At 69.4% G+C, this 56,613-nt stretch carries 55 protein-coding genes and 2 pseudogenes (1 of these 57 only partly in view); 34 read left to right on the top strand and 23 right to left on the bottom strand.

Annotated features, from left to right (window positions below):
- The 3 genes in view from B118_RS0127175 to B118_RS0127165 are tightly spaced (at most 32 nt apart) and all read left to right on the top strand, a layout consistent with a single transcriptional unit that may run on beyond the window.
- Positions 1 to 594, top strand: the 3' portion of a protein-coding gene (locus B118_RS0127175) for a S8 family peptidase (protein WP_018811177.1). The gene continues 585 nt to the left of window position 1, outside the view; 594 of the gene's 1,179 nt are visible here — the last part of the coding sequence; its start codon lies beyond the left edge, outside the window; it ends in the stop codon at positions 592 to 594.
- 32 nt (positions 595 to 626) lie between these two features.
- Entirely contained in the window at positions 627 to 1,190 is a 564-nt protein-coding gene (locus tag B118_RS0127170; RefSeq protein WP_018223423.1) for an RNA polymerase sigma factor, read from the top strand.
- 16 nt (positions 1,191 to 1,206) lie between these two features.
- On the top strand, positions 1,207 to 1,668 hold the full coding sequence (locus tag B118_RS0127165) for a hypothetical protein (RefSeq protein ID WP_018223424.1): 462 nt from the start codon (positions 1,207 to 1,209) through the stop codon (positions 1,666 to 1,668).
- 97 nt (positions 1,669 to 1,765) lie between these two features.
- On the opposite strand, the gene B118_RS0127160 is transcribed toward B118_RS0127165, so the two are convergent.
- Positions 1,766 to 2,803, bottom strand: a complete 1,038-nt coding sequence (locus B118_RS0127160; protein WP_196230333.1) for a lytic polysaccharide monooxygenase — start codon at positions 2,801 to 2,803, stop codon at positions 1,766 to 1,768.
- 365 nt (positions 2,804 to 3,168) lie between these two features.
- On the bottom strand, positions 3,169 to 4,413 hold the full coding sequence (locus B118_RS0127155; RefSeq protein WP_018223426.1) for a multidrug effflux MFS transporter: 1,245 nt from the start codon (positions 4,411 to 4,413) through the stop codon (positions 3,169 to 3,171).
- Positions 4,414 to 4,482: 69 nt separating this feature from the next.
- On the opposite strand from B118_RS0127155, the gene B118_RS0127150 reads away from it, so the two are divergent.
- Positions 4,483 to 4,971, top strand: a complete 489-nt coding sequence (locus B118_RS0127150; protein WP_018811175.1) for a MarR family winged helix-turn-helix transcriptional regulator — start codon at positions 4,483 to 4,485, stop codon at positions 4,969 to 4,971.
- A 93-nt stretch (positions 4,972 to 5,064) separates the two neighbouring features.
- On the opposite strand, the gene B118_RS0127145 is transcribed toward B118_RS0127150, so the two are convergent.
- Together B118_RS0127145 and B118_RS0127140 are read right to left on the bottom strand one after the other, a co-directional pair.
- The gene (locus B118_RS0127145) at positions 5,065 to 5,892 is read right to left on the bottom strand and encodes an MBL fold metallo-hydrolase (RefSeq protein ID WP_018223428.1); all 828 of its coding nucleotides are present in this window, start codon (positions 5,890 to 5,892) and stop codon (positions 5,065 to 5,067) included.
- Positions 5,889 to 6,281, bottom strand: coding sequence for a thioesterase family protein (locus B118_RS0127140; protein ID WP_018223429.1), 393 nt, complete (start codon positions 6,279 to 6,281; stop codon positions 5,889 to 5,891). Before B118_RS0127140 ends, B118_RS0127145 begins: the two co-directional genes overlap by 4 nt.
- A gap of 117 nt (positions 6,282 to 6,398) precedes the next feature.
- Here B118_RS0127140 and B118_RS0127135 point away from each other — a divergent pair, with 117 nt between their 5' ends.
- Positions 6,399 to 7,472, top strand: a complete 1,074-nt coding sequence (locus B118_RS0127135; RefSeq protein WP_033669736.1) for a phosphatase PAP2 family protein — start codon at positions 6,399 to 6,401, stop codon at positions 7,470 to 7,472.
- A 36-nt stretch (positions 7,473 to 7,508) separates the two neighbouring features.
- On the opposite strand, the gene B118_RS0127130 is transcribed toward B118_RS0127135, so the two are convergent.
- Genes B118_RS0127130 through B118_RS31460 form a run of 3 tightly spaced genes read right to left on the bottom strand, consistent with a single transcriptional unit; the run spans position 7,509 to position 9,794 of the window.
- Positions 7,509 to 9,002 (bottom strand): PH domain-containing protein, encoded by a 1,494-nt coding sequence (locus tag B118_RS0127130; RefSeq protein WP_028188378.1) that lies wholly within the window; start codon positions 9,000 to 9,002, stop codon positions 7,509 to 7,511.
- Positions 8,999 to 9,547, bottom strand: a complete 549-nt coding sequence (locus tag B118_RS0127125; RefSeq protein ID WP_018223432.1) for a PH domain-containing protein — start codon at positions 9,545 to 9,547, stop codon at positions 8,999 to 9,001. The genes B118_RS0127130 and B118_RS0127125 overlap by 4 nt, the downstream gene beginning before the upstream one ends.
- A gap of 22 nt (positions 9,548 to 9,569) precedes the next feature.
- Positions 9,570 to 9,794, bottom strand: a complete 225-nt coding sequence (locus tag B118_RS31460) for a hypothetical protein (RefSeq protein ID WP_080635216.1) — start codon at positions 9,792 to 9,794, stop codon at positions 9,570 to 9,572.
- 240 nt (positions 9,795 to 10,034) lie between these two features.
- Between B118_RS31460 and B118_RS0127120 the strand changes: the two genes are divergently transcribed.
- The 7 genes from B118_RS0127120 to B118_RS0127085 all read left to right on the top strand — a co-directional run bounded on the left by B118_RS0127120 (position 10,035) and on the right by B118_RS0127085 (position 17,143).
- The gene (locus tag B118_RS0127120) at positions 10,035 to 11,150 is read left to right on the top strand and encodes an AAA family ATPase (RefSeq protein WP_028193797.1); all 1,116 of its coding nucleotides are present in this window, start codon (positions 10,035 to 10,037) and stop codon (positions 11,148 to 11,150) included.
- A complete protein-coding gene (locus B118_RS0127115; RefSeq protein WP_028188380.1) occupies positions 11,129 to 12,148 on the top strand; it encodes a DUF58 domain-containing protein in 1,020 nt (339 codons plus the stop codon). The genes B118_RS0127120 and B118_RS0127115 overlap by 22 nt, the downstream gene beginning before the upstream one ends.
- Positions 12,145 to 13,095, top strand: coding sequence for a VWA domain-containing protein (locus B118_RS0127110; protein ID WP_028193796.1), 951 nt, complete (start codon positions 12,145 to 12,147; stop codon positions 13,093 to 13,095). Before B118_RS0127115 ends, B118_RS0127110 begins: the two co-directional genes overlap by 4 nt.
- A gap of 608 nt (positions 13,096 to 13,703) precedes the next feature.
- Positions 13,704 to 14,441, top strand: a complete 738-nt coding sequence (locus B118_RS0127100) for a beta-ketoacyl-ACP reductase (RefSeq protein WP_018223436.1) — start codon at positions 13,704 to 13,706, stop codon at positions 14,439 to 14,441.
- 14 nt (positions 14,442 to 14,455) lie between these two features.
- On the top strand, positions 14,456 to 15,223 hold the full coding sequence (fabI, locus tag B118_RS0127095; RefSeq protein ID WP_028193795.1) for an enoyl-ACP reductase FabI: 768 nt from the start codon (positions 14,456 to 14,458) through the stop codon (positions 15,221 to 15,223).
- Positions 15,224 to 15,299: 76 nt separating this feature from the next.
- The gene (locus tag B118_RS0127090) at positions 15,300 to 16,331 is read left to right on the top strand and encodes a ferrochelatase (protein ID WP_018223438.1); all 1,032 of its coding nucleotides are present in this window, start codon (positions 15,300 to 15,302) and stop codon (positions 16,329 to 16,331) included.
- Positions 16,280 to 17,143 carry an HAD-IIA family hydrolase gene (locus B118_RS0127085; RefSeq protein WP_018223439.1) on the top strand — a complete coding sequence of 288 codons (864 nt, stop codon included), beginning with the start codon at positions 16,280 to 16,282 and terminating at the stop codon, positions 17,141 to 17,143. The genes B118_RS0127090 and B118_RS0127085 overlap by 52 nt, the downstream gene beginning before the upstream one ends.
- A gap of 64 nt (positions 17,144 to 17,207) precedes the next feature.
- Here B118_RS0127085 and B118_RS0127080 read toward each other — a convergent pair whose 3' ends face one another.
- A complete protein-coding gene (locus tag B118_RS0127080; RefSeq protein ID WP_018223440.1) occupies positions 17,208 to 18,002 on the bottom strand; it encodes a hypothetical protein in 795 nt (264 codons plus the stop codon).
- A gap of 116 nt (positions 18,003 to 18,118) precedes the next feature.
- Here B118_RS0127080 and B118_RS0127075 point away from each other — a divergent pair, with 116 nt between their 5' ends.
- The 9 genes from B118_RS0127075 (at position 18,119) to B118_RS0127035 (ending at position 27,136) form a co-directional block, all read left to right on the top strand.
- Positions 18,119 to 18,934: a DUF3097 domain-containing protein gene (locus B118_RS0127075; RefSeq protein ID WP_028193794.1), complete on the top strand. Its 816-nt coding sequence runs from the start codon at positions 18,119 to 18,121 to the stop codon at positions 18,932 to 18,934.
- Between the two features lie 129 nt (positions 18,935 to 19,063).
- On the top strand, positions 19,064 to 19,534 hold the full coding sequence (locus tag B118_RS0127070; RefSeq protein WP_018223442.1) for an NfeD family protein: 471 nt from the start codon (positions 19,064 to 19,066) through the stop codon (positions 19,532 to 19,534).
- A 2-nt stretch (positions 19,535 to 19,536) separates the two neighbouring features.
- A complete protein-coding gene (locus tag B118_RS0127065) occupies positions 19,537 to 20,646 on the top strand; it encodes an SPFH domain-containing protein (protein ID WP_026185825.1) in 1,110 nt (369 codons plus the stop codon).
- Between the two features lie 160 nt (positions 20,647 to 20,806).
- Positions 20,807 to 21,628: a hypothetical protein gene (locus B118_RS0127060; RefSeq protein ID WP_028193793.1), complete on the top strand. Its 822-nt coding sequence runs from the start codon at positions 20,807 to 20,809 to the stop codon at positions 21,626 to 21,628.
- 172 nt (positions 21,629 to 21,800) lie between these two features.
- Positions 21,801 to 22,238 (top strand): carboxymuconolactone decarboxylase family protein, encoded by a 438-nt coding sequence (locus tag B118_RS0127055; RefSeq protein WP_202902375.1) that lies wholly within the window; start codon positions 21,801 to 21,803, stop codon positions 22,236 to 22,238.
- An 86-nt stretch (positions 22,239 to 22,324) separates the two neighbouring features.
- Complete coding sequence (locus B118_RS0127050) at positions 22,325 to 24,598, top strand: transglycosylase domain-containing protein (protein WP_028193791.1); 2,274 nt, start codon at positions 22,325 to 22,327, stop codon at positions 24,596 to 24,598.
- Positions 24,599 to 24,957: 359 nt separating this feature from the next.
- Complete coding sequence (rpmF, locus tag B118_RS0127045) at positions 24,958 to 25,137, top strand: 50S ribosomal protein L32 (RefSeq protein WP_028193790.1); 180 nt, start codon at positions 24,958 to 24,960, stop codon at positions 25,135 to 25,137.
- Positions 25,134 to 26,366, top strand: a complete 1,233-nt coding sequence (locus tag B118_RS0127040) for a GTP-binding protein (RefSeq protein WP_018223450.1) — start codon at positions 25,134 to 25,136, stop codon at positions 26,364 to 26,366. Before rpmF ends, B118_RS0127040 begins: the two co-directional genes overlap by 4 nt.
- A gap of 74 nt (positions 26,367 to 26,440) precedes the next feature.
- A complete protein-coding gene (locus B118_RS0127035) occupies positions 26,441 to 27,136 on the top strand; it encodes a VOC family protein (protein WP_027645994.1) in 696 nt (231 codons plus the stop codon).
- A 76-nt stretch (positions 27,137 to 27,212) separates the two neighbouring features.
- Here the strand turns inward: B118_RS0127035 and B118_RS0127030 are convergent, their stop codons facing one another.
- Positions 27,213 to 27,908, bottom strand: a complete 696-nt coding sequence (locus B118_RS0127030) for an SDR family oxidoreductase (RefSeq protein ID WP_033775056.1) — start codon at positions 27,906 to 27,908, stop codon at positions 27,213 to 27,215.
- Between the two features lie 535 nt (positions 27,909 to 28,443).
- Here B118_RS0127030 and B118_RS32630 point away from each other — a divergent pair.
- The 3 genes from B118_RS32630 to B118_RS0127015 all read left to right on the top strand — a co-directional run bounded on the left by B118_RS32630 (position 28,444) and on the right by B118_RS0127015 (position 29,873).
- Complete coding sequence (locus B118_RS32630) at positions 28,444 to 28,698, top strand: hypothetical protein (RefSeq protein ID WP_028193789.1); 255 nt, start codon at positions 28,444 to 28,446, stop codon at positions 28,696 to 28,698.
- 225 nt (positions 28,699 to 28,923) lie between these two features.
- Positions 28,924 to 29,691, top strand: a complete 768-nt coding sequence (locus B118_RS0127020) for a DUF5753 domain-containing protein (RefSeq protein WP_028185903.1) — start codon at positions 28,924 to 28,926, stop codon at positions 29,689 to 29,691.
- Positions 29,682 to 29,873 (top strand): DUF397 domain-containing protein, encoded by a 192-nt coding sequence (locus B118_RS0127015; protein ID WP_018223455.1) that lies wholly within the window; start codon positions 29,682 to 29,684, stop codon positions 29,871 to 29,873. Before B118_RS0127020 ends, B118_RS0127015 begins: the two co-directional genes overlap by 10 nt.
- Positions 29,874 to 29,949: 76 nt before the next feature.
- Here B118_RS0127015 and B118_RS0127010 read toward each other — a convergent pair whose 3' ends face one another.
- Positions 29,950 to 30,825 (bottom strand): hypothetical protein, encoded by an 876-nt coding sequence (locus tag B118_RS0127010; protein ID WP_028193788.1) that lies wholly within the window; start codon positions 30,823 to 30,825, stop codon positions 29,950 to 29,952.
- A 136-nt stretch (positions 30,826 to 30,961) separates the two neighbouring features.
- Positions 30,962 to 33,328, bottom strand: a complete 2,367-nt coding sequence (locus B118_RS0127005; protein WP_028193787.1) for a helix-turn-helix domain-containing protein — start codon at positions 33,326 to 33,328, stop codon at positions 30,962 to 30,964.
- A 270-nt stretch (positions 33,329 to 33,598) separates the two neighbouring features.
- Between B118_RS0127005 and B118_RS0127000 the strand changes: the two genes are divergently transcribed.
- Both B118_RS0127000 and B118_RS0126995 read left to right on the top strand, forming a co-directional pair.
- Positions 33,599 to 34,408, top strand: a complete 810-nt coding sequence (locus B118_RS0127000) for a TrmH family RNA methyltransferase (RefSeq protein ID WP_018223458.1) — start codon at positions 33,599 to 33,601, stop codon at positions 34,406 to 34,408.
- 107 nt (positions 34,409 to 34,515) lie between these two features.
- Positions 34,516 to 36,306, top strand: a complete 1,791-nt coding sequence (locus tag B118_RS0126995) for a PucR family transcriptional regulator (RefSeq protein ID WP_018811160.1) — start codon at positions 34,516 to 34,518, stop codon at positions 36,304 to 36,306.
- Here B118_RS0126995 and B118_RS0126990 read toward each other — a convergent pair.
- The gene (locus B118_RS0126990) at positions 36,275 to 37,648 is read right to left on the bottom strand and encodes a MurL-like N-terminal domain-containing (RefSeq protein WP_018811159.1); all 1,374 of its coding nucleotides are present in this window, start codon (positions 37,646 to 37,648) and stop codon (positions 36,275 to 36,277) included. The two genes, B118_RS0126995 and B118_RS0126990, sit on opposite strands and share 32 nt — an antisense overlap.
- Before the next feature lie 86 nt (positions 37,649 to 37,734).
- Between B118_RS0126990 and murD the strand changes: the two genes are divergently transcribed.
- Positions 37,735 to 39,081, top strand: coding sequence for a UDP-N-acetylmuramoyl-L-alanine--D-glutamate ligase (gene murD, locus B118_RS0126985; RefSeq protein WP_018223461.1), 1,347 nt, complete (start codon positions 37,735 to 37,737; stop codon positions 39,079 to 39,081).
- 81 nt (positions 39,082 to 39,162) lie between these two features.
- Here murD and B118_RS0126980 read toward each other — a convergent pair whose 3' ends face one another.
- The 8 genes and pseudogenes from B118_RS0126980 to B118_RS0126950 form a co-directional block, all read right to left on the bottom strand.
- Complete coding sequence (locus tag B118_RS0126980; RefSeq protein WP_028193786.1) at positions 39,163 to 40,779, bottom strand: hypothetical protein; 1,617 nt, start codon at positions 40,777 to 40,779, stop codon at positions 39,163 to 39,165.
- Complete coding sequence (locus tag B118_RS0126975; RefSeq protein WP_028193785.1) at positions 40,776 to 42,437, bottom strand: hypothetical protein; 1,662 nt, start codon at positions 42,435 to 42,437, stop codon at positions 40,776 to 40,778. The genes B118_RS0126980 and B118_RS0126975 overlap by 4 nt, the downstream gene beginning before the upstream one ends.
- A gap of 799 nt (positions 42,438 to 43,236) precedes the next feature.
- Positions 43,237 to 44,541: a WXG100 family type VII secretion target gene (locus tag B118_RS0126970; RefSeq protein WP_028193784.1), complete on the bottom strand. Its 1,305-nt coding sequence runs from the start codon at positions 44,539 to 44,541 to the stop codon at positions 43,237 to 43,239.
- Positions 44,538 to 44,843, bottom strand: coding sequence for a hypothetical protein (locus tag B118_RS0126965; RefSeq protein ID WP_028193783.1), 306 nt, complete (start codon positions 44,841 to 44,843; stop codon positions 44,538 to 44,540). The genes B118_RS0126970 and B118_RS0126965 overlap by 4 nt, the downstream gene beginning before the upstream one ends.
- Positions 44,840 to 45,400, bottom strand: coding sequence for a hypothetical protein (locus B118_RS0126960; protein WP_238324178.1), 561 nt, complete (start codon positions 45,398 to 45,400; stop codon positions 44,840 to 44,842). Before B118_RS0126960 ends, B118_RS0126965 begins: the two co-directional genes overlap by 4 nt.
- A gap of 7 nt (positions 45,401 to 45,407) precedes the next feature.
- Positions 45,408 to 45,653: a hypothetical protein gene (locus B118_RS0126955; RefSeq protein ID WP_018811153.1), complete on the bottom strand. Its 246-nt coding sequence runs from the start codon at positions 45,651 to 45,653 to the stop codon at positions 45,408 to 45,410.
- Between the two features lie 139 nt (positions 45,654 to 45,792).
- Positions 45,793 to 45,984 (bottom strand): annotated as a pseudogene (locus tag B118_RS32110) (cyclase family protein); the annotation flags it as partial.
- Positions 45,977 to 47,032 carry an asparaginase gene (locus B118_RS0126950; protein ID WP_018223468.1) on the bottom strand — a complete coding sequence of 352 codons (1,056 nt, stop codon included), beginning with the start codon at positions 47,030 to 47,032 and terminating at the stop codon, positions 45,977 to 45,979. The pseudogene B118_RS32110 and the gene B118_RS0126950, both read right to left, overlap by 8 nt.
- A gap of 131 nt (positions 47,033 to 47,163) precedes the next feature.
- Between B118_RS0126950 and B118_RS0126945 the strand changes: the two genes are divergently transcribed.
- From B118_RS0126945 to B118_RS0126935, 3 genes are all read left to right on the top strand, one after another.
- Entirely contained in the window at positions 47,164 to 47,841 is a 678-nt protein-coding gene (locus B118_RS0126945) for a HEAT repeat domain-containing protein (protein ID WP_028193781.1), read from the top strand.
- Complete coding sequence (locus B118_RS0126940) at positions 47,835 to 48,845, top strand: MerR family transcriptional regulator (protein WP_028193780.1); 1,011 nt, start codon at positions 47,835 to 47,837, stop codon at positions 48,843 to 48,845. Before B118_RS0126945 ends, B118_RS0126940 begins: the two co-directional genes overlap by 7 nt.
- Before the next feature lie 116 nt (positions 48,846 to 48,961).
- A complete protein-coding gene (locus tag B118_RS0126935) occupies positions 48,962 to 49,705 on the top strand; it encodes a 3-oxoacyl-ACP reductase family protein (protein ID WP_028193779.1) in 744 nt (247 codons plus the stop codon).
- Positions 49,706 to 49,799: 94 nt separating this feature from the next.
- On the opposite strand, the pseudogene B118_RS29450 reads toward B118_RS0126935, so the two are convergent.
- A pseudogene (locus tag B118_RS29450) lies at positions 49,800 to 50,638 on the bottom strand (NAD(P)H-binding protein).
- Positions 50,639 to 50,709: 71 nt separating this feature from the next.
- Here B118_RS29450 and B118_RS0126925 point away from each other — a divergent pair.
- Positions 50,710 to 51,648 (top strand): AraC family transcriptional regulator, encoded by a 939-nt coding sequence (locus B118_RS0126925; protein ID WP_027646008.1) that lies wholly within the window; start codon positions 50,710 to 50,712, stop codon positions 51,646 to 51,648.
- Positions 51,649 to 51,690: 42 nt separating this feature from the next.
- Here the strand turns inward: B118_RS0126925 and B118_RS0126920 are convergent, their stop codons facing one another.
- Together B118_RS0126920 and B118_RS0126915 are read right to left on the bottom strand one after the other, a co-directional pair.
- Positions 51,691 to 52,053 carry a hypothetical protein gene (locus B118_RS0126920; RefSeq protein ID WP_028193778.1) on the bottom strand — a complete coding sequence of 121 codons (363 nt, stop codon included), beginning with the start codon at positions 52,051 to 52,053 and terminating at the stop codon, positions 51,691 to 51,693.
- Positions 52,054 to 52,674: 621 nt separating this feature from the next.
- Positions 52,675 to 53,289 carry a TetR family transcriptional regulator gene (locus tag B118_RS0126915; protein WP_028185670.1) on the bottom strand — a complete coding sequence of 205 codons (615 nt, stop codon included), beginning with the start codon at positions 53,287 to 53,289 and terminating at the stop codon, positions 52,675 to 52,677.
- A 127-nt stretch (positions 53,290 to 53,416) separates the two neighbouring features.
- Between B118_RS0126915 and B118_RS0126910 the strand changes: the two genes are divergently transcribed.
- From B118_RS0126910 to B118_RS32105, 3 genes are all read left to right on the top strand, one after another.
- Complete coding sequence (locus tag B118_RS0126910) at positions 53,417 to 55,501, top strand: HelD family protein (protein ID WP_028193777.1); 2,085 nt, start codon at positions 53,417 to 53,419, stop codon at positions 55,499 to 55,501.
- A 172-nt stretch (positions 55,502 to 55,673) separates the two neighbouring features.
- Entirely contained in the window at positions 55,674 to 55,916 is a 243-nt protein-coding gene (locus B118_RS33385; RefSeq protein WP_238323903.1) for a helix-turn-helix domain-containing protein, read from the top strand.
- A 21-nt stretch (positions 55,917 to 55,937) separates the two neighbouring features.
- On the top strand, positions 55,938 to 56,613 hold a 676-nt coding region (locus B118_RS32105; RefSeq protein ID WP_337588136.1), incomplete at its 3' end, for an IS630 family transposase.

Below are 56,613 nucleotides of genomic sequence, written 5' to 3'. Positions count from 1 at the left end.
AATCACACGGACCGGGCAGTGTTACGGGTGATTCGTACCTTGGACACCTTTGGTGTCTGCACGGAGGACGAGCTGATCGCCTCCCTTGGCCGACTGCACCCGGAGACCAAGGTGATCAACCTCTCCCTCGGCGGCTTCACCGCCGACGGATCCGCACCGCTCGGCGTACGCGCGGCGTTGGAGCAGGCCCTGTCCGGAATCGACCGGGTGGTGGTCGCCGCCGCCGGCAACGATGGCAACCGCAGCGACCCGTTCTGGCCCGCAGCGTTCGCCGCGGCCGACGAGTCGTGGAGTGGGCAGGTCCTGGCGGTTGCCGCGCACGACGGCAGCAGCCTCTGTTCCTGGAGTAACGCCGGACCGTGGGTCAGCGTCGTCGCGCCCGGTGCGGACGTACGAAGCACGTACATCGACCACGCGCTGTTCCCGGAGGGGTGGGCACAATGGAGCGGAACCTCCTTCGCCGCGCCGCGGGTGGCTGCCGAACTCTCCGCCCGGATCGACTCGGAGGTCGGCGCGGTGACCGCTGCCAACCAGCTAATGGCCGACCTGAGGACGGCCAACCAGCGGTTTGGAGGCCACCTCGGGCTGATCTGATGCGCTCAGGTAGCGCTGTACGATTCCTGTCTATGAGCGACGACGACGCAGGTCAGCTGGTGCGTGCTGCTGCCAACGGGGATCAGGCGGCGTGGGAGGCACTGGTCGACCGGTACGCGCGGCTGGTCTATACGGTGGCGCGAGGATTCCGGCTCGACGAGGCTGACGTCGCGGACGTCAGCCAGGCGACCTGGTTGCGGCTCGTGGAAAATCTGGACAAGCTACGTGATCCTGGATCGGTGGGGGCGTGGCTTGCCACCACCGCGCGCCGTGAGGCCCTTGCCCTGCTGCGCAACCGGTGGGAGGTGCCGTCACCGGAGTTCACGCGGTCAGAGCCGATTGACGAGTCGCAGCCGGAGCCCTGGCAGCGGCTGGTCGCTGAGGAAACTGATGCGGAGCTGTGGCACGCCTACCGCAAGTTGCCGATACGCTGTCAGGAGCTACTACGGTTGCTGGTGTTCGAGCCGGTGGGCAGCTATGCGATCGCTGCTGCGGCGCTCTCGGTGCCCATCGGCAGTCTTGGCCCTTCTCGCGCCCGGTGCCTGGCGACGCTTCGGGCACTGCTGAGTCAGCCGGCACCGCAGCGACGTACCTAGGGGAGCGTGCGTACGCATGAGTGACGACCGATTAACCACATCAGATGAGGAACTGCTTGTCCGGCTGGGGAGCCTACTGGCTGAGGTCGATTCGGTTCCGGAGTCGGTACGCGCCGCCGCGGTCGCCAGCTACAGCTGGCGTTCGCCCGATGCCGAGCTTGCCCGGTTGGTGGAGAGCATGTCCGGGGCAGCCGAGGTCCGCGGCGACGAGGCGCGGCTGCTGACCTTTCGCGCAGATTCGATCACCATCGAGGTGGAGGTTATCCCCGTTCGTGATCGGCTTCGGATCGTTGGTCAGCTGGTGCCGCCACAGCCAGCTCGGGTGCAGGTAGAGCAGCCGGGTTCCGACTCGACCGTCGGCACCGACGCGGACGGTCTGGGACGTTTCATGCTGGACGACACCGCACCGGGGCCAGCTCGGTTGGTCTGCACCCTGGCTGACTCCGGTCCGATCTGTACCGAGTGGACCATCTTGTGATCCGGGTGGTCCGGGTGTAGCGACGGTCGGCACCGCCCTGCGCCGCGGCTCAGGGCAGTGCCGACCGTCGCCGTTGACAGCCGGGTGCGGCTGCGATTCAGCTGCTGCTGCAGGTCACAGTCGGTGATGTGTTCGGGCCGGCGAGGCTGGCGAGGAAGCCGAACGTGGTCCTGCCTCCCGGGGCCACCGTGCCGTTGTACGACGCGCTGTTCACCGCTACCGCCGATCCCGAGGTGGTGTGGGTGCCATTCCAGAGCTGGGTTATTGCCTGACCGCTGGGCCAGGTCCAACTCGCCGCCCATCCGGTCCAGGTGTCGGCGGTGTGGTTCATGATCTCAACCTCCCCCTGGAAGCCGTCCGGCCACGCGTTGATCACCTTGTAGACCGCCATGCAGTCGCCGCTCGGTGGTGGTGTGGTCGGGTCCGGTGGTGCGGTGGTGGGGCTCGGTGGCGGGAGGGTGCCACCGGGGCCGATGCCGGTTACCTCACCATTGCCTCCGTCGAAGGTGACGTCCGAGCAGCCGAAGAAGTTCTCCGGGCTGTCCGAACGGACCCAGCGGGAGTAGATGAGGTGTCGGCCGCTCTTGTCGGCCGGCAGCGTTCCGGTGAAGTAGTAGTGCCCGTCGTTGGTGCCCGGACCGCCACGTTGGGGTGGGTTGGTGACGGTCAGGAACGGTTGCTCCTCCAGGTCGCTCCAGGCCAGCGGGCGGGTTGGGCTCCAACTGTCCTCGGTGATGTAGAAGTAGAACGTCCCGGGGTGGTGTGCCCAGTTGCTGTAGCGGAACTCGATGCTCTGGCCAGCGGTCAGGTGCGTCAGTGGCCAGTCGGTGCGGGCCAGGTCATAGCCGAGGAAGCCGGGGTTTCCTCCGCTGCACAGCTGGCCGTCGGGAATGAAGCCGACGGTCCGACCGGCGGCGTCGGAGCGCAGCACACTGAACCAGTTGTAGAGCGAGTTGGCCCCACTCTGGTCCACCGCCGCCGAGCAGGCGGGGTTGTACGGCTGGATTTCGCCGGTGGGGCTCAGCCCATCCCGCCAGCAGAGGAAGGTACGGCTGCCGGGGACCATGGCGGCGCCGTGCGCCGCCGCCGGCTCCGACCTGGTGATGAGCACCACGACGGCCGCGAGGAGAGTCATTGCCGCGGTGAGGAGCACGGCCGTTCGGGTTCGATAGGAGGACACGGGATCTCCTGACTCGCGGGGCGCCTACCACCCCGCGTGGGGGACGGGCGCGGGGCGGCACCTGGCCGGCCCGCAGCGACGAGCGGTCACGGTGGCAGGCGGCGTGCGCAGGAGTGGCGGGCACGCGAGCCGGCGGTCCGTCGTCGGACCGATGCCCTCGCGTGGATGCCCGAGCGGACGACGAGTGTCCCGCGTCGTCCGGTGCTGCTATCGCAACATGGTGAAGTATTCGACCGCAATAGCCAGCAGTCAATGTCCTTTTCAGTTGGCGCAGTTCACGGGATCGGTGGGTGCGAAACCACCCGGGTACGCGTGATCGATCAGGGGCGCTGAGGACGGGCCAGGGTGAGTGCGGCGGTGAGCGACAGTGCGGCGGAGGCCGCGAGTACCGCTGCCATCGGTACGGCACTGCCTTCCCCGCCCAGCCCGACCAGGGGCGCGGCGAGCGACCCGATCACCGACTGGAGGGCGCCCATCAGCGCTGCCGCGGTCCCGGCGTGGCGTGCGTGTCGGTCGAGGGCGAGGCTCGTGCCGTTCGGCATCACCATGCCCAGCGACGCGATGAAGGCCAGCAGCGCGGCCGTGAGGAGTAGCTGGCTGGCGGCGATCGCGCCGGCCAGCACCCCGGTTGCCGCCACCGCACTCACCCCGAGGGTGCTGACCAGCAGGGTGCGGGGCGGGAACCGATCCAGCAGGCGGACGTTGGCCTGCCCGACCGCCACGAAGGCCAACGCGTTGAGGCCGAACAGCAGACCGAATGTGCTCGCCGAGAGGTGGAACACGTCCTGGTAGACGAACGACGAACCGGAGATGTACGCGAACAGCCCGGCGAAGGCGAGTCCCTGGGTCAGCGTGTACCCCAGGTAGACCCGGTCGGTGAGCAGCTCGCGAAGCGACCGGACGATGCCGCTGAGGCCGTCGCGGTTGCGCCGATGCGCGGGCAGGGTCTCCGGCAGCCAGGCCGCCACCACGGCGGTGAGCAGTGCGCCGACGACCGCGAGGAGGACGAACAGGGTCCGCCACGACCCGAACCGCAGCACCAGGCTGCCGACGGTCGGCGCGGCGATCGGGGCGAGCCCGAAGACCAGGGTGAGGCGGGAGAAGTACTTCGCTGCCGCCCGACCTGAGTACAGGTCGCGAACGATGGCACGGGTCACCACGGCGGCCATCCCGCCGGCGAAGCCCTGGGCGAACCGCAGGGCGGTGAACATCGGTGCGCTGGGCGCCGCGGCGCAGGCCAGGGCGAGCACGGTGTACGCCACGAGGCCGATCAGCGCCGGCCGCCGCCGGCCCCAGCGGTCGCTGAGCGGGCCGGTGACGAACTGCCCGAGGGCGAGCCCGACCAGACAGGTGGTGAGGGAGAGCTGAATCTGGGCCTGGCTCGCGTTCAGGTCCTGGGCCATGGCGGGGAGCGCCGGCAGGTACATGTCCAGGGAGAGCGGGCCGATCGCGGTGATCGCCCCGAGTAGGAGTAGCAGACCAAGCCCACCGCCGACCCCTGCTGGCCGCGGCTGGCCGGCGGGAGTGGCTGCGGCGGGTGCGGTCGGTTGTGCGGTCTGCGTCACTGAGTTCCCCCGGGGGTTGCCTGCCAACCGGGTAACCTTAGCTCTGTATCCAGAGTCTTTTGAGGTGAGGTGGGCGACACGGTGACGACCGATGACGTGCCGGCGCAGCCGGCGCCGTGCCTCGACCCCGCTTCGACGGCGGCGCTGGGCGCCGTCGTCGGCGAGCTGCACCGCCGACTGCGGCGCGCGGTGGCCCAGCACGCCAACTGCCTCCCATTGCCGGAGGCCCAGGTCGAGCTGCTCCTGCTGGTCCGGGCCAACCCCGATGTCAGCGTGAAGGATGCCGCCTGCCGCCTGCACGCGGCACCCAACACGGTGAGCACCCTCGTCCGGGACCTGGTGGCCGCCGGGCTGCTACACCGCGAGTGCGCTCCGGCCGACCGCCGTACCGCCCGGCTGCGCCTCACCGACGCCGCCCACGCTCGGATCGCCGATCACGAGCAGCAGCGCGCCGTCCTGCTCAGCGCCGCGGTGTCCCGCCTGTCCCCCGAGGCGCGCGCCACGGTCATGGCGGCCACCCCGCACCTGGCCCGCCTGGCAGACCTGCTGAACCCCTGACCCCGCGGGGAGCTCACCGGCCCGGCGGACCTGGCGGTGCGCCGGTCTTCCGGGTGCGGTGTGCCCGCCGGCAGCGCGGCCGGCCGGCGTGGATCAGAGCTCGCCGTTGAGTTCGGCGTAGCCGCGACGGGCGGCGATCAGCGCGGGGCGGGCACCGAAGGGTGCCTCGGCGGCCACCCGCTCTACCGGCGTCCGACCGGCGTGGCCAGCACGGATCTGCCAGGCCAGGTCGCTGAGCAGGCCGTGCTGGGCGTGCACGAACCCGTGGTCAACCAGGTCGCCGTGCCCCGGTACCACCACCGTGGTCGGGTTCGTCATCCGCAGAAGCTCGGCCACCGCCTCCGGCCACCGCAACGGGTACGAGTCCTCGAATGCCGGCGGGCCGCTCTGCTCCACGAGATCGCCGACGACGAGCACCTCCGCATCGGGTACGTGCACCACCAGATCCGCCGCGGTGTGTGCCCGACCCAGGTGCCGCAGGATGACCTGTCGGCCACCCACATCGAGCACCTCTCGCTCGCCCACCGGATGGGTCGGCGCCAGTACGGCAGTGCCGAGTAACTCCTCGGCGAGGCGGGGCTGCTCGCCGTGCATCTCCTCGTACGCTGCCCGGCGTAGCCGGTCCGGGTCGCGCAGTGCGGCGGCGGCCAGCTGGTGCGCGTACACCGGGCAGGGCGGATCGCCGGCCAGGGTGGCGTTGCCGAAACAGTGGTCGAAGTGGTGGTGTGTGTTCACCAGCACCCACGGGTGCGGGGTGACGGCCCGCGCCGCCCGCGCCAACTCCGCCGCCTGGCCGGCCGTGGAGAGGGTGTCCACCAGCAGGGCCGCACCGTCGCCGACGAGCAGCGTCACGTTGACCCGTAGCAGCGGCTCGCGTAACACATACACCCGGTCGGCGACTTCGCCGAAGCGGAGGGTCATGACGACCGCCCGGCTCGCCCGATGAAGCGCTGCCGGTCAACCACGAGCCGCTCCACCCGCCCCTCGGCGACGGTGGAGTCGCCCTCGGTGACGGAGATCGCAAAAATCAGCCGTCGACCGTCGACCTTCGTCAGCCGGGCCCGCGCCACCACGGTCCGGCCGACCGGGGTGGCGGCGCGGTGGTCCAACTCGATTCGGACTCCCACGGTCGTGGCGTCATCGGGCAGTTGGCGAGCGACCGCCACGACCGTCGCCGCCTCGGCCAGGGCGAGGATTCGCGGCGTGCCCAGGACCGGCACGTCGCCGGAGCCAATAGCCTGGGCGGTGTCGACCTCGGTGACAATCAGCTCCACCGAGGCGGTTGCGCCCGGGGAGAAGGGCTCCTGCATGGTCACCAGCCTATGGGTTGGATGGCGGGCCGGTCACGCTTGAGGCGAACCGCCCGGAAACGTCCGAAGGACCTCCTGCGTCCGCTGCTGCGCCGACCGTCGTTAACCTGGACCGTGATGTCTGCTCCAATCGACCCCCAACAGCCTGTCCGAACTGATCCGCCGGTGGTGCCCGACGGCGGGCGCCGTCGCGTGGTCATGATGTCGGTTTGGGCGGCTGCCTTCGTTCTCGGCTGGCTCGTCATCGGCCTGCCCACCGATCCGGCATACGCCTTCGTCTGGATCTGGGCGGCGACCATCGCCTGGAACTCCACCCGGCCGTGGCGCAGCCACCTGCGCTTCGCCCGGGACTGGCTGCCGGTGGTGTTGCTGCTCGTGCTCTACAACCTCTCTCGTGGCTTCGCCGACAACGGGGCGACCCCGCACGCCTACGAGCTGATCGTCGCCGACCGGGTGATGTTCGGCTGGGCCACCGGCGGCCAGGTGCCCACGGTCTGGTTGCAGCAGCACCTCTACCAGCCGGAAGTGCGCTGGTGGGACGCGTTGGTGAGTTGGGTCTACTTCTCCCACTTCGTGGTGGCGATGGCCGCTGCCGCGGTGCTCTGGATGCGGGACCGCCAGCGGTGGGCGGCGTTCATGCGTCGCTGGGCCTTCCTCTGCGCCAGCGGCCTGGTGACGTACTTCCTCTACCCCGCCGCACCACCATGGTGGGCGGCGCAGAACGGGTTGCTGGAGGAGGTGGCCCGGATCTCCACCCGGGGGTGGCAGGTCTTCGGGCTGCACGGCGCCGGGAATCTGCTCAACGCCGGTCAGCTCGCGTCGAACCCGGTCGCCGCGATGCCGTCGCTGCACACCGCGTTCGCCCTGTTCGTGGTGCTGTTCTTCCTGCGCGGGACGCGGAAGCGGTGGTGGCCGCTGCTGCTCGCGTACCCGCTGGCCATGACCTTCACCCTGGTCTACTCCGGGGAGCACTACGTGATCGACGTCCTGGTCGGTTGGGTGTACGTGGGGATGGCCTTCCTGGCGGTGGGGCTGGCCGAGCGATGGTGGGCGGCCCGGCGTGCCCGACGTGCCCCGGACCAACCGGTTGCGGCGGCGTCGGACCTCCGGGCGTCGGACTCTGCGGCGTCGGCCACCGCGGCGTCGGCTGATTCGCCGCCGGCGGATGAGGCGGTGGCCGCCGGCCGCTGATCGGCACCCAGCTTCGTCACCTGGAGCGGCGGCTCGCTACCGCGGCCGGCTGGCGCGGCGGGCCTGGTGCGCGCGGGCCGTCAGCTCGGCGGCCAGGGCCCACGCCTCGGTGACCGCTCGGTCGCGGGCGGCGGCCCCGGCGCCGCCGGCGGTGTCCGCGTGCACCGTCGCCAGCCCCAACCGCCGCTGCACCGGCCCCTGCACCACCCGTACGCTCTGGATCCTCGCGTACGGAACGACCACGACCTGGCGGGTGAGCAGGCCGGAGCGGACCGCGAACACCCGCTCGTGCAGCCCGGCGCCGAGCACCGGCTGACCCAACGGGTTGAGCCAGCGAGCCCGGGGTGGCGGTGCGGTCAGCGGCAGGTCGTCGAGGCGTACCCCGGGCAACACCTCCGCGAGGATCGCCTCGGCGACCGGTTGCCGGCCGACCGGGAGGAGCTGGTCTGGTCGGTTGCGCCCGTCGGCTTCCCCCGTCGAGTAGCCGGCCACCTCCAGCCGCAGCCGCAGCCAGCCCTTCGCCCGCCACAACAGCGGCCAGGTCGCACCGACCGTCTGTACCCGGTGTAGCGGCACGGTCTGCGCCCGGGTCTCCAGCAGACCGTTGCGGATCCGCAGGGTGTCGGCAGCACGAGCCAGCTGGAAGTTCCAGTCGTCGAGCACCCGGCGGATGGGCTGGAGCAGCACCCCGGCCATCGCGGTCAACGTGCTCGCCACCGCGACGAACGACCAGGAGTCGCCGGAGAGGAACTGCGTCGCCACGAAGGCCACCCCGAACGGGATCATGAAGGCCTGTGGGGTGAGTAGCTGGCTCAGTAACAGGTCCGTGTTCCGGACCGTGTGCAGTGGCTGGCCGGGCGGAGCCGCCTCCGGGCGGACCAGCGATGTGTCCGGTGCCGGGACGGCGGCCTCCGGTTGCGGCCCGGCCAGGGCGAGCAGCCGCTGTCGCAGGGCGGCGGCGTCCGCGACGCTCAGATACGCCAGTGGCGCCTCGGTCTTGCCACCCCCGACCACCTCAAGGCGCAGCTCCGCCAACCCGGTGAGCTGGGCGAGTAACGGTCGGACCACCTCCACGGCCTGGAGGCGCTCCAGCGGGATCGCCCGGGTGCGTCGCCAGAGCAGCCCCTCGTGCACCCGGAGCTCGCGGTCCACGACGTGATAGCCGGTGTTGTACCAGCTGACCACCGCGAGCACGGTGGCGCCGAGCGCCAGCACCACCGCCAGCACCACGAACCAGCCGACGCCGACCCGGGACAGCGTGGACCAGGAGAGCCCAGCGATCACCACGACCAGCGACTTGGCGCCATGTAGCGCGGGGGAGAGCGGATGTAGCCGCTGCCGGCGTTCGGCGCCGTGCGGCGGCACCGGTGGGGTGGGCGCGCCGGCCGGCGGGTACCAGTCGGGGTGTGGCGGCGCGGTGGGGGGATATCCGCCGGGGTGTGGCGGCGCGGCGGGGGGATACCAGCCGGGGTGCGGCTGTGGGACGGGTGGCCGGGTCTCCTCTGGATCTCGTGCGGCCGGCTCGCTCACAGGCCCTCCGCCCGGTCGCGGCCGAGCGCGGTGAGGCGGTCGCGGAGACGGGACGCCTCCGCCGGGCGTAGCCCCGGCACCCGGGCGTCGGTGGCCGCCGCCGCCGTGTGCAGTTGGACGGTAGCCAGGCTGAAGGCCCGCTCCAGCGGGCCGGCGCTGACATCAACGAACTGCATCCGCGAGTACGGGACGATGGTCAGCCGGCGCACCAGCAGACCGTGTCGGACCAGAAGGTCATCTTCGCGTTCGGCGTACCCCCACGCGCGTACGGCCCGGATGACGGTGACCGTCCGTAGCGCGGTCAGGAGGAGCACCCCGGCGAGGGCCACCCCGAACGCCCCCTGGCCGCTGACTGCCCACCCCACCGCCAGCCCGGCCAGCAGGATGACGATCAGCACGGCCAGTCGCAGCAGCTCAACCCAGATCAGGTCGGTGGAGACAGCCTGCCAGCGGACGGTTTCTGGCCAGGGTTCCAGCGGACCGGGGGGTGGGCCGGTCGGGGGTGGGGCAGCGGGCGGGAGCCCGGCCGGGCCGTCGCCGGTCACCGTGCGGTTCCGTTGTACGTGCTCACGAGTCGAGAGTAGGCGATTCGGCCGTCGGAACAACCTCGCGGAGGAAGCCCCGGGCGTCGAGGAAGTCGCCGAGCGTCACCCGGTGCTCAGGACAGGCGAGCCAGGTCTTACGTCGCGCCGCGTCGTGTAGCCGGGGGTTGTTCCACCGCAGCGCCCACTGGGCGGGGGCTGCACAGCCACGCGCTGAGCAGACCAGGGCGGGGGTTGCGGGGTTATCCATTCCCGCCAGTCTAGGCGGGCTCGCGGAGGAGTTTGAGCGCCGGGCGGCCACGGGGGGAGCCGCCCGGCGACGGGTGAATCGTACACGTCCCGTACCGATCGCTGTCCACCCCGCTGCTGGCGAGTTCGATGGATCGGACCGCGGGGCGGGAAACGGGGTTCGCGCTGCGGCGTACCACCACCGATCATGTCAGTCTTGTACCGCACCACGCCCGAGTACCGATCATGCTGTGGAGGACCGGTGGCCCAGCCGAGCACGCCCGACGCCAGGACCCCCGACGGGTCGAACCCGCCGGCCGCGCAGAGCACTCCGGCCGCGCAGAGCACTCCGGCCGCGGACGCCACCCTGCTGGAACAGGCGCTGTTCGAGGTCAAGCGGGTGATCGTCGGGCAGGACCGGATGATTGAGCGGATGGTCGTCGCGCTGCTGGCGCGGGGGCACTGCCTGCTGGAGGGGGTGCCGGGGGTGGCGAAGACGCTCGCCGTGGACACTCTCGCCACGGTGGTCGGTGGATCGTTCGGTCGGGTGCAGTTCACGCCGGACCTGGTGCCGGCGGACATCATGGGTACCCGGATCTACCGACAGTCGAGCGAGAAGTTCGATGTCGAACTGGGACCGGTGTTCGTCAACTTCCTGCTCGCCGACGAGATCAACCGGGCGCCCGCGAAGGTGCAGTCGGCGCTCCTGGAGGTGATGAGTGAGCGGCAGGTCTCGATCGGTGGCGAGACGCACCGGGTGCCGGATCCGTTCCTCGTGATGGCCACCCAGAACCCGATCGAGCAGGAGGGTGTCTACCCGCTGCCGGAGGCGCAGCGGGACCGGTTTCTCATGAAGATCGTCGTCGGCTACCCGACAGCCGCCGAGGAGCGGGAGATCGTGTACCGGATGGGCGTGACACCGCCGGAACCCGCCCCGGTGTTCACCACCGCCGACCTGGTCGCGCTGCAGCGTAAGGCGGACCAGGTCTTCGTGCACAATGCCCTGGTCGACTACGCGGTCCGGCTGGTGCTGGCCACCCGGACCCCCGCCGAGCACGGCATGCCCGACGTCGCCCAGCACATCCAGTACGGGGCGAGCCCGCGGGCCTCGCTCGGCCTGGTCCGCGCGACCCGGGCCCTGGCGCTGCTACGCGGTCGGGACTACGCGCTACCCCAGGACGTGCAGGACATCGCGCCCGACATCCTGCGGCACCGGCTGGTGCTGAGCTACGACGCGCTGGCCGACGAGGTGCCGGCCGACCACGTCGTCGGCCGGGTGATGGCGACGATCCCACTGCCCACGGTGGCGCCGCGCCAGCAGGCCAACCCAGCCCCGGCCGTGCCACCCGGCGCCGGGTGGCCTGGGCAGCAGTCGTGATCCCACCCGCCGGTCGGCCAACCGACGCGACCGGCCGCGACTCCGTCGATCCCACCGCCGGTAGGCGCACCGAGGCCACGTTGTCCCGGCTGCACCTGCTCGTCACCCGCAAGCTCGACGGTCTGCTCCAAGGTGACTACGTTGGCCTGCTACCCGGCCCGGGGAGCGAGGCGGGGGACTCGCGTGAATACCGCCCGGGCGACGACGTGCGGCGGATGGACTGGCCCGTCACGGCGCGTACCACGATGCCGCACGTGCGGCGCACGGTGGCGGACCGGGAACTGGAGACGTGGCTTGCGGTGGACCTCTCGGCCAGCCTCGACTTCGGCACCGGCCGCTGGCTCAAGCGGGACGTGGTGGTGGCCGCCGCCGCGGCGTTGGCACACCTGACCAGCCGGGGCGGCAACCGGATCGGCGCGGTGATCGGCACCGGGAGCGAGCCGGCCGCCGCCGGTCGGGATGCGCCGACGGCCGGGCCCGGCCGGTTTACCCAACTGCCCGCCCGCTCCGGGCGCCGGGAGGTGCAGGCCCTGGTCCGGGCCGTCGCCGGCACCGAGATCCGGCCTGGCCGTGGCGACCTCGGTGCCCTGGTTGACCGGTTGAACCGGCCGCCGCGGCGGCGTGGTGTGGCGGTCATCATCTCCGACTTCCTGGCGCCACCGGCCCAGTGGGCCCGGCCGCTGCGCAAGCTGCGGGTGCGCCACGACGTGCTGGCCATCGAGGTACTCGATCCGCGGGAGCTGGAACTGCCCGACGTGGGCGTTCTGCCGGTGGTTGACCCGGAGACCGGCGAACTGCATGAGGTACGGACGGGCGACCCGCGGCTGCGCCACCGCTACGCCGAGGCCGCTGCCGCCCAGCGCGCGGAGATCGCCGCGGCGCTCCGCGCCGGGGGCGCTGCCCACCTGAGACTGCGTACTGACCGAGACTGGCTGCTGGACATGGTGCGCTTCGTCGCCGCGCAGCGGCACACCCGCACCCGGGGGACGACACGATGATTCGTTTTCTACAGCCGTGGTGGCTCCTGGCCGTGCTCCCGGTGTTCGTCCTCGCCGGGCTGTACGTGTGGCGGCAGCTGCACCGCCGGGCGTACGCGCTGCGGTTCACGAATGTGGAGCTGCTGCGTACGATCGCGCCGAAGGGCCTCGGGTGGCGTCGGCACGTACCGGCGACCGCGTTCCTCCTCTGTCTGCTGGTGCTCGCCACGGCGCTGGCCCGGCCGTCGATCGACACCCGGCAGCCCCTGGAACGGGCCACCATCATGCTCGCTGTCGACGTCTCCCTGTCCATGCAGGCCGACGATGTGGCTCCGAACCGGCTGGCGGCGGCCCAGGAGGCGGCACAGCAGTTCATCGCCGAACTGCCGGCCAGCTACAACCTGGGGCTGGTCTCGTTCGCGAAGGCGGCCAACCTGCTGGTGCCGCCGACGAAGGACCGACAGGCCGTGGTCACCGCCGTCAACGGCTTGGCGCTGGCCGAGTCGACGGCGACGGGGGAGGCGGTCTTCACCTGTCTGGAGGCGATCCGTTCGGTGCCGGCTGACGGCGCGGCGGGGATTCCGCCGGCCCGGATCGTGTTGCTCTCCGACGGTTATCGCACGTCGGGTCGGTCGGTGGAGGAGGCCGCCGCGGCGGCACAGGCCGCGAATGTCGCCGTCTCCACTATCGCCTTCGGGACCGACGGCGGCCAGGTCGACATCGGGGGCCAACGCCAACGGGTGCCGGTGGATCGGCTCGCCCTGGCGGATCTGGCGGCGACGACCGACGGGTACTTCTACGAGGCGGCCTCGGTGCGCGAGCTGAAGCAGGTCTACCAGGGCATGGGCTCGTCAATCGGATTCCGGACCGAACCGCGCGAGGTCACCCAGTGGTACGCCGGGGTGGCGCTGCTGCTGGCGCTCTGCGCCGGGGCGACCAGTCTGTTGTGGTCGTCCCGGATTGTCTGAGGCCGTCGCTGGCGGGGTCCGGAACAAACGGGGATTCGGTGGCGGTCAGTGACCACCGCCGGCCAGGACGAAGAGGACGGCCACCCAGACCGCGGCCAGGGTGAAGCCCAGGGGGGCGACGTAACGGCTCATGGGAGTTGGCTCCGGTGGCGACTGGGCGCGGGCGTCGAGGCCCGCGGGAGGGTGGTCAGAACGCGCACACAAAGTCGTGGCCGGCAGCTCCGATCGTCCACCGGTGCTCGGTCCGGCGGTGGGCCGGCGTCCGGTGGCGTGCGGGAGCGGGTCTGTCAGCCGTGCTTATGGGACTCAGCGGGGCTGACGGTCGGCCCGGCCACGACTCGGAGGATCGCTATCTCGCACAGCGATCACCTCCAGCGGTTGGCGGGGCCCAGGGGCTGCGAGTCGTCGGGCGAGCTCGCAAAACGGCGCCATCGTACACCCTGGTCGGTGGGGCATCGAAGTGGGCCGGGGCGGGGTGACGGTCGCCGGGTGGTTGCGGTGGTTTCGCCTTGTCGGTGGCGGCCGGCGCCGTGGCGCGTTAGCGCTTACCTGCCGGTAACCCCTAGGCTCCGACGCGACGTGGAGATCTTCCGAGCTGAGGGGGAATCGTGGCCCGTACCGTGTTGGTGACCGGGGGTAACCGCGGTATTGGTCTGGCGATCGCTCAGGCCTTCGTCAAGCAGGGTGACCAGGTGGCGGTGACCTACCGGAGCGGGACGGCGCCCGGCGCCGACGCGGCCGACCCGGGGACCGACGCCGGCCGCCTCTTCGGCGTCCGCTGCGACGTGACGGATTCCGACTCGGTGGACGCGGCGTTCACCGCCGTCGAGGCGGAGCTCGGCCCGGTCGAGGTGCTGGTGGCCAACGCCGGCATCACCGATGACACGCTGCTGCTGCGCATGTCCGAAGAACAGTTCACCGGGGTGCTGGACACCAACCTGACCGGCGCGTTCCGCTGCGCCAAGCGCGCCTCGACCAAGATGCTCCGGGCGCGCTGGGGACGGATGATCTTCATTTCGTCGGTGGTCGGGCTCTACGGCAGCCCGGGCCAGGTCAACTACGCCGCCAGTAAGGCCGGCCTGGTCGGCGTCGCCCGCTCCATCACGCGAGAGCTGGGGAGTCGCAACATCACCGCGAACGTGGTGGCACCCGGCTACGTCGAAACCGACATGACCGCCGCGCTACCCGAGGACCGCAAGACCGAGTACCGCAAGGCCATCCCGGCGGGCCGCTTCGCCGCCACGGACGAGGTGGCCGGCGCCGTCACCTGGCTGGCGGGGGACTCCGCCGGCTACATCAGCGGCGCGGTCATCCCGGTCGACGGTGGCCTCGGCATGGGGCACTGAGAGGAGACATCGACATGTCAGGACTGCTCGCCGGTAAACGGCTGCTGGTCACCGGCGTCATCACCGACGCCTCGATCGCCTTCTCGGTGGCGCGGCTCGCGCAGGAGAACGGCGCACAGGTGGTACTCACCGGCTACGGTCGGCTCTCCCTGGTCGAGCGGATCGCCAAGCGGCTACCCGAGCCAGCCCCGGTAATCGAACTGGACGTGACCAACCGTGACCACCTCGCCGGGCTCGGTGACCAGGTCCGGGAGCACGTCGACGGCCTCGACGGGATCGTCCACTCCATCGGCTTCGCCCCGCAGAGCTGCCTCGGCGGCGGCTTCCTCGACGCGCCGTGGGAGGACGTCGCGACGGCCGTGCACGTCTCGACCTACTCGTACCAGGCCCTCGCCACCGCGGCGCTGCCGCTGATGGCCCCGGGAAGCTCGGTGGTCGGGCTCACCTTCGACGCCACCAAGGCGTGGCCGGTCTACGACTGGATGGGCGTGGCCAAGGCCGGCCTCGAATCCGCCAGCCGCTACCTGGCGCTGCACCTGGGCCCGAAGGGCATCCGCAGCAACCTGGTCGCGGCCGGGCCACTGCGTACCGTCGCCGCGAAGTCGATCCCCGGCTTCGAGCAGTTTGAGGACGCCTGGTCGGTGCGCGCGCCGTTGGGCTGGAACCTCACCGACTCCGAGCCGGCCGCCCGGGCCTGCCTGGCGCTGCTCTCCGACTGGTTTCCGGCGACCACCGGCGAGATCGTCCACGTCGATGGCGGCTACCACGCGATCGGCGCCTGACCTGGCCGACGGCCCCCGCGGGCTACGCCGCGGGGGCCGTCGTCTGGTTACCGAGCCACCGGGGAAGAATGGGGCCATGGCGTACGACGCGGTGGTGCTGGTTTCTTTCGGCGGGCCCGAGCGGCCCGAGGACGTAATGCCGTTCCTGCAGAACGTGACCCGGGGCCGGGGTGTGCCGCCGGAGCGGCTGGCCGAGGTCGCCGAGCACTACCAGCACTTCGGCGGGGTGTCGCCGATCAATCAGCAGTGTCGGGAACTACTCGCCGCGATTCGGGACGACTTCGCCGCCAACGGTGTTGACCTGCCGGTCTACTGGGGCAACCGGAACTGGGACCCGATGCTCGCCGACACCGTGGCGCAGATGCGCGACGACGGGGTCGAGCGGGCCCTGGCCTTCGTGACCAGCGCCCTCGGCGGCTACTCCTCCTGCCGGCAGTACCAGGAGGACATCGCCGCCGCGAGGGCGGCGGTCGGCGCGGACGCTCCGGTGATCGAGAAGCTCCGTCAGTTCTGGGACCACCCCGGGTTCGTCGAGCCGCACGTCGATGCGGTGCGCACGGCGTTGGCCCAGCTGGACCCGGCACGGCGGGACAGCACCCGGATCGTCTTCACCGCCCACTCGGTCCCCACCGCCGCGGCGGCAGCGGCCGGCCCGCACGGCGGCCGGTACGAGGCCCAGTTGGCGGAGACCGCTCGGTTGGTGCACGCCGCCGCTGCCCCCGACCTGGCCTACGACCTGGTATGGCAGAGTCGTTCCGGGCCCCCGCAGGTACCCTGGCTGGAGCCGGACGTCAACGACCACCTCGCCGAGCTGCCCGGGCAGGGCGTCACCGGGGTGGTGGTCAGCCCGATCGGGTTCGTCTCCGACCACCTTGAGGTGGTGTGGGACCTGGACACCGAAGCCCGGGAGACCGCCAAGCAGCTCGGCCTGGACTTCGTCCGGGCCGCCACGCCGGGCACCGATTCCCGGTTCGTGGCGATGGTGCGCGAACTGGTCCGGGAGCGCACCGATCCGGCTGGCGCGACGCTGCGCCGGCGCCTCGGCGACCTGCCGATGTGGGATACCTGCCCGACAGTCTGCTGCGTTCCGGCCCGCCGCCCCTCCTGACCGCTTCGGCGGCCCGACACCAGGGATCCGAGATGAATGATCGCAAGCCTGTCCAGAGCTGGCTCACCGACATGGACGGGGTGCTGGTGCACGAGGGGCAGCCGGTGCCCGGCGCGCCGGAGTTCATCGCCCGACTGCGCTCCTCCGGCCGGCCGTTCCTGGTGTTGACCAACAACTCCATCTACACGCCGCGCGATCTACAGGCCCGGTTGGTTCGGATGGGGCTGGACGTGCCGGAGTCCGCGATCTGGTCGTCCGCGTTGGCCACCGCGCAGTTCCTGGCCGATCAGCGGCCGGGTGGCACCGCGTACGTGATCGGGGAGGCCGGGCTGACCACGGCGCTGCACGCGGTCGGCTACGTGCTCAGCGACTTCGCGCCCGACTACGTGGTGTTGGGGGAGACCCGTACCTACAGCTTCGAGGCGATCACCAAGGCGATCCGGCTGATCAACGATGGGGCCCGCTTCATCTGCACGAACCCGGACGTGACCGGGCCGTCGATGGAGGGCGCGCTGCCCGCCGCCGGTTCGGTGGCCGCGATGGTGTCGAAGGCGACAGGCGTGGAGCCGTACTTCGTCGGGAAGCCGAACCCGATGATGATGCGGTCGGCGTTGAACACGATTGACGCGCACTCCGAGTCAACGGCGATGATCGGCGACCGGATGGACACCGACATTCTCTGCGGGCTGGAGGCGGGGTTGGAGACGATCCTGGTACTCACCGGCATCAGCAGCCGGACGGAGGCCGAGCGCTACCCGTACCGGCCGTCGCGGATCGTGAACTCGGTGGCCGACCTGCTCGACGAGATCTAACGGCGAGGGTGGCGGTCGGCCGGTGCGGCGACCTCCGGGGCCCGGCTGCCCGCTGCCGGGGCCGCTACGGGCGTAGCGGGGCGTTGCAGGCGGCGGCCAGCGCCTGCCGACAGGCGCTGGTCAACGGGCGCAGCGCCGCGTCGCGCTGCTGGGCCTCGTAGTTGTTGACTGCGCCCCCTGGGGCGGCCTGCCCCGCCAGGGCGAGCACCCGGTCCAGCACGGCGGCCCGGGCGAAGAGCCGGCGGGCGCGGGGGTCGAAGCCCGGTGGCAGGTCGGTGGTGCCGTCGGGGCGGCGCAGCGCCTCCAACGCCCCGGCCAGCTCCGGCCGCCACTGAGCCACGTCGAGCCGGGTCAGGGTGGCGGTGGTCTCGGCGAGAGCGGCGGCCAACTCCGCCTCGGCCTCTGCCGCCCCGGGGAGGGCGAGCGATGCGGCCGCCGCATCGGCCGGCAGCGGGTAGCTCCGCCACAGCACGGTCTCGAAGACGTCCCCGGAGCCGGAGGTGTGGGTGCGCAGCTGCGGGACCAGGCCAAGTGAACCGGCGATCACTCCCTCGCCGGCGAGCAGCGCGGCACCGGCGAAGTCACCCGGGCCGGGCAGCCCGCGCGGGTCACCGGGCGCGGGCAGCACCAGGCGGATCACGTCGGGCGAGAGCTTGGCGAGCGTGGGCAGGGCCGCGGGTAGGGGGATATCGGTCCAGGTCCCGGGTGCGTCGGCGACCAGATGCTCCTCGTCGCCGGCGATGGCATCGGCGACCTCGTCGAACGGCACCAGCCCGGCACGCCACGCGCGTACCCAGGCAACGAACCGGCTGGACCGGCGTGGCGCGAGGGTGGCTGCGCCAGCGGCGGGGGTGGACATGCCGAAAGGGTACGTCCTCCTGCCCGCCTCTGTCTCGGCTGCCGCACCAGCCGTCCCGCACCCCGGCCGGCGTGCCGGGTCGGCGGTGGGGACCCGCTGGGGCTAGCTTGATCGGCATGGCAGGGCGTTACGACCATGACGTGTTGGCGGGGGACTGGCGGCGGCGCCGGGGCATCCCGGAGGTGGCCGCGGAGCTTGACCTGGTGGTCGAGGACGCCGACTCGGGGTTCTGCGGCGCGGTGGTCGGGTTTGAGGCCGGCGGGGTGCTGCTCGAGGACCGGCACCGACGGCGGCGTACCTTTCCCCTGCTACCGGCGGCGTTCCTGCTTGATGGGGAGCCGGTGACGCTGCGTCGCCCCTCCCGTCCGACGGTACCGGCGGCTCGGCGGCGGACCGCCTCCGGCTCGATCGCCGTCGACAACGTCCGCGCCCAGGTGGCGAAGGCGAGCCGGATCTGGGTGGAGGGGGTGCACGACGCCGCGTTGGTGGAGCGGATCTGGGGCGACGACCTGCGCATCGAGGGTGTGGTGGTGGAGCCGCTGGACGGGATAGACGATCTCGACGCCCGGGTACGCGATTTCGCCCCCGGTCCGGGCCGGCGGCTCGGCGTACTTGTTGATCATCTCGTCCCCGGTTCCAAGGAGAGCCGGTTGGTGGCCCGGGTGACCTCGCCGCATGTGCTGGTGACCGGGCATCCCTACGTGGACGTGTGGCAGGCGGTACGGCCGGCCGTACTGAACATCTCGGCCTGGCCGGTGGTGCCGCCCGGGCAGCCCTGGAAGGAGGGGGTCTGCGCGGCGCTCGGTGTGGCCGAACCCGCCGAGCTGTGGCGGCGGATTCTGTCCCGGGTGAACTCCTTTGCCGATGTTGAGACGCCGTTGATTAACTCAATGGAGCGGTTGATCGATTTTGTCACCGAACCGGCGGGTTGAGCCAGGGCTCAGCCGCTGAGTCTGGTGGTGCTGAGCCCTGGTTGGCGTCGACCCGACCGGGGAGCGTGCGAACCTGCCGCACCAGATGTCGATTCGATGACACGTGCACCGGCATGTCACGATCGTGGGGTGGACGCGGTGCTGTGGATTGTGGCCGGGGCGGTGCTCGCCATCGCCGAGATTTTTACGACGACGCTGTTCCTGATTATGTTTTCGGTCGGGGCCTTCGCGGCGGCCGGCGCGGCGGCACTCGGGGCTCCCCTGGAGATTCAGGCGGTCGTCTTCGCCGTGGTCTCGGCGTTGACTGTGTTGGGTGCGCGGCCGATGTTGCGGCGACGGTTTAACCTGACCCCGAAAGATGGCTCATCGTTCGGGGTCGGGGCGATCGAAGGGAGCGCGGCTCTTGTGCTGGAGCGGGTTGACGCCGAGAACGGTCTGGTGAAGATCGACGGCGAGTTGTGGCAGGCCCGCTCGTATGACGCGACCCAAGTCTTCGCGCCGGGTGACCGGGTGCAGGTGATCCAGGTGCGCGGCGCCACGGTCCAGGTGTGGCGAGATGACGTTTCCCGCCCCGGTGAACTACCTGAAATGAAAAGGTGAACATGGACACTATTGTGCCAATCCTCCTGATAGCCCTGGCGGTTATCGGCGTGGTGACCCTGTTCCAGGCGGTGCGGATCGTGCCGCAGCAGCGTGAGGACGTGGTGGAGCGGCTCGGTCGATACCGACGTACGCTGAAGCCGGGGCCCAATCTGCTGTTGCCTTTCATTGATTCGGTGCGCACCAAGGTCGACATGCGGGAACAGGTGGTTGTCTTCCCGCCGCAGCCGGTGATTACCTCGGATAACCTGGTTGTTTCGATAGATACGGTGCTCTACTTCAAGGTGGTCGACTCAGTTCGGGCTACCTATGAGATTGAGGACTTCCTGCACGCCATTGAAGAGATCACCGTGACGACGGTGCGTAATGTTATCGGCTCCCTCGACCTGGAGCGGGCTCTGACCAGCCGGGAGGAGGTCAACCGGCACCTCTCCGGCGTGCTGGATGAGACCACCGGTCGGTGGGGAATCAAGGTAACCCGGGTGGAGATCAAGGCGATCGAGCCGCCGCCGAGCATCCGGGACTCGATGGAGAAGCAGATGCGCGCCGAGCGGGACCGGCGGGCCGCGATCCTCAACGCGGAGGGGCACAAGGAGTCGCAGATCCTCACCGCCGAGGGTGAGAAGCAGGCGGCGGTGCTGCGCGCCGACGGTAACCGGCAGGCCCGCATCCTTGAGGCCGAGGGGCAGGCGAAGGCGGTTCGTACCGTGTTTGACGCCATCCACCAGGCGAATCCGAGCCAGAAGGTGCTCGCCTACCAGTACCTGCAGGCCCTGCCGCAGATCGCCAACGGCTCCGCCAACAAGGTCTGGATCGTCCCGGCGGAGCTGACCAAGGCGCTGGAGGGCATGGGAGGCGCGCTGGGGGGGTTGAGCCAGATGGCCGGTGACTCGCCGTTGCCGGAGGCGTCCGACGGGGTCAGCCAGGTCGAGCGGGAGGCCGAGGAAGCCGCGCGGGTCGCTGCGGACACCGCGCGGCAGATCCACGACGAGGTTCGCGTCGCTGAGGCGCAGGCATCCGGAGGCGAAACTCCGGCGGAGTTGCCCGCACCCGAGCCAGTCCCGGCGGAGGGCTCACCCGACGATGCCACCGACCAGCGCCGGCGGGGCTGAGCACCAGCGCCAGCAGGACTGAGCACCAGCGCAAGCGATAACACGAGAACACCTCATGGGGCGCTCCGGTGCCTGCCACCATCGGTCATAGGGCGGGTGGTGACCAGGTTTCGGGGCGCCTCGGCGCGTCCCGCACCGCTCGGGCGGAGCGAGGTGACAGATGAAGAAGGCGGACAGGCGACGCCGCTCCTCGGCGTCGGAAGCCGGGACGCACGATCCGGTCGCGCCACTGGGTACCCGCCGTACCGGTGGCGGCTTCGCGGTGTTGCCGTTCATCGGGGAACCGCCGCTACGGTTGCCGGCTACCGACGCGACCTGGGCGTGGTCGATCCGTCGGCTGGCCCGCGCGGCGGTGTGGCTGCTACCCGCGTACGCGATCCTCTACGGGATCGTTTCGATGGCGAGCGACCGGGGCATCGGCAACGCGCCGTACCCGACCGATGGCCGCCCGCTCTTCCTGGTCAGCTGGCTGCTGGCGATCTGGTTGGGGCTGCTCGCGGTACTCGCGCTGACTGGTCTGCTGGCGGCGACCCGGAGTCGACGAGCCGCGGTGATCGGGCTCCTGTTCAGTATCGCGGGCCTGGTGTTGATGTTGCCGTTCGCCGGCTTGGCCGCGCAGACGCCGGTCTTCGGCACCACCGCCCGGGTCCTGGTTCTGGTCGGCTCCGGCTGCTACAGCGTGGGTTGGCTGGCGACCGGCTGGGCGGTCGCCCGTTCCGGCATGTTCAGCATGGGCGACGGCGTGATGTTGATGATCGCGGCGCCGCTGCTCGGCCTGGCGGGTTCGCTGCTTGGTTCGTTGCAGACCTTCGGCGCGATCTTCGCGCTGATCGCCGGCATCGGCATTGGCTACCGCTCCGGCCGCCTGCTGCCCCGGGACATCATTCGCGACGTCACCAATGCCAGCCTTCCCACGTCCGTGCCGGCGGCGCCCGCCGCCGGTGGCCCGGCCGGGACCGGCGGACCGTTGGCCGCGGGCTGACCTGTCTCGGCCCGGATCACCACGGGGCTGGCAGGTCTGTCGTCGGGCTAGTTTCAGACACGTCGGTACCCTCCCCGGTTCTACTCCCGCATGGTTGGTGACAGTCCCCTGGGTCCGAAGGGACCCACGTCACTGCTGACAGCGATGAGGGAGCACACCGATGGAAGCGCGCATGCCAAGTCTGACCGGTCCCGACGTGATGACAGCGGTCCAGCATCTCGGTCAGGCGATCCACACCGGGGGCGTCGCCCCGGGCCTGCTGTCCCTGATTCACCTGCGGATCAGCCAAATCAATAGTTGCAGCCCGTGTGTGTTCGGCGCGATTCGGTCGGCGCGGGAGGCGGGGGAGACAGCGGAGCGGCTGCACAACGTGACCGCCTGGCGCGACACGCCCTTCTACACCGAGGCGGAGCGGGCGGCCTTCGCCCTGGCGGAGGCGGCCACCCGAATCCAGGACGGGGCACCGGGCGTGACCGACCAGATTTGGGACGACGCCACCGAACATTTCACCGAGGAGCAACTGGGTGCGATAACCCTCCAGATCGCACTGGCCAACTTCTTTAATCGCATTAACCACACTATTCGGGAGCAAGCTGGTAAAACATGGTGAAGAGGGTGAGGTGTCGTCCCTTGCCTGGTATGTCCGCCTGACCGGCCTCCCGAGCGGTTACACCGGGAATTAGCTGGCAGTAGCCGGTGAATTGGCTGACAGTCGTCGTTCAGGCTGGCCGGTCTGCGCATTTCCTGGCAATCCTGGACGCCATGGCCCTGCCCCGTACGCCGCTGTCTCGGCTGTTCACCGTGCTGCTCGCCGGCCTGCTCGCTGGTCTTGTCCTGGCGGTCACCGTGCTGCCGGGCAATTTGCTGCTCGGGTTCGCGGCCCGGTCGGCGCTCGGGAGCTACTCGTCGCTGCCGGACGTGCTGCGGACCCCGGCCACCCCACAGCGCTCCTACCTCTACGCCAACGACGGCACGACGCTGATCGCGAGCTTCTACGACGTCAACCGCACCGACGTGGGGCTGGCCGAGATCGCGCCGTCGCTGCAGGCGGCGATCGTGGCGGCCGAGGACCGCCGCTTCTACGACCACGGCGGCGTGGACCTGCGGGGGATGGCCCGGGCCCTGGTCGCCAACGTGACCGGCGGCGAGACCTCGCAGGGCGGCTCGACCCTGACCATGCAGTACGTCCGCAACGTACTCAAGACCGACCCCGGGCTGACGGCCGAGGAGCGCGCCGCCGCCACCGAGCAGACCGTCGAACGCAAACTTCAGGAAATCCGGTACGCCAACGCGCTCGAGCAGCAGCTCAGCAAGGACGAGATCCTCAACCGCTACCTGAACATCGCCTACTTCGGCGCCGGCGCGTACGGCGTCTCGGCGGCCAGCCAGCGGTACTTCGCCAAGACCCCGGCGGAGCTGACCCTCAGCGAGTCGGCGCTGCTCGCCGGCCTGGTGCAGTCGCCCGAGGCGTACAACCCGATCGACGGCGACCAGGAGGCGGCGCTGAACCGGCGGGCGTACGTGCTCGACGCGATGGTCGCCACCGGCGAGATCACCGCTGCCGAGGCCGCCACCGCGAAGGTGGAGCCGCTGACGTTGCGCCCCACCTCCCAGCCCAACGGCTGCACCGCACCGTCCGGTGACGCGGACGACTGGGGCTTCTTCTGCGACTACGTACGCCAGTGGTGGCTCACCCAGCCCGCCTTCGGGGAGACCATCGAGGAGCGGGAGCAGGCGCTGCGCCGGGGCGGCTACACGGTGGTCACCTCGCTGGACCCGGAGCTGCAGGCGACGGCGCAGCAGCAGGTCACCAGCGTCTACGGGTACGACAACGAGCGGGCGCTGCCGCTCGCGGCGGTGGAGCCCGGCACCGGCCGGGTGCTCGCGATGGCGGTGAACCGGCACTACAGCCTGGCGGAGAACCCGGCCGGGCAGCCGAACTACCCGAACACGGTGAACCCGCTCATCTCTGGCGGCGGCAGCATCGCCGGCTACCAGGCCGGTTCGACCTTCAAGCTGTTCACCATGCTCGCCGCCCTGGAGGCGGGGATGCCCCTCGCCACCGGCTTCGACGCGCCCAGCCAGTTGCCCACCCGGTACCCGGCCGAGGGCGACGCGAGCTGCGACGGACGCTGGTGCCCGAGCAACGCCAACCCGGCGTGGATGGACGGCTACCGGATGATGTGGGACGGCTTCGGCCGTTCGGTGAACACGTACTTCGTCTGGCTCTCCGAGCAGGTCGGCCCGGAGAAGGTGGTGGAGATGGCGCAGCGCCTCGGCATCACCTTCCGGTCCGACGCGGACGCGGCGTTCGCCGAGAACAACGCCGAGAACTGGGGTTCGTTCACCCTCGGTGTGGCCGCCGCCACCCCACTGGACCTGGCCAACGCGTACGCCACCGTCGCGGCCGAGGGGACGTACTGCGAGCCGCTGCCGGTGGTCTCGGTGACCGCGCCGGACGGCTCGGCGGTGCCGGTCGCACCCTCCTGCGAGCGGGTGCTCGACGCGGAGGTGGCGCGGGCCGCCACCGACGCCGCCCGCTGCCCGGTCGGCCAGCAGTCCTCGACCAACCAGTGCAACGGCGGCACCGCCACCTCGGTGAACCAGATCCTGGGTGGTCGGCCGGTCGCCGGCAAGACCGGCAGCTCAGAGGGGAACGCCACGGAGAGCTTCGTCGGCTTCACCCCGCAGATCGCGGTCGCCGGCATCGCCGCGAACCCCGACGACACCACCGACGCGGTCGGCAGTGCGGTGCAGGCGCAGGTGATCGACGCGGTCGCTGAGGTGATCTCCACCGCCGTGCAGGGGCAGCCGGAGCAGGCGTTCGTCGCGCCCAGCCGGGAACTGGTCGGTGATCCGCGCCGCCCGGTCGAACGGCCTGAGCCGGACCGTGGGCGGCCGGAGCCCGGCGACGACCGTGACCCGTTCGGCGAGTTGCGCCGCTGGCTCGACCGGCTGAACCGTAGCTGATCATCAGCGGGCATCGATCGTCAACGCGGGTTGATCCGCAACCGCACGGGTGGTGCCGCCGGCGCCGCGCCAGCTTCGGCGTCAAACGATGATCACGAACTTGGGCTCGGGGTGCCGCATCAGCCGACCGGTAGCGGGTGGTAACCCGGCCCCCGTCGAGGCCGGGGGAGTCTGGCATGCCGACGGGCTGCCCCGTTCGCCGTTCACCGCTCGCCGTGCGCCGTTCGAGGACATGACCTGCCGTAGCGCGATGATCGCCGTGGTGTCCCACCTCACGTCGGAGGGCAGAACCAGCAGCTATGGAAACGACAACCGTTACCGATAGGCTCTGGTGCGACCTGTCGAAGAAGGAGGTCGTCATGGCCGTTCCGAAGCGGAAGATGTCGCGGTCGAACACCCGGCACCGGCGGGCGCAGTGGAAGGCGAGCGTGCCGCAGTTGACCCCCTGCCCCTGTCCACGCGAGGAGATGGTGGTGCCGCACCGGGCCTGCACGCACTGCGGCCTGTACAAGGGGCGCCCAGTGGTGGATACGCCGTGAGTGACCGGCTGCCGGTGACGGTGCTGTCGGGGTTCCTCGGGGCCGGCAAGACCAGCCTGCTCAATCATGTCCTGGCCAACCGCGACGGACTGCGGGTAGCGGTGATCGTCAACGACATGAGTGAGATCAACATTGACGCCGCGTTGGTCCGCGACGGCGGTGCGTTGTCGCGTACCGAAGAGCGGCTGGTGGAGCTGACAAATGGCTGCATCTGCTGCACGCTGCGCGACGACCTGCTCGACGAGGTGGCGCGGCTGGCGCGCCTGGGCCGGTTCGACTATCTGCTGATCGAGTCCAGTGGGATCTCCGAACCGATGCCGGTGGCCGCCACGTTCGCCTTCGGCGTGGAGGCCGGACAGATCCTGGACGACCTGGCCCGGTTGGACACCACGGTCACTGTGGTCGATGCCGCTGGTCTGCTGGCTCGGATCGAGGCGGGGGAGACGCTTGAGTCGCGCGGCCTGGCCGCGTACGAGGGGGACGACCGGAGCATCGCCGACCTGCTGGTTGACCAGATCGAGTTCGCCGATGTGCTGGTGGTGAACAAGACCGATCTGTTGGCCCCGGAGGACCTGACGGTCGTGGAGGCTCTGCTGACCCGACTCAACCCGGCCGCCCGTCAGGTCCGGGCCATGCACGGCCGGGTACCACCAGCAATGATCCTCAATACCGGCTGGTTCGACCTGGAGCGGGCGGAGACCACGCCCGGTTGGGTGGCTGAGCTCAACGGTGAGCACGTGCCGGAGACCGAGGAATACGGCATCTCCAGCATCGTGTTCCGCGACCACCGGCCGTTCCACCCGCAGCGCCTGTGGGAGCTGCTCGCCGACGGCTTGGACACCTTCGGGGTGGTGCGATCGAAAGGGTTCCTGTGGCTGGCCAGCCGGCCGGACGTGATGGCCCTCTGGTCGCAGGCCGGTGCGTCCGGGCGGTGCGACCCGGCGGGCGTGCCGATCGCGGTGTCTGGGGAGTGGCCGGAGGACCCGGTCGAACGGGCGGACCTGGAGTCTCGCTGGCATCCGGTGTTCGGTGACCGGCAGCAGGAGTTGGTCCTCATTGGCGTCAATCTGGACAGCGAAGGGCTGCGGGCTGCCCTGACCGCCTGCCTGCTCACCGATTCGGAGGTCGCCGCCGGGGAATCCTGGTGGCGGGCACTGCCCGACCCGTTTCCCGAGTGGGATCTGGGTGACCTGCACGAACACGAACACGCCGAGCCGGTCCAGGCCTAGGTCAAGTCGGCGATGGTCACCCTAGTTCGTAACCATGTTGTCCGAGTCCTAACCGTTACTTCGTAGGGAATCGCATGCGTTGCAGCCACATCCTGCACCGGGTGGATGACATCCACGCCGCTGTGCGAGCGTTCCAGCAGGTCGGGTTCACGGTCGTGTACGGTCGGCGGCCCGACCGTAGTTCGAATGCGCTGATCTGGTTCGAGGAGGGTCCGTTTATTGAGCTGGTTCGGGTTCCGCGGCTGTCTCTACCGCTACGGTGGGCGGTCCAGTTGTACGGCGGCCGCGGCCTGCGGCGGCGGGTGGAACGGTGGGCCGGACAGGACCATTCGTGGATCGATGTGTCTGTCGAGACCGACGACGAGTCGATCGGTGCCGAACGGGATCGGCTCGTCGCCGCGGGCGTGCCGATGAGCCGGATTCTGAACATGCGCAGGGCGACCCCGGACGGCGTCACCCTGCGCTGGCAGCTCGCCGTGCCACAGGACCCGAGCCTGCCGTTCGCCATGTCCGCCTACCGGCCGTCAGCCCGGCCGGAGCGGGTCGTGCACGCCAACGGAGCCACCGCGGTCGCGCGCGTTCACGTCGCGGTCCCAGCGGCCACCCGCGCGGCCTGGCAGTCACTCCTCGACGGTACGGACCCGTGGATCCGGTTGGCGGACGGCGACGGCGACGATGGCGTCCGGCTGGTCGAGCTGTCGGGTCTGACCGCGCCCCTGGATCTGAAGTCCATCGGTGGGCTGCCGCTACAGCCGGTCGACTCGCCATGACCACGCTCGGTGGGGGCCGCTCCACGTGGTGCCGGGCGCTGTAACCCGAGGTGCGGGTGGAACCAGCTATCTCCCGTCACGAGCCAGGAACGGCCACGGACACGTCGGTGATCTCCATGTCAGGGGGCGACATGAGCGCTGCCAGCACGGTCCGGGCTACGCTGCGCGGCTGGATATACGCCTGCGCCACGTACTCGGCGCCCTCCTGCCGATGGATGGCTCGCTGCATCTCGGTGGCTGTCCTGCCGGGGTAAACGCTTGTCACGCGAACTCCGTGGGGGCCCTCCTCCGCGCGCAACGCCTGCGCGAGTGCGCGGGCCGCGTGCTTGCTTGCGGAGTATGCGCCCCACCCGGGGCTGGTGCGAAGGCCCTGACCGGAGTTGACAAAGACCACCTGGCCGCGCGCGGTCCGGAGCGCGGGCAACAGACAACGGGTGAGCTCAGCTGGGCCTGCCACGTTGACTTTGTACTGTTCCATCCAACTGTTGGTCTCGGAGTCGGCGATGGAGCCCAGCTGGGCCAGACCGGCGCTGTGCACGAGACCATCGATGGGGCTGTCTCTGGCGGCCAGCGCGGATCCGTGAGCGGCGATGCCCTCCACGTCAAGCAAATCGAGCACAAGGGTCTCGCATCCGCCCAGTCGCCCGGCCGCTGCGTCGAGACGCCCGCGGTGGCTACCCACCAAGACCAGTTGATGCCCCTGCTCATGCAGCAGCTCCGCGACGGCTCCGCCGATGCCGCCAGTGGCCCCGGTAATCACATATCTGCCCATCAGGCCTCCGTCAGCCGAAGAGGTGGTAGCGGTCGAGTCACCCTCCGCCATCCGGGCCGCGATCTCGCGTGGCATCGTCCTTCGGAGAATTGATCGGCGTATGCGTCACGGAGGGGTATGTGGCCAGAACCTACCTCAGCGATGGTGAGACGGTAGAGCCCAGCCGTCCTTTCCTCCGGTGTTCCCGCGCTGTTGCTGATCGCCCAGCGCTCCGGCTTTGTCTGCCCGGAGCTCACCGCCCGCCGGCAGGTCCTCGGTGTCTGGGTGGTGGCGGCGGTACTCAACGGAGAGGGCTACCCGACGATGTCGGTGTCAGCGGTCCCACCTGCGGTGGCGGCGGCCAGGCGGATTTCGGGAGCCCGGTGGCTGTTCCTGACCCTCGGGTCGAGCCGCGTGTCTACCCGCAGAATGGCTACGCGGTGACGTTCTGGACCTACTACGAACCGGTGGCATCCGCAGTGGTCTCCCCGGTGGACTACGCGAGTGCGCTGCACCGGCTGCACGCCGGCATGCGTATGTTGGCGACAAAGGGTGGGTGCTGTTTATTGACTTGGAGACGTGCTGCCGGGGACCGGTCGAATTCGACCTCGCCCATGCACCCGAGGAAGTCGGCGAACACTATCCCGGTGTCGACATAGTTTTGCTCCGCGAGTGCCGGATCCTGGTGCTGGCGATGATCACCGCATGGCGTTGGGATCGAGCGGATCGACTTCCCAATGGACGCCAGCTCGACGCGAATTGGCTTCGCCAGCTGCGCACAGCGCTCGACAGTCTCGACAATCTCGACTGACCGGCCGACGGTTCTACTCTCATCGGTCATCCTCGCCTTCGCGTTCTGGATCGAACTGTCCACACCCATTCCGGGTACGGATGCCCCTTCCGCGCCTCCGCCGGAATTTGGGTCTTCCCCCAACGCGCCTCCATGACGCACACTCTGTCAACACGCCACGGGATGAAGACACAGCATTTGTGCACGTTGTTGGGACGTCCGAGAACATCCTTGAATGGAGGCAGGATGAACTATGCATTGCAGCGGGCCATGGTGGAGGCGGGGGAGACCGCGGAGAGCCTGGCTGCCCAGACCGGTGTCGACCCGAAAACTGCGGCGCGTTGGATTACGCCGGGACGTGTTCCGCGGCCCCGTCGCCGCCTGCAGGTGGCCACCATCCTCGGTCGGGAGGTCGAGGAGCTTTGGCCGGATGTCGTCAAACGTCGCGAGCCGGAGTGGTTGCGGGAATGGGTTGACTGGGAGCGTGAAGCGGTCGCGGTGCGCTGGTTCGAGCACACCTGGATTCCCGGCCTGCTCCAAACGGAGGACTACGCCCGCGCGACCCTCGCCGGCGAGGCACTGACCCCGGGCGAGGTCGACGAGCTCGTCGCCTCCCGGATCAGTCGACAGGCCATCCTCCGCACCGAACGCCCCCCGCTGCTGACCGCCGTCATCTTCGAGGGAGTGCTCTACCAGTCGGCCTACGGCGACCGCCGGCTGATGCGCGAACAGCTTGAGTTTCTCGCCGAGCGCGCCACCGACGACACGGTGCAGGTCCACCTGGTGCCCAAGGACATCGGGATGTATCCGGGGCTCGGCGGCGGCTTCATCCTCGCCGAACTGCCCGAGGTCGAGCACGTCGCCCACGTCGACAGTCAGGCGCCCGCGCAGATCCTCCGACAGGCCGCCGACGTTGCTACCCTGAGCCGAAGGTGGGAGCGCATCAGGGGCGAATCCCTCCCCCGAGCTTCCTCCTTGGAGCTGATCAGAGAAGCGGCGGGATCATGGACTTGACCGGTGCGCGATGGCGCAAAAGCAGCAAGAGCGGCAACAACGGTGGCTCGTGCGTTGAGGTCGCCGACAATCTCCCCGGCGTCGTCGGCGTCCGGGACTCCAAGGACCCGGCCGGGCCGGCGCTGGTCTTCGGCCCGGCGGCGTGGCGGGCCTTCGTCACCCGACTCCCCGACGGCAGCTGACCGACCCGACAGCGACGCGCCCGCCCCGAGGGGCGGGCGCGTCGTTTCTGGAACCGGTGTCACCGGTCAATGGGGGTCACGGGTTGTGGGTCACCTCGAAGCCCGCACCATAGATGTCAGCGGGGTCGGCGGCGTCCCGAGCGCGAAGGTCGGCGAGGATGTTGGCGGAGCTGGTGTATTGGTACCACGGAATCTGCAGGCCCTTTCCCTTGGTGATGCCAGCCCACGGCCCTTCGGCCTGGAATCCGTTCTCCTCGGACGGGTAGGCGCTGCCCGGTACGTGCCAGATCGTCGGACCCCCCGAGTCGCCTGCCTGGTGTTGGGCCCAGGACCGGTAGATGCCGTCCGTATTATGAGTAATGCCGGCATACCAGACGCCAAGCTGGCCCGAGACGATGATGTCATTGCTGCTGAGCCGCCCGGCACCGAGGAGCCGTTCGTTATCCAGCGCGGGGCTCAACGCGTTCGGGCTGGCAGTGCCGCCCGGGACCTCCACTTCACCCGTCTGTTTCAGGTGCGGGCCCTGCGCGGAGAGGGTCACCTCCGGGACTAGTTCGATGATCATATAGTCCTTGGTCAGGTGGCCCGTAGCCGAGCCCTCCGGGTCTTTGAAGTAGCGAATATGACCAATCGGGCCGAAGGCCGGGTCCTGTCGATGGTAGACGGGAGCGATGTTCTCGTGGATCTCGCGATCGGCGTAATCCGGGTCGCTAATACAGTGACCGGCCGAGATTGCGATCTTTCGGCCGTAGTCGTCGGTGCCCACCGCGCCGATCGTGCAGAAATTGTCGGGCGCAGTTGGGCTGAAGATGATCTGCATCGCGTTGTGGACGCGCTTTTCTGGCACCGCACTGGCGGTGCCAACACCGAGGGTGCTGCCGAGTAGCAGCCCCACGGAAACTGCACCCAGCCATCGAACTAGCATTCGTCGGCCGAATGGGATGACTCTCATGTGGACCTCCTTGTGTTGAGTGCCATTCCACCGTACGACACAGGCTGTTGGTGGAAATTAATTGCAAGATTGCTCACGATTGGCTAGCCATTTATGTCCGCACGGTGTAGGGCGCGGGGAACGTGGACGGAAACGCCTACCGCTCGCGGTACGAGTGGTTGATGTGCTCCTGAAGCCGGAAATGGCGGAACTGGTAAACCGCCCCGCTCTGCCGGAGTACGCCTCGGTGGTAGGCGTGTTCCAGAAAGGCGATCGTGTTCCACGGCAGCCGGCCGGTCAGCGGCAGCCACACCCGGCACAGGATCACCCACTGCCCCCAGGCGGTGAAACAGAACGCGTACGACAGGGCGCTGCCCAGACCACCGGCAGCACCGATGATCAGCGCATCGGGCAACTCCCAGCTCAGTGGCCCGAGAGGTCCCTGGAGCAGGTTGACGACCAGCCGTCCACCGAAGGCGATGGTCAGGGCGAGCGCGGGGGCGAGGATGAGGACCTGTTGGCCCACGGTCGTCCGGTTCGCGGACAGGAGGTGGACCGGAGTGGCGGCGAAGGAAACGTCCACCGGCACCTCCAGCGCGGCCAGGAGCCCGAACACCAGCCCGACCGCCAAGCCAAAGATCAGCCCGAAGACCAGCATGTTGATGAGGGCGGCCCGGATCGCTTCGGGACTCGTGAGTGGGATGTCCCAGTACCGCGCGCGTACGACGGCGATGGCGCAGGCGCAGCCGACGCCCATCACGAATCCGCCCAGCAGGACAACCGCGAACCGGAGCGTGAACGCCCGGGCCGGCGGGCGGACCCTGCCGCTCCGGCCGCGACGTAGCCGGAGCCGCACGTGGGCCGGTTGGAAGGTGCCGCCGAAGGCGATGATCGCCGCGTAGACAGTCCCGAACGCGAGGCCGGCCGACAGGCCCATCATGGCCCCTTCCAGCAGGACCTGACCGCGGTCGGCCTGGGCCGTTACCAGCCCGATCGTCCAGGTTGCCCCGGCGATACACAGCGCGGAAGCCACGGTCACGGCGGCGATCCGGGTCGAACGACGAAGGGAGTCACCGAGCTGCCACCACGCGAGGTCTCGCCGAGGTTGGTTGGGCCGCATCAACTGGTGGGCGAGGAAGCCGAGCCAGTGCCCGGCGCGCTGCGGGTTCCAGTTCCCGTTCCGGCTGCGGGAGCCGCCGGCGTTGCGCTCGGGGACCCACGGTCGGTACACCGCCGAGACGAAACCGGCCAGCAGGTGCTTCTCGATGGACTCCACGCTGGGGAAGCGGACGCTGTCCAGCAGCTCGGCCGGATCCCGGCCCGGTGCCTCGCTGTACATCGTCCGGGCCAGGGCGACCATCAGGGGAGTGGTCAGTACCTTCGTGAGGACCCCGCCCGCCGGGGACTGCCGGGTCCGCAGCTGTTCCAGTACGGGTTCCCACCCCGCCACGGTCTCGTCGCGGCCGGCCGGGCGGGCGGTTCGGGGTAGGTAGGCCCTGAGATCGTCGAGGGTGAGATCAACGAGTTCGATGCCCGCTGCCCAGTTCAGCGGCGCCCCGACTCCCCGTACCGCGTCGGCGTACTCGTCCCGGCGGCTGGTCAGCACCAGCGGCAGTGAGGTCGCGTTGAGGGCTTCGAGCGCGTCCCGCCGTAGGCCTTCGGCGATCTCGTCAAACCCGTCCAGGACCGGCAGGATGAGGTCTGCGTCGACCAGTGCGGCGGCCAGCGTCGGCCCGTCTGGAGTCCGGCGGGCCAGGTGTGGGTGATCCCGCAGCAGCTGACCGATCAGCCATTCCCGCAGGGTGGTGGTTGTCGCGTCCCAGGTTCCGATGTTGAAGATCAGCGGCACTCGATCGGGAAGGGAAAGGGTCGCCAGGAAGTCCAGGACAAGCCTGATCAACAGGATCGACTTGCCCGAACCCGCCCGGCCCAGGATCACCAACCGGCCGGACCGGATCCTCCGGTAGACCTCGGCGACACTGTGCAGCTCACCACCAAGGTCAAGCTGTGCCGTAGCTCCCGGTGGAAGGCGTTGGATGTTCACCGCGTAGTCCATCAGCGGTGCGGGGGCCGACCGCCAGCGCAACGGCAACGGAAACGGGTCGTGGACCTGGCGCCGCTCCTCCTCACGTTGCCACCGCCGCCGGGCTTCCCGCGCCAACGCGTCCGCAGCCGCCAGCACGGCGGCCGGCGGTGCCGATACGGGAGCCCGATCCGACGGTGACCGGGGCGGCTCGCTCGCCGACCCAGTTGGGCCAGGAGCCGCGGGGGCGGCCTGAGTCATGGCCACGGCCGGGGTGCCGGCTCTCGCCAGCATCGTCGCCAGTAGCTCGCGGTCCGCGGGCCCGAGCTCAAGGGCGTCAGCCAACAGGTTCAGCGTTCCCAAACGGTGATCAATGTTTGTCGCCGACTCCAGGCGGCGAATCGTGCGGACACTCACCCCGGACCGTTCCGCCACCGCCTCCTGCGTCAATCCCGCTTGGTTCCGTAGTTGGCGCAAGAGCGGTCCGAGTTGATCCGTCACCTCGCAGCTCCTCCCCAGGTGCGGCCATCGATCAGGGTAGCGGTAAGGTCCGGTCACCGATGGCCGGTGCGATGGCCTGTCGTGGGACCCAGGCGGATGTCATCATCCGCGCCGCCCGATCCGCGCGTCGGCAGTCCGGCGGCGCCGGCGCCGCCGGGGTGGGCGCGACGCTCGGCACCCACCCCCCGCCGGTTGCGCGACCAGCTGCGGTGCCCCTCGGGCGGGGCGGGTGGACGGGGCGCCGTCCGCGTCGTCCGGCAGAATCGTCCGGTGCCCGTCCACCAGATCACCGACCCCGACGACGACCGGATCGCCGACTACCGCGCCCTCACCGACGTGGAGCTGCGAACCCGCTGGGAGCCACCGCACGGCCTCTTCATCGCCGAGGGCGAGCTGGTGCTGCGGCGTGCGCTGCGCGCCGGCTACCCGGCGCGGTCCTACCTGGTGGACGCCAAGCGGGTGGAGCAGATCGCGGACCTGGACAACGGCGACGCCCCGGTCTACGCCGCCACCCCGGACGTGCTGCGCCAGGTGACCGGCTTCCACGTACACCGGGGGGTCCTGGCGTCGTTCCGCCGTCGGCCGCAGCCGACGGCGGCCGACGTGCTCGCCACCGCCCGCCGGGTGGTGATCCTCGAAGACGTGAACAACCACACCAACCTTGGGTCGATCTTTCGGGCCGTCGCCGGGCTCGGCGTGGACGCGGTGCTGCTCTCCCCGACCTGCGCCGACCCCCTCTACCGCCGCAGCGTCCGGGTCAGCATGGGGGAGGTGTTCGCCGTGCCCTACGCGACGCTCGGCCCCTGGCCCGAGGCGCTCGCCGAGGTCCGCGCCGCCGGCTTCTCCGTGCTGGCCCTGACCCCCGCCCCCGACGCGGTGCCGATCCAGCGCCTCGGACCGGACCAGCGGGCCCGGGCGGCGCTGCTGCTCGGCGCGGAGGGCTCGGGCCTGACCCGGGAGGCGATGGAGGCCAGCGACGTCCGGGTGGTCATCCCGATGCGCCGCGGTGTCGACTCGCTCAACGTGGCCGCCGCCACCGCCGTCGCCTGCTGGGAACTCGGCCGGGACGATCCGCTCTGACCACCGGTAACGGTCACCCCACACCGCGCCGCTCACCCCGGTTCAACCCCAGCCGCCGCGGGGCACGGGAGTTTAGTGACCAACGTCATACGAGGTAGCGTGTCGCCGTGTTCCCCACCATTCGGGAAGTGCTCGCGTTGGAGCCGGTGCGCTCCGGCGCGCCCCGCCTCGTCGCCGGTGAAGCCGCGCTGGACCGACGGGTCCGCTGGGTGCACGTGGCCGAGGTGCCCGACATCGCCTCCCTGCTCGGCGGCTCGGAACTGGTCCTGACCACCGGGATCGGGCTGCCGGCCGACAACGCCGGGCTGCGGGCGTTCATCGCGGACCTGGCGGCTGTCGGCGTCGCCGGCCTCGTCGTCGAGTTGGGCCGCCGCTACTTCGGCGGGGTGCCCCGGGCGATGGTCGCCGCCGCCGCCCGGCACGGGTTGCCCCTGGTCGAGCTGCGCCGGGCCACCCCGTTCGTGCGGGTCACCGAGGCGGTGCACGCGCTGATCGTGGACGCCCAGCTGGCCGAGCTACGCGCCACCGAGGAGATCCATCAGCGCTTCACCGAGCTCTCGATGGAGGGCGCGGGACCGGGAGAGGTGGTCCAGCAGGCAGCTGAACTCTCCGGCTGCGCGGTGGTGCTGGAGAACCTGTCCCGGCAGGTGCTCGCGTACGACCCGGCGGGGGGCAGCGCCGCCCTGCTGCTCGACGGCTGGGAGCAGCTCTCCCGGCGGATCCTGCCGGCCGGCCGGACCGCGTACGACGTGGACAACGGCTGGCTGGTGACCATGGTCGGCGCCCGGGGGCAGGACTGGGGGCGGCTGCTGGTGCGGTGGCTCGGTGCCGGCGGGGCGACCCCCGGGAACCGGCCGGACACCCCGCCCACCCGACTGACGATCCTCGTGGAACGGGCGGCGTCCAGCCTCGCCCTGGGCCGGCTGATCCGGCGCGACGCCGAGGGCCTGGAACAGCAGTTGCACCGCACCCTACTGGCGGCCCTGCTCGACCACTCCCGGCCGGTGGACGAGGTGGCGCTGCGGGCCCGCGCCCTCGGCGTGCCGTTGGCGGGGCGGCACCTGGTGGGGGTGGTGGTCCGGTATCGGGCCGACGATCCGGCGCCGGCCAGGTCAGACGAGGGCAGTCACCTCACCGGGGGAGGCCCGCGGGCTGGCTCGGCCCGGCTGCGGGAACTCGCCGAGGCGGTCGGCCACGCCGTACATGAGGCGCAGCTGACCGCGTTGACCAGCGCGCTCGACGACCAGACGGTCGGCGTGCTGCTCGCGTTGACGGACCGCTCCGGCGAGGAACGGGCGCTCACAGCCTTCGTCACGGCCCTGGCCCGGGCCCGCCCGGACGTGTTCTCCGCGGACGTCAACGGCCGACGGGGCAGCGGGCGGAGCCCGGACCGCCCCGACCCGGCTGGCACCGCCGTGATCGGCGCCGGCTCGGGCGTGGGCAGTCTGCGGGAGGCACGCCGCTCCCTGGTCGAGGCGCGGCAGGTGGCCGAGGCGGCCCGCCGGGACCGGCGGGACCTGCCGATCTACCGGCTGCCGCACGTCGGGCTCGCTGGCCTGCTGCACCTGTTGCGCGACGAGCCATCCCTACAGACCTTCGTCGAGCGGGAGCTGGGCGCCCTTCTCTCCTACGATGCGCAGCACCCCCGGGAGCAGCTACTCGGCACCCTGCGTGCGTACCTGGAACAGGGCCGCAACAAGTCGGCCGGCGCAGTCGCCGCGCACCTGTCCCGCCCGGCGTTCTACGAACGCCTGGCCCGGATCGGTCGAATCCTCGATGTGGACCTCGACTCGGTTGACGCCTGCCTCGGTCTGCACGTGGCCCTGCTGGCGCTGGACGCGATCCGCCGGCCGGTGGCGGTCAACGTCACCCGGGCAGGTTCCGAACCCGTTCGGTAAGGGAGTCGAGGGCGTCGGCGTACCGGGTGGGGATGAAGCTGGGTCCACCCGGTGTGAAGACGGCCGAGTTGGCCGCCGTCTTCCAGGCCGAATCCGGGACCGCGTCGATCAGCGCGCGCACCACCGGCGCGTCGCGCCACCCCGGCTGCTCCGCGAGCAGACTGAGCGCCACCACCGACTCCTCGACCTCGCCGACACACTCGAACGGCTTGTGCCCGTCCACGCCCAGCAGTTCCCGGTAGCCGGGTAGCTGCGCCGGGTCGGCCAGCAGGTCGCCGCCGAAGACCCCGGTGATCCGCTCGCGGGACATGAACGGCGCCAGGGCGAGGAAGACGAACCGGCACTTGGGGCAGTCCCGGCACCAGCGATCACTCGCGCCGCGCAGCTTGAACGCGGCGTTGCAACTGGTCACCACGGCGTCGTAGCCGTCGATCTGGGCGAAGGTCCGGGCGATGTGCAGCTCCGAGAGCTGGCGCAGCAGGGAGAAGTACGGGTCGGTGAGACCGGCGTGCTCCCCGAGCGCCCCGCGCAGCAGCCCCTCCGCCTCGACGCCCTTGGACCACTGGTGATTGATCTGGTGCCCGTCCCAGACCAGGTTCGGGTCCGACGCCGAGCGCTCGTTGGACATCACCACCGGGCCCAACCCGTTCAGCACCGAGGTGGCCACCGCGATCAGCGAGTTGATCGCGGTCACCGGAATGTGGCCGTTCAACGCACCGGCGGCGTTCAGGTCGAACAGCACCGGGTCGATGCGCCGTCGTGCGGCCAGCGCCGGCAACCCGGAGGCGACGTTCACCGCCTCGATCACCCGGTTGGGGTTGACCGAGAACGGCAACGGGTCCAGCCCGTCCCGGCGCAGCGCCTCCAGGCTGACGATCGAGTCCTTGCCGCCCCCCACCGCCGACAGTGGTCGCCGGTCGTCGGTGTCGTACCCGACCGGTGGGGTGAGCTCACCGGCGGGCACCTCGGGACGCAGCCGCAGCACGTGCGGCAGCGCGTTGCGGTACGCGTACTCGCCGAGGCCCTTGGTGTAGACGGCGGTGACCAGCGCGACGGCGGCCGGCCCCAGCGGAGCCGGCAGCACCAGCCGGTGCGGGGCGGCGGTCTTGTAGTAGCTGACCCCGGCGATCACGTGCAGCAGCTCCAGGACCCGCCCCAGGGTGGCTACCCGCTCATCCGAGGGGGGTGACGCGGGCAGCGGGAGGGTGATCACCTCCGTGAAACGTTGCTCGCCGTCCGGCCCGGTGAGAGCGTAGTCGAACAACGCCTCCCCGGTGGACAGGTCGAAGGAGTAGGACGGGAAGGTGAAGGCGTCCATCCGCCGCAGCTGCTCGTTGGGCACACGCCATACTAGGCCCTGGTTCGTCCGCCGTGCCCGAGTGCGCCCGGACCGCCCACCGACATCGTCGATATTCCGAGGGAGAGCCAGTGCGCCTGTCTGACCTGCGCGGACGCAAAGTCGCGGTCTGGGGGACCGGCCGGGAGGGACGAGCGGCGGTGGTCGCGATCGCCGCGCACGGCCCGGCGGACCTGGTTGCCGTGGACGACGGTGGCTCGACGGTCAGCCCGCCCTGGGACGGATTCCTGGCGACGGCGGCGCCATTGGTCACCGGTGACGCGGGGGCGCAACGGCTGGCCGCCGCCGACGTGGTGGTCCGCTCGCCGGGCGTGCCGAACACCCACCCGTGGCTGGCCGAGCTGCGGCGGCGTCAGGTGCCGGTGACCCAGGGCACCGCGCTCTGGATGGCCGACCACGCCGCCCGCACCGTCGGGGTCACCGGCAGCAAGGGCAAGAGCACCACGTCCAGCCTGATCAGCCACCTGCTCGCCGCGGTGGACCAGCCCAACGTCTTCGGCGGCAACATCGGGGTGCCGACGTTGGACCTGCCCGCGGCCGACCTCTACGTGCTGGAGCTCTCCAGCTACCAGTGCAGCGACCTGACCGACTCCCCCCGCGTCGCCGTGGTGACCGCGCTCTTCCCCGAGCACCTCGACGCCCACGGCGGCGAACGGGAGTACTACCGGGACAAGCTCAACCTGCTGGCCCACGGCCCGGAGACCGTCGTGGTCAACGGCGCCGACCCCCGGCTCGCCGCCGAACTCGGTGACCGGCCCGTGGTGCGAGCCGGCACCCCCGACACCACCCAGGTGGCGGGCGGCCCGGACGGCACGCCCTGGTTCCACCTCGGCGACCAGCCGCTCTTCCCCCGGGCGGTGCTGCCGCTGGTCGGACGGCACAACGAGGGCAACCTCTGCGTGGCGCTGGCCGTGCTCGACGTGCTCGGCGTCGACGTGCTCGCCCGCCGGGACACCCTGGCGGTCGCCGTCGCCGGGTTCCAGGGGCTGGCCCACCGGCTCACCGAGATCGTTGACCCGTCCGGTCTCACCTTCGTCGACGACACCCTCGCCACCAGCCCGTACGCGGCCATGCACGCGATCGACGCGTACGACGGGCGGCCGCTCACCGTGATCGTCGGCGGTGCCGATCGGGGTCTGGACTACACGCCGCTGCGCGATCACCTCGCCGAGCGGGAGATCACCATGATCGGCGTACCGGACAGCGGGGCGCGGATCGTCGCCGCGCTGGACGGGTTGCCGAAGGTCCGGTGTGAGGTCACCGACGATCTGGTCGGGGCGGTTCGGCTGGCCCGGCGGGTCACGCCGGCCGGCGGGGTGGTGCTGCTGTCGCCGGCGGCGCCGAGCTACGGGCAGTTCCGGAACTTCGAGCACCGCTCCGAGGTCTTCGCCCAGGCGGTCCGCGACACCGCCGACTGAGGCCGGGGAACTCTCCCGTGGCAGCTCGGCCCGGTGCTGCCGGACCACCCGCCATCGAGGAACGGGGTCGAGTTCGACACCTCAGGTGATGTAGGGCTTCGATGTTGGCGTGGGTGGCTGTGCGTCTGGCGGGATCGAAAGGATCGGAATGGGTTTGCCGCTGGGCCAGCCCAGCCCTTCCGGGCTGAAGCTCAGGGTTCCGCCAGCCGCTGGAACCTCGCCGAGGATGTTGAGTTTCCACAGTGCCGACGCGACGTGTTTGTGGGTGGGGACGGATTCCTTCCGCTCTCGAGCTGCCTGCCGGGTCGCGAGGACCGCCGTGGCGACCGCATCATGGTGCATCGCCGCGTAGCCGTCGGCGAGTGCGTCGTCGGCCTCCTGGGTGGAAAACAGCGCGTGTAGCTTCTGGTAGAAGCTCGGGTACCCGACCGGCATACCAGAAAGAAACTCTGGTAACGCATCCTGCTGCTCGCTTCCCAACAGTTCGTCGGCGCGTCCGTTCCAGCCGTCCGGGTCGATTGACGATGCGTAGACAACTCGAATTCGGTGCCGCTTGAGCAGGTCCACGGTCTCTTCGTCCCGGAGTGAGGACAGGCCGGTGGCGCCGAGCATGATGGTTAGTTGTTCATTATTCTCCTCACGATCGGCGCAGTGCTTCCTGGCGAGGCTGGGAATAAAGTGATTTCTCAGTTCCTTCACTCGCCCGGCGTAGAAGATCCGGACTGCTTTCGCTGCACAGACCTGCGTGCTGACGTGGTCGAATAGTGGAACGGGATCCTCCTCGTTCAGAATTCCGTTGAACTGCTGTGCCGGACCTTCGACCATGAAGTCTTCCAGGTGCTGCTCGTACGCCTCCCGGAGTGTCCGGGTGTACATGTCGGAGTTCTGGTCGTAGACCACGATTCCGCGGCGACGATCGCTGTGCCCCTCGGGGTACTCCTGGTCGAGATAGTTTCTCAACGCCAGTGCGTAATGGCCGTTCGACGGCGATACCTGAACAAAGCTGTCCGCCCGCAACGTGTCCGCGGTGAGTACCGCACCGACCGTGGCCACCTGGTGTCTCGACAGTTCTTCGGCCGCGAGTTGCGTCGCGGGAATGCTCACTCCCAGACCGACCACCGCAACGAGCGGGTGTGGCCCCGTGGTCATGCTGGTCAACCGGCTGACCGGCGGACGCCACTGCTGCTGGTTGCTGCCCTCGTTGGCCAGCAACAACTCGATCAGCGGTGTCGGGTCGCCGAACCCGTCGTCCGCCCCGCCATTGGCCCGCCGTTGCGCCGCGTACGCCCCCTGCAGGCTGTACCGAATCCGGGCCATTGTCAACGCGCTGCGGTCGTCCGCCGTCATGGGCATCAGCACGGCGATTCGCACGTAGGGCAGCTTGCCGTACCCGCCATTGCGTACCTTCTCGTTCTCCTTCCTGATCCTCTGTTGTATCTGTTCGATGTCCGGATGGAAGACAAAGGATCCGTCGGTCACTCCGACGCACTGCCCGTCGACCCGGGAAATCCCATTACCGATTGGTCCGCAGGACAGATCGCGGTACGCGAGGGTTCCGCCCCACAGCAGGCTCGGCGCGACGATTACCAGGGCCAGGACAGCGGCGATACGCCTGCGACTGCGCCGCCTTCTCTCCAGCGGTGTGGTGGGTGGCTCGAAGATGTCCGGCCGGACACGCGCGATGGGCGACCTGGTCACGGTGTCTCCCTCTGGTGCAGCCCGGCGCTCCAGACGCGAGCCAACTGCTGGTGGCGGTTCTTCTGCGTGTACAGCTCGTCGTCCCATTCCGGGTGGTAGAGCGCTAACTCGTCATAGTCCCGGGCTATCTGCCGGTGTAATCCACGGCGGCCGATGTCGCGGAACGGGTCGGCGGCGATCCACAACCGCGCCACCAGCCCGGCGATGCAGGCCAGCTGCCGTTCGTCGCCGGACCCGAGCCAACTGGTCAAGCCACGTGCCTGCACGGTGTGCTCGACGTACGGGTCCAACCGACCGGGTACCGACGTCACGGCGTCCACCATTGCCAGCCAGGTCGTGGCACGACCCACCGCGTGTTGATCGAGTTTACGGGTCACGAATTCGATGTCGCCGTCCGCGAGGGCGTAGGCGAGCTCGGCGGTGAGCGCGGTACGGGTGTCCCGCTCGTCCCGGTGTTCGAGCGGGCTTGCCTCTCGTAGCCAGCGGTGGACCACCGACCAGGTCGCTGCCCCATCCCGCCGCCCGGCTAGCCGGCGCAGCAGCAGCCGGCGCAGTACGGTGGGGCCCCACTCGTCCCGAAGGAGCCACATCGGTGACTCCCGCAACTCGCCGATGACCAGATCCGGCGCGGTGAAAAGGTCCTGCCGTCTGACCGCCAGTTCGATGGCGTGGTGCCGGGTACGCGCCGCCGAGCAGGTGATGAGATCCTCTCTCGCCTCGTCGGGGACCCCGTCCAGGAAGAGCTGTAGTAGGCGCTCCTCCACCGCTACCCCGCCGGAGTCGCCGCCGAGCACCTCGGCCAGCGACCGCCACCGGGTGGTGATGGCGGTGATCGCCTCGAGCATGATCCGGGTCGCCCCCGGGTGACCCCCGGTGAACTGGTGGATCAGGGCCGCGAGTTGATGATCATCGTCGCGGTCCAGCGACAGATCCGTCACCATGAGGTTGACCTCGTCGACGGTCAGATCGTCCAGCCGGCACCGCAGCCACCACGGCTGTACCCGCCGGTCGAGGGCCTTGTAGTTATCGACCAACGGTACGGACAACGCTACCTGGTCGGCACGGTTGACCTTGGCGAGGAGGCGTCCCCCACTCGTGGCGACGACCGTGAGTGGGTCGGGAGCGGCGTAGCCGTGATCGAGGTCGTCCCCGCGGACCCGAACCAGTGTTTCGAGGAGGTCACGGGCCAGATCAGAGTCGGCGTTGTCCAGCAGGGCGACACAGTTGAGCGACCATCCCGCACTTCGCCGGCTACTGGCGAACCCATGTCGAAGGTCGGCGAGAAAGGCCGCTGACATCAGGTTGTCGATGCGCCGTTGAGCACCCCCGGTGGCGTGGGAATGCGCCCACCGATTCAGCCCAACCAGTGTGCTGATCGGGTCATCCTGAAGCCCGCGGTCACGGTGGCCGTACCAGTCCTGGAAGCGGCCGAGGGTGAGCCGGGGGAGCCATCGGGTCATGCCGTCCACCAGCAGTGAAAGGGTTCCACGCACCATGCTGCTCGGTATTTGGGGCTGAATCGGTGTGAGACCGGTTGCCGTGCCAGCCGCCTCCTCCAAAATATCGAGCATCTGGTCGAGGCGGCGGTGCGCCTTCAACGCGTCGGTTGCCTGCTTACGGGCCAGGCCAGGATCGTCGCGGGACAGGTCGAGTCTCATCACGAGTTGACCGACAACGAACCGAGGAAAGCGAAGTGTTCCGTACCGCTGGCACCGGCGTGACAGCTCGAAGGCAAGCGCGGACAGGAGATTGGTGACAGTGGCGTCGCGGTCGGCTCGGGTGGTAACCGTGGCCAGATCAACAAAAGCGTAGGGTACGCGCTGATGAAGTAATTCGGCCATCGCCTCCAGTAGGGCTGTTTTGCCGCCACCTGCCGGGGCTTCGAGGACAATTACCGGAGACCTTGTGGTGGTGGGGCGACCGCGTTCGTTGAGAGGTCGTTCCATCAGGGCCCGAACTAATGTCACAGCATCCAGGCGGCCGTAGACCTGCTTCGCAACCAAGTCGCCTACACCCTTCCTGAGGATGCAACGTCCGAATGCTCCGGCTAGCCACGTCTGTAGATGACAAAGACCAGCGAATTATCTCTGGTGGACGCCCGACATCCCGTGTCGGGCGTCACACTCTACTTGAGAATGTTGCCCTTGGGTTCAGTTGTCAAGCATCTGACATGAGAATCACGTAGCCGGCCGCCCCGTCAGGCGGCGGACGCCGTGACCCAGCCTGGGTTCAGGTCGGGCCGACCAGTGCGTACGCCTGGACCGAGGAGGTTCGTATGCCCGCTGCTGTCGCCGGCGGCGCCGAGCTACGGGCAGTTCCGGAACTTCGCGCACCACTCCGAGGTCTTTGCCCAGGCGGTCCGCGACACCGCCGACTGAGGGGCGAATCGACGGTCGCTCCGGCTGGGCTGCTGTACAGCAGGTTTGCGTGGGCGAATTCGAGCTGCGTGCTGGCTGGTCAGACAGTGGGTCGGTCCGGTCGTGGTGTCCAGGTGATGCGGTCGGTCCACGCGCTGGCACCGACCTCGGCGGCCGGAAACGGCGTCGCATCGTGGTTACGGGTGCCGAGGTCTGGGCGTTCCTTGCGTTCCTGCTCCTCAACCCGGATGAGGCTGGCCATGGCATCGGCATGTTGTCTTTCCGCCTCGAGCAGAAAGGCAGTGAAGCCCCGCACGACATCGAGGAACGCCTTCTCCGGGTTGGTGCAGGAGGAGAAGGGACTGTTGACGGCGTCGAGGTAGCTGTCTAGGGCGGTGATGAGGGTGCTGATGTTTTCGTAGCCGAGGGCGGCGTAGGCGTTGCGGAGACCCTCGAGCATGGTGGCGGCGCGTTTGCCTTCGTCGGCCAGCCAGCGGGCCTGCGCTTCAAGTTGGGTGAGGTAGGTCGTCGCGCGGCTGGCGTACTGGGCAAAGGCTTGGGAAGCGCTGCCTTCCCAGTAGAGCTTGAGGTTAGCCGCCTCGCCGGCCATCTCGGCGGACAGTTCGCTGTAGGTGTTGGCGACGGAGTGAACCAGGTCGGCACGGTTGCGGATGATCGGGGGGACGGATCGCCAGGCGTGGATCATCAGGTCGGTCAGTGGAAGCCGGTCGCCGGTGCCCAGCCGGATCAGGAGACCCTCGAGCTGCAGCAGCGTGCTTCGATGTTCCTTGATGAAGGTGTCGAGTTGGTCGCCGCCGCCGTTCTCGTAGTAGGTGGTGCGCCCGCCCTCGAAGCTGAAGTCGCTATAGATTGTCAGCGGTTCTTCGACGACCCGGGTGTGGGGCAGCGTCTCAGCGCGAGTGGCGGCAAGCCGCTCGTTGTCGTCGGGGATCGCCAGGATGGGGGTGTCGCCCGGCTGCGGTCGATGAGCCGGCGGTGCGATGATCCCGGCTCCGCCGGCGCGGATGCGGATCGGGTTGCCGTAGCCGGCACCAAGGGGCAGGTAGGGCTGCAGGTCTCGGTTGACTACGTCGAAAGTCGTCGCCACCTGTAGATCGGTGCCTTCGTAGTCCGCGGCGATCTGGAGTAGCCCGTCGGCCATTCGTTCCATCTCGTCACGAGCCTGATCAGCCTCGGCGGTCCGGTTGCGGAGCGCGTCAGTCCAGTCTCGGTGGAGCCGGTCGGAGATGCCGTCGAGCGTGCCCCACGCCGAGCGGGGTACGGATCCGATGTCGGTGAGATAGCGGCGGATGGCGCTGTAGGTGGTGCCATCCTCGTACCGTTCCCGACCGAAGGCCACCAGGGCCTGTGTCTCAACGGTAAGGGCGGAGATATCGGTATTCACCGCGTCTGCTCCTGGTCATCCGACGGCTGGGGTCGCGTGAACTCCTCGACGCCCAGCGACGAGCCAAAGTAGTCGATCCGGAGTTTCCTGTACTGCCGTCGATGGTCGGCGATCGCAGCTATCAACGCGGTGCGAACCTCGGCGGCAACTTCCTCTTCGGTGTAGCGGCGCAGCAGGCCGGGGCGGATGCGCACGTCAAGGTCCCCGTCGTGGTGGCGGACAACTTCTACCCATTGATTGGTAGAGCGACCGACGGCCCGGATTCGGGAGACATCGGCGAAGTATCGGGTCAGGCTGTTCACCGGGTGCCTTCGTCCGAAGTCGTCAGGGTCATCGTGAAGTCGGCGATCCGCTGCGCGGTGTCGTTGGTGTAGGAGACGTTCTGATATTCGGGCTGGTCAGGGCCGGTAAGTGAGGCGCGGACGTGGGTGTAGCGCCGCTCCGAGAGTGCGTAGACGGTGGCGTAGACTTTGTCGTTAATCAGATTCAAGCAGGATCTCACCGTCTGGTACCGCTCGGCATCAGGAAAGGGAACCTGTCTGCCGTAGCAGGGGCTGCCCATGACCATTTTTTGTAGTATCGCGGCATCGCCGCCATCAATAATGCTTATCCAAACTTCGCCCGTGTACACCTGGTCGTTGGAGGTCAAGTCGAATTCGCAAACCAGAAGATGGTTCGGGTCCGGCTGGGTGTGAGTCACCGTCCACGACCCGGGCACCGTATCCGGCAGCATCGCGGCCACTTCGTCGCAGGACGGCAACGCCGCTCGCCCGCTCCACGGGGCCCACTGCCACACTCCGATGACTCCCAGAACCAGAACAGCGGCCGTGGTCACCGCAATCAGCCGTTTCTTAACCACCGGCTACTCACCTCCGGCTCGGGCGACTGCGGTCCTGGCCAGACTGGTCATTCTGGGTCGGCTGTTGTAGGTGGGCCAAGGCCAATCGGGCGGCTGCCCGTACCTGCCGGGCCAGCGACTCCTCGGTGTGGCGGTGCAGACTCCGTATTCGTACGTCCACCTGCCCGTCCAGGGAGGCGATGATCCGGATCGTGTGGTCTGGTGAGTGCACGTCCGCGCCGGCCTCGGCTTGCCCCTGGGCGTCGGCTGTCATCGGACCGACGTCCTTCCGGCGTTGCCTGCCGCCTGGTTACCGGACCGGAACCTGGGGGTCTCGAATCGTGCGGGGCTCATTCAGCTGATCGTAGCAACGTCGATCAGTGTCGGTTCGCTCCAAAGAGGAGGTACGCGTCACGGCCGATATGGAATTCGGTGCCCGGTGCGTAGTGGGTCCGGGACTCCTCGCGCGACAGGTGGTCCTCGGAGTGCGGTCCGGGTGAGCCCGGGTAGGTCGTCCTGCCGTGCCGCACCACGTGCGACAGGTCGACGAGCCGGGTCGTGGCCCCGGATCCGGTGGGGGCGGGCGGTGGTGTCGGCCTACTCATCGACCTTCGCCCGATGTCGGGGGGTGCTGGCCCAGGGCCAGTGGGCGGGCGCTCCGGTGCCACCGGCGGCGGCGAATCCGGCGGCGACCGTGTCGTGGTCGGCGCCGGCGGCGAGCAGGGTGTGCAGCAGGATACGGGCCTTGTAGCTGTCGAGGAAGCCCGCGCCGATCAGTCCTCGCTGCCGCAGGTCGCTCTCTGAGCCGGGGAAGGCGTAGGTGGCTTCCAGGACCGGCCCGGCGCCGATGCGGGAGGTGAGCACGACCGGGATCGTCGCCGCGAGGGCGGTGAGTTGGCTGATGAGGAGTTGGGGTACGTGGCCGACACCGAAGCCGGCCACGACGAGACCGTCCAGGTGCTCGGCGCCGGCGAGCAGGGCTCCGTCGTCGCCGACGGTGACGGTGTGCAGCCCGACCCGGGGTGTTCGGGTGACTGCCGTCAGCGGCACGGTCAGCCGGTGGGGTGGGTAGGCGAGCAGCCGAACCGCGCCTTCGACGACGTGGCCGAGCGGGCCGGTGTTCGGTGAGCGGAAGGTGCCGCCACTGGTGGAGTGTGTCTTGCGGACGTACCGCGCGGCGTGGATCTCGTCGGCGAAGACCACCAGCGCGCCAAGGCCGCGGGCGGTGGGGCTGGCGGCGGTGTGGATCGCGGCGAGGACGTTGGCCGGCCCGTCGGCGCCGGCCTGGGTCGGGTTGCGCATCGCCCCGGTCACCACGATGGGCGCGTCGTCGCTGTGCAGCAGGTCGAGCAGGTAGGCGGTCTCCTCGATGGTGTCGGTGCCCTGGGTGACCACGACGCCGTCCACGTCGCCGGTCGTGGTGCGTTCGGCGATCAGGGCGGCGAGCGCGGTGAGGTCGTCGAGGCGCAGGGAGGCGCTCGGCAGTTGGCGGAAGGTCTGGACCTGTACGTCGATGCCGGTGTCGGCGGCCCCGGGGACGGCGGCGATGAGTTCTTCGGCGGTGAGGGTCGGCACGACGCCGCCAGCGCCGCCGGTCATGGCGATCGTGCCGCCGAGGGAGAGCATCAGCACCGATGTCGGCTGCTCCGTCACCGCACCTCCTCGTCCGGGTGTGCCGGCGGCAGCCTGTCACAGTTTCCAGGTGAAGCCGAGGCGACTCGACCGATCCGTTTGACCTTGACACCGTGACAAGGTCTTGACTGTGCCGGGAGGTGGTACTACCCATGAACCCGGTCCAGAACACCCGCCGTGCGGTGGCGGCCCTGAGCGCCGAGACGTCGTCAACCCGGCTGCAGGCGGCCATGCTGCTCGGCAGGTACCCCGACCCGAGTGTTGTCACCGCGCTGGTGCGGCGGTGCGCGGTCGAGCCGGACTTCTTTGTGCGGGACATGCTCACCTGGGCACTCACCCGCCTGCCGGAGGCGGTCACGCTGCCCAAACTCCGCGCCGAGCTCACATCTGAGCAGGCCCAGGCTCGTAGTCAGGCCCTGCACTCGCTCTCCAAGATCAATAACCGGAGTGTGTACCCCTCGATCGTCGGGACTCTGCTACGCGACCCCGACGACGAGGTCGCGCGGACGGCCTGGCGGGCCGCTGTCGCTCTCGTCCCCGAGGGGGAAGAGAGGGCGCTGGCCGCGGAGCTGGTCAGTCAGCTCGGTCGCGGGGGCCGGGACGTGCGGCTGAGCCTCAGTCGGGCACTGGTCGGCCTCGGTGTGGCGGCCCGGCCGGCCCTTGCCGCCGGCGTCGACAGCCCGGAGCCGAGGACGCGGGAACACGCCCACGCCACTCTGCTGCTTCTGCGCGACCCAGAGGCCGATTACGACGAGCTCATCGAGGAGGCGCGGCGGCTCGCCGCCGGCAAGCTGGACCCGATGGGGTGGGAGCAGGAATCGCCATGCTGATCGGCGACGTGGCACGCCGCTCGGGAGTGAGCACCCGCATGCTTCGGCACTACGACTCGCTGGGGCTGGTACGACCGACCGGTCGCACCTCGGGTGGCTACCGAGAATACTCGGACGAGGACGTACGACGGCTGTTCCAGGTGGAGAGCCTGCGGTCGCTGGGGCTGTCGCTGCGCCAGATCACCCAGGCGCTTCAGGACCCCACCTGCACGCCGGCCGGCCTGGTGAGCGACCTGATCAGCTGGACCGAAGAGCGGCTGGACCGGGAACGTCAGCTGCTCGACCGGCTGCGTACGGTCGCCGCCGCGGCGCCCACCGGATGGCCGGACGTCCTGCGCATCACCGAACTCGTCACCGGGCTCAACTCACCCAGCGCCGCCCTGCGCCAGCGGAGCGCCCTGGCTCCCGCCGAGGAGGTACGGATCCCCGCCGAGCTACTGGCCGGCGCGGTCCTCGCCGAAGCCGACCCGAATGTGGCCGGCGCGCTGCGCTGGGCGCTCGGACGGGCGGGCGGCGATGCCCTGGCAACGATGACGTCCGGTGTCCACTCCGAGAACGTGGACATCCGCCGCCGTGCGATCCAGGCGGTTGCCGAGTTGGCCGGTGACGAGGCGACCGCAGTGCTCGTGGACGCCCTCGACGACCCGGACTCGACGGTCCGTCGACACGCGGCCCTGGCGCTGGGTGCGCAGGGCGAGGTGGCGGCCGTGCCCGCCCTCGTCGACCTGGTGGTCGAGGGCGGGCACGACGTCGAGGCGGCCGAGTGCCTGGGTGCCCTGTCGGATGACCCGGCCCGCGCTGAAAAGATCGTGAGTGCGCTCGCCGTTGAACTCGCCGGCCCCACCGCGGACTCCGCCGCCCGCAGCCGCCTCACCCAGGCCATTCTGGAGCTGCCTCGAACTGTTGCGCAGCCTGTCCTGCGACGGTTGTCCCGCGACGATGACCCGGTGGTGGCATGGACCGCCGCGGCCTATCTGGAAGACGAAGACGCCACGTCGCGTTAAGGGGTCGTGCTCGGCGCTTCTCGGCCGAAACGCGACGTCGGATTGCCGCCAGACTCCCTGCCCGCAGCATGTGAACCTAACTTTGTTCACGAACACGACAGGAGAGATGAGCGAACATGAGTGCGGTACTTGGCGGCAAGGTGGCATTCGTGACCGGCGGCAGCCGTGGCATCGGCGAGGCCGTGGCGCTGAGGCTGGCAGCGGATGGCGCCGATGTCGCGTTGACCTACCGGGACAGTGCGGAGCGCGCGGCGGATGTCGTCGACCGGATCAAGGCGCTGGGGCGCCGGGCTTGGGCGGTCCAGGCTGACAGTGCAGACCCGACTGCTGTGCGCACGGCCGTGGATCAGGCCGTCGCGGAGTTCGGGCGGCTCGACATCGTGGTCAACAACGCGGGGATTCTGGTGCGCGGTCTGGTCGAAGACATGTCACTGGAGGACATCGACCGCGTGTTGAGCGTCAATGTTCGGGCACCCTTCGTGGCTTCCCAGGCGGCGGTACGGCACCTGACCGAAGGCGGAAGGATCATCAATATCGGCAGTTGCCTGGCCGAGCGGGTGCCGCTCCCCGGTGTCTCGCTGTATTCGACGAGTAAGACCGCGTTGGTCGGCCTGACCAGGTCGTTGGCCCGCGAGCTGGGTGCCAGGGGGATCACCGTCAACCTGGTCCATCCCGGGCCGACGGCGACCGACATGAACCCCGCCGACGCCGAGGGCGCCGATGTGCAGCAGAGCTTCACCGCACTCGGTCGTTTCGGCCAGTCGTCGGACGTCGCCGCGACCGTCGCCCACCTCGCGGGTGACGCTGGTCGCTATGTCACTGGTGCCGCCATCGCTGTGGACGGTGGCTTCGCCGCTTGACCCTGGCGGCGACTCCGCCGCTGGATCCACGCGGATCGGCTCAGGCCGCTGTCCTCAGCGGCGCGGCTTGAGTCGATCCGCATGTCATCGCAGGCTATGCCCCGCCCCAGACGCCGGTGGCCGCGGTGCTCGTGGCGTAGTCGGCGAAGTCGCGCGGCGGCCGGCCGAGGGCGCGCGCAACACCGTCGGTCACCTGGGCGTTTCGCCCGTCCAGCAGGGTCGTGAACAGGTGTGTCAGCAACTCGATCGCCTCAGCGGAGACGCCTACGGCGGTGAGGCCGTCCGCGTACTCCTCGGGGGAAACCCGCACGAAGTTGATGGGGCGACCCGTGACTGTGGAGATCTCAGCAACCGCCTCACCGAAGGTGAGTAGCCGGGCCCGGTCAACTCGTAGAGCTGCCCGGCATGTTTGTCATCGGTCAGCGCCGCCGTGGCCACCTCGGCGAGGTCGTCGGCGTCCACGAACGGCTCGGGCACGGCCCCGACCGGGAGAACGACCTCACCGCCGCGGACCGGCTCCAGGAGATAGTCCTCGCTGAAGTTCTGGTTGAACCAGCTCGACCGCAGGACCGTCCACTCCACCCCGGCGAACTGAACGTGTTCCTCGGCGGACCGGGCACTCTCCTCCCCACGACCGGACAGCAGCACCAGTCGGGAGACCCCGGCCGCCACCGCGAGATCGGTGAACGCGGCAACCGTCTTCAGCGCGCCCGGCGCGGCGAGGTCCGGGTGGTAGGAGAGGTAGACGGCGTCCACATCCCGCAGAATCGGTGCCCAGGTTTCCTGGTCGGTCCAGTCGAAGGGCCGTTGGGCGGAGCGGGAACCAACCCGCACCGGTACGCCCTGACCCCGCAGGCGGGCCACGATGCGCCGGCCGGTCTTTCCGGTGCCGCCGAGGACCAGGGTGTGCTGTTGCTTTCGTTGGTCTGCCATAAGCCCAGTGAAGTGCGACAGCCCGAGACGGGACATAGCTAATCCGCGCGAGCTTGTGTTCAATCGTCTACGTGGACGCGGTCGTAGGTCTTCTGGATGGCCCCCGAGCCCAGGGGGCGTTCCTGTTGCGCTCGGTCCTGACCCCGCCGTGGTCCCTGGCAATCCGGGACGAGGCGCCCCTCACCCTGGTGGTCCTGGTCCGAGGTGACGCTTGGGTCGCGCCGGAGAAGGGCACGGCGGTCCGGTTGACCCCGGGGGACACCGCGATCGTTCGCGGCCCGGCCCCGTACCGGGTCGCCGACGACCTCTCCACGGAGCCGCAGGCCGTCATCCATCCCGGCCAACGCTGCACCGGCCCGGATGGTGGGGAACTCCGCGGGATGAGCGAGTGGGGGGTGCGGACCTGGGGCAACAGTGTGGACGGCCCGACGATGCTGTTGACCGGTACGTACCCGATGTGGGGTGCGGTCAGCCAGCGGCTGCTGATCGCATTGCCGCCGCTGCTCGTCGTGCCCGGCGACTCCTGGGACTCTCCGTTGATCCCGTTGCTGGCCGACGAGATCGGCAAGGACGACCCCGGTCAGGAGGTGGTCCTCGACCGGCTGCTTGACCTGCTGCTCATCGCGGTACTGCGGGAGTGGTTCGCCCGTCCCGGTGCTGAGCCCCCCGGCTGGTACCAGGCGCACGGCGATCCCGTCGTCGGCCCTGCCCTGCGAATGCTGCACCACGAGCCGGCCCGGCCGTGGACCGTGGCGGCACTGGCCGCCGAAACCGGAGTCTCCCGGGCGGCGTTTGCCCGGCGGTTCACCGCACTGGTTGGTGAACCGCCCATGTCCTATCTGACCGGCTGGCGGTTGAGCCTCGCCGCCGACCTGCTCCGGGAGCCACACACCACCGTCGGCGCGGTCGCCCGCCAGGTGGGCTACGGCAGCTCCTTCGCGCTCAGCACCGCCTTCAAGCGCCGCCGTGGCGTGAGCCCCCGTGAACACCGCTCGGCCGCTTGGCGGTAGCAGTTCGAGGGCAGGCGCCTGGCGGTCTGCTACTCCAGTCAATCAGTCAGCGCCTGCGCCGGCCCGCCTTGCATAGCCGCACACGTCGTAGACCCAGTAGTCCAGATACCTGGCCACGGCCTCATGATTGGCAAGGTCCAGCGATAGCCACTCCCGCGCTGCCCGGACCATCTCAGCTATGGCCTGCTCATGCTCGTCAGGCTTGAGTTCCACCCGGTCGGTAAGGTCGCCCCAGATGAGGTACACGAAGCCGGCCGGATCCACCTCGATCGACGCATGCGCAGACACCCCGTGGATCTCCAGGGCTACCTCGTAAGGATCCTCCGCGGCGATGAGACTCTCGGCCAGCGCGGTGACCTCCCGCAGGTATACCCCCTCGGCGTCATCCTGCGCTGGGCTCGTCATGCCTCGAGGATCGCATCCGGCTGCGAATCCCGCTCGGATTTACCTGACGTCTCTTCAGAGCGCGTCTCCGGTGGCCCCGCACGTAGGCGGTGTCCAACTTTGACCCGGTTCAGTCGATCAGCCCCTACGCGCCGAGTTGGTCCAACGCGGCTACGTGCAACCGGCGCCATGGTTCGGCAGTCGTCCGCGCCTGAAACCGGCGATGCGCCATGGCGCTGAACACCTGAACCCAGGCGGCAGATGCCGCTAGTGCCTCGTCATGCGGCCTTGAACNGGTAATCGGGGTGGCGGATTTTGGAGCCGGTGGCGAATGAGGTTTTCGGCTTCGCGCGTTGGTTGCGCCAGCGGATGTAGGCGCCGATCGCGGTGTCCTGCTCGGTGTGGGTGCGGTGGTCGGTGCCGTTGAGGGCGAAGTCCCGCAGCCGGCCCGGCCACGATCACCACGACGCGACGGAAAAACCGCCCGAAGCACCGAAGCCCTTGCGCCTGGTCGTCCGGGCTGCGGCCAAGAGGTGCGATGGCGGCCGTCGACCGGCTTCTCACGAGGTACGACCGACGCAACGCGTACCGTACGGCACGTTGGCCGAGATCGCGCTTGCCCAGCTGCTCGCGAACGACACTTCAGGAAGCCCTGATGCCTGTACGCAGTTGCTCGAACGCCCGGTCTGCTGCTTCGGTCGCCGAAGGGTACAGGGCCGCCGCCGACTCACCCTCGCGAAGCCTCTGCCAGTTGACGCGAGCGAGGACGCGTTGCACCGCGAGGATCTGCGCAGACGCGAGCCGGGCCATCATGGTGTCCGGGGCTGCGGGTGCGAGCGCTTCCGCGAGGCTCTGCTCGTCGCGGATCTGGAACTCCTCGACCCGAGCCGAGAGGGCTGGTGTCGAGAACACCATGTTGTGATACGCTAGGACGTCCGGGTCGTCGTTGAGCCCTGTCACCGGATCCCGGCGGGTCAGTCCGTCGAGAAAATGCTGGTGCAGCGCGTCCAGGGGAGACTGCCCGGCACTTCGCGCGGCGACGACCCGTGCCGGCTCACCGGCATGGTCGGCGAGCCGGTGCAGCGCCAGATCCTCCTTGGACCGGAAGTAACGGAAGAGAGTGGGCCTGGATATCTCGGCGGCCGCGGCGATGTCGCTGACCGAGACGTTGTCGAAGCCACGATCTAGGAACATGTCGACCGCCAGGGTGGACACCACGTCGAACGTGCGTTGCTTCTTGCGCTCTCGCAGGCCCATCTGATCTCCCATCGCGCGATCGCACCAAAAGATACTACGACATAATTGCGACATTACCAAGTATGTGACCTGGTTACAGTATTGCGGTACCGCCATGAGGGCTCACGCTCGTCTCGAAGGGATGCCCATGTCTTCGCCAGCTTCCACCGGGTCTGCCGAGCGCTCGGACGACATCGCCCGCGACCTCGCCGAGGAGCAGACTTTCCTCGCCCGCACCCGCCATGCCCTGAGCTGGATGGCCGACCATGCCCACATGCGCGTCTTCACCGGAGAGGACGTGGCCGGCGACCGCTACACCGCGGAGGCACTCGGCACGATGCTCAAGACATACGCCAAGGAGTTGTCCGAAGAGCCCGAGGGAGCACCCTATTTCGGACGTCTGGCGTTCACCGACGAGCCGGACGCCGGCGACCACCGGAGCCAGCGTTACTACATCGGGCGACGGAGAGTGGTCGACGAACAGGGAGAACCGCTGGTCATCGACTGGAGAGCCCCCGTCTCCTCGCTGTTCTACCAGGCTAGTGTCCGCAATCGGCACGGCGTGTCGGTGCGCCGCCGGTTCGGCTGGAGCAACCGGCCGCCGATCGAGCTGACCGGCTTCGAGGACGAGTGGCTCGACAACGGTGAGGAGCTGGGCACCACGAGTCAGCTGCTCGCACGGGAGATCGAGCGCCCGCGCGTCGGCCCGATGCGGGACATCGTCGCGACGATCCAGCCCGAGCAGGACGACCTGGTACGTACGGATCCGGACCAGTCGCTGTGCGTCCAAGGTGGACCGGGTACCGGCAAGACGGCCGTCGGCCTGCACCGTGCCGCATACCTGCTGTACGCGCATCGTAAGCAACTCAAGCGCACAGGTGTACTGGTCGTCGGCCCCAACCCGGCGTTCCTGCAGTACATCTCAGCCGTCCTGCCGGCTCTCGGCGAGGTCGAGGTCCAACAGCGCACCCTGGAAGGCGTATTGAACGACGAGCCGGCGCGGGACACGGACAGCGACGAAGCCGCTGCGGTGAAACACGACATCCGCATGGCCGAGGTGATCAAACGAGCACTCACCGGCCTGATCAGCGAACCCACCGAGGGCATCGTTCTGCCCGACGGCTCGCTCCGCCTGCGAGTGCCGGTCCATGCCCTGGTACGCGAACTGCAGGTGGTGCGCGGCGAAGACCTGCCCTACGGCGTCGGACGCGAGCGCCTCCGGACGCGTTTCGTGGCCCTGCTGCAACGGCAGCTTGAATACCATGCTGAATCACCGAACCGGAAGTGGCTGGACAAGACCGGCCGGGCGCGTCCTCTCACGGCAGTGCTCGACGCATGCTGGCCTAAGGTGCGCCCCGAACAACTGCTGGCGACCCTGTTCAGCGACGCTACGGCACTGTCCACCGCCGCTGACGGCATCCTGACCCCGGACGAGCAGGCGGCACTGCTCTGGGCTCGGCCCCCGCGCAGCTTCAAGAGCGCCTCCTGGTCCGCCGCGGATCTGGTGCTGCTCGACGAGATCGCCGGGGCCATCGACCACCCCGACGGCTTCGGGCACATCGTCGTGGACGAGGCTCAGGACCTGTCTCCGCTGCAGTGCCGGGTGCTGGCCCGGCGCAGCCGACACGGCTCGCTGACCGTGCTGGGTGACCTCGCCCAAGGGACCAGCGCGTGGGCGGCGTCCGCCTGGGAAGAGCAGATGGGCCACCTGGGCAAGCCGGACGCCCCGGTCACCGCGTTGACTATGGGCTTCCGCGTACCCGCGGTTGTCCTCGGCTTCGCCAACCAACTGCTGCCACACCTGGACATCGCCGTGCCGGCAGCCACGTCAGTACGGCGCGACGGCGAGCTCCACGTGCACCACTCGCCCGAGCCCGTTGCCGCGACCGTGTCCCGCGTGCAGGCAGCACTGTCCCGGGAAGGCTCCGTCGCGGTGATTTCGACGAGCGATCGACTGAACAGTCTCGCCGAGGCGCTGCGCAAGGCCGGCATCGAGGTGACGGATGCCGGCTCCGACAGTCCCGACCCACGGGTCACCATGGTGCCCGCGATCCTCGCCAAGGGCCTCGAATTCGATCACGTCGTGGTGGTCGAGCCCGCAGAGATCGTCGCGGCCGAGGCCCGTGGACTGCACCGCCTGTACGTCGTCCTCACTCGAGCCGTCTCCCGGTTGGACGTCGTGCACAGCGCACCCCTACCCGAACCACTCACCGCAGGCGATGACACCCCGTAACGCTAGCGACAATTATCGAGGTCAAAGGCCTCCGGCGAATGCCGGAGGCCTTTGCGGCTGACCACCGGTTGCGCCTAGTGCCTCGTCTTTGAACGTTGATTGGGTAACGCGTCGGTTCTGAGGACGGATCAGGCAAGCTGTCTCCCAGTGCTCGTGTGGGAGGTGGTGGCCGGTGGGTAGAAGACCGGAAGTGTTCGTCCGGCAGGTGTCGATGGCCGAGGGCCAGCGGTTGCAGCAGATCAGCCGGACGGCGAAGGATCCGGTGAAGCTGCGGCGGGCGATCGTGGTGCTGATGTCGGCGCAGGGCCAGCCGGCGCCGGACATCGCTCACCTGCTCCGGGCCAGCGAGGACTACGTCCGCGAAGTGATCCACGCGTTCAACGAGCGGGGGTTCGACGCACTGAGCCCAAAATAGAGCGGGGGTGCACCGAGACGGATCGATGAGCAGACCCGCGATTGGATCTGCGTCATCGCCCGGTGCGACCCCCGTTTCCTCGGCCAGCCATTCTCGGGCTGGTCCCTGGCCAAACTGCGCGACTACCTCATCACCACCGGCTACATCACCACGATCAGCGTCGAGACCGTGCGCCGTGTCCTGCACGAACGTGGCGTGTCATGGCAGGCCACCAAGACCTGGAAAGCCAGCACCGACCCCGACTTCACCACCAAGATGCGCCGGATCCTTCACCTCTACGACCACCCGCCGCCGGGCGGCCGTGTGCTGTGCGTAGACGAGTTCGGACCGCTGAACCTGCAACCCCGCCCCGGCCGGGCCTGGCGACCCCAGGCAAACCCCGTGCGACTACGCGCTACCTACACCCGCGACCACGGCGTACGACACATGATCGCCGCCCTCGACCTGGCCACCGGCAGGCTGCACTACCGCATCCGCGACCGCAAACGCTGGCGCGAGTTCCTGTCCTTCCTGAAGACCCTGCGCGCCCGCTGGCCCGACCAGAAGCTGCACCTGATCTGCGACAACTTCTCCCCACACAAACACCCCGAGGTCCGCACCTGGTGCACCGCCAACCACGTCGAACTGGTGTTCCTACCAACGTACGCGTCCTGGCTGAACTGGATCGAAGCCGAGTTCGCCGCCGTACGCTACTTCG

It is taken from the genome of Salinispora pacifica CNR114, from assembly GCF_000514775.1.
In the GTDB taxonomy this organism is placed as follows: Bacteria; Actinomycetota; Actinomycetes; order Mycobacteriales; family Micromonosporaceae; genus Micromonospora; species Micromonospora pacifica.
Note: the sequence above shows the minus strand (reverse complement) of the source record. Positions and strands in the feature narration are given on the sequence as shown.

Coding starts and splice junctions, on each gene's coding strand:
- B118_RS0127170 (WP_018223423.1), top strand. CDS start 627: ATGAGCGACGACGACGCAGGTCAGCTGGTGCGTGCTGCTGCCAACGGG.
- B118_RS0127165 (WP_018223424.1), top strand. CDS start 1,207: ATGAGTGACGACCGATTAACCACATCAGATGAGGAACTGCTTGTCCGG.
- B118_RS0127160 (WP_196230333.1), bottom strand. CDS start 2,803: ATGACTCTCCTCGCGGCCGTCGTGGTGCTCATCACCAGGTCGGAGCCG.
- B118_RS0127145 (WP_018223428.1), bottom strand. CDS start 5,892: ATGACCCTCCGCTTCGGCGAAGTCGCCGACCGGGTGTATGTGTTACGC.
- B118_RS0127140 (WP_018223429.1), bottom strand. CDS start 6,281: ATGCAGGAGCCCTTCTCCCCGGGCGCAACCGCCTCGGTGGAGCTGATT.
- B118_RS0127135 (WP_033669736.1), top strand. CDS start 6,399: ATGTCTGCTCCAATCGACCCCCAACAGCCTGTCCGAACTGATCCGCCG.
- B118_RS31460 (WP_080635216.1), bottom strand. CDS start 9,794: ATGGATAACCCCGCAACCCCCGCCCTGGTCTGCTCAGCGCGTGGCTGT.
- B118_RS0127110 (WP_028193796.1), top strand. CDS start 12,145: ATGATTCGTTTTCTACAGCCGTGGTGGCTCCTGGCCGTGCTCCCGGTG.
- fabI (WP_028193795.1), top strand. CDS start 14,456: ATGTCAGGACTGCTCGCCGGTAAACGGCTGCTGGTCACCGGCGTCATC.
- B118_RS0127090 (WP_018223438.1), top strand. CDS start 15,300: ATGGCGTACGACGCGGTGGTGCTGGTTTCTTTCGGCGGGCCCGAGCGG.
- B118_RS0127080 (WP_018223440.1), bottom strand. CDS start 18,002: ATGTCCACCCCCGCCGCTGGCGCAGCCACCCTCGCGCCACGCCGGTCC.
- B118_RS0127075 (WP_028193794.1), top strand. CDS start 18,119: ATGGCAGGGCGTTACGACCATGACGTGTTGGCGGGGGACTGGCGGCGG.
- B118_RS0127065 (WP_026185825.1), top strand. CDS start 19,537: ATGGACACTATTGTGCCAATCCTCCTGATAGCCCTGGCGGTTATCGGC.
- B118_RS0127060 (WP_028193793.1), top strand. CDS start 20,807: ATGAAGAAGGCGGACAGGCGACGCCGCTCCTCGGCGTCGGAAGCCGGG.
- B118_RS0127055 (WP_202902375.1), top strand. CDS start 21,801: ATGCCAAGTCTGACCGGTCCCGACGTGATGACAGCGGTCCAGCATCTC.
- rpmF (WP_028193790.1), top strand. CDS start 24,958: ATGGCCGTTCCGAAGCGGAAGATGTCGCGGTCGAACACCCGGCACCGG.
- B118_RS0127035 (WP_027645994.1), top strand. CDS start 26,441: ATGCGTTGCAGCCACATCCTGCACCGGGTGGATGACATCCACGCCGCT.
- B118_RS0127030 (WP_033775056.1), bottom strand. CDS start 27,908: ATGGGCAGATATGTGATTACCGGGGCCACTGGCGGCATCGGCGGAGCC.
- B118_RS0127020 (WP_028185903.1), top strand. CDS start 28,924: ATGAACTATGCATTGCAGCGGGCCATGGTGGAGGCGGGGGAGACCGCG.
- B118_RS0127015 (WP_018223455.1), top strand. CDS start 29,682: ATGGACTTGACCGGTGCGCGATGGCGCAAAAGCAGCAAGAGCGGCAAC.
- B118_RS0127010 (WP_028193788.1), bottom strand. CDS start 30,825: ATGAGAGTCATCCCATTCGGCCGACGAATGCTAGTTCGATGGCTGGGT.
- B118_RS0126975 (WP_028193785.1), bottom strand. CDS start 42,437: ATGAGACTCGACCTGTCCCGCGACGATCCTGGCCTGGCCCGTAAGCAG.
- B118_RS0126955 (WP_018811153.1), bottom strand. CDS start 45,653: ATGACAGCCGACGCCCAGGGGCAAGCCGAGGCCGGCGCGGACGTGCAC.
- B118_RS0126945 (WP_028193781.1), top strand. CDS start 47,164: ATGAACCCGGTCCAGAACACCCGCCGTGCGGTGGCGGCCCTGAGCGCC.
- B118_RS0126940 (WP_028193780.1), top strand. CDS start 47,835: ATGCTGATCGGCGACGTGGCACGCCGCTCGGGAGTGAGCACCCGCATG.
- B118_RS0126935 (WP_028193779.1), top strand. CDS start 48,962: ATGAGTGCGGTACTTGGCGGCAAGGTGGCATTCGTGACCGGCGGCAGC.
- B118_RS0126920 (WP_028193778.1), bottom strand. CDS start 52,053: ATGACGAGCCCAGCGCAGGATGACGCCGAGGGGGTATACCTGCGGGAG.
- B118_RS0126915 (WP_028185670.1), bottom strand. CDS start 53,289: ATGGGCCTGCGAGAGCGCAAGAAGCAACGCACGTTCGACGTGGTGTCC.
- B118_RS0126910 (WP_028193777.1), top strand. CDS start 53,417: ATGTCTTCGCCAGCTTCCACCGGGTCTGCCGAGCGCTCGGACGACATC.